The sequence below is a fragment of the Anaerolineae bacterium genome (assembly GCA_013178165.1).
Classification (GTDB): domain Bacteria; phylum Chloroflexota; class Anaerolineae; order Aggregatilineales; family Ch27; genus Ch27.
This window is the reverse complement of record JABLXG010000005.1, coordinates 1-53,032: the sequence shown is the minus strand read 5'-3', so window position 1 is coordinate 53,032 and position 53,032 is coordinate 1. Positions and strand designations below refer to the sequence as shown.

Genomic DNA, 53,032 nt, shown 5'->3' with positions numbered 1-53,032 from the left:
GCCCGGAGCAGGTCTGGATGGACGGCGGACGTTGGTATGGGGCACTAGATGACGGCACACGGGTGCGTATCCCCGGCGCGTTTTCCGACTGGCCGCCGGATGACGGTCAACCGTCCTGGACGGATGTGACGTACCTGCGCCTGTACGATCATCCCGACTTCAACTATATGGCCTACAACACGCTGCGGATGTACGACGCCCGTCTGGCCACGCCCGCCCACGCCAACCGGCCGCTGTGGGATGCCATCGCGGGGGTGATTCCGTACTACCAGCGGCGTTTTAGCATCGACGGCGTGATGCTGGATATGGGCCACGCCCTGCCCATGCCGCTCAAGCGCCGCATTGTGGAGGAGGCTCACCGCTTCAATCCGGAGTTTGCCTTCTGGGAGGAGAACTTTGCCATCGATGACGCCAGCCGTCGGGAAGGCTACGACGCCGTGGTGGGCTACATGCTCTTTGCCCTGCACGACCCGGAAGCCCTGCGCCACTTCATCGAACGCTGGGCGCGGGAGCCAGTGCCGATCCCGTTCTTTGCCACGGCGGAGAATCACAACACCCCCCGCGCGGCGGATTCCACCCCCAACGGCCATATTTTCAGTTACTACACCCTGCCGCTGTGCATCGCCATGCCCGGCATCCCGGTTATTCATAACGGCTTTGAACTGGGGGAAAAGCAGCCGATCAACACTGGCCTGAACTTCCGGGCGGAGGCGCTGGCCCGCTACCCGGCGGAGAAGTTACCGCTCTTCAGCGCGTATGCTTTTGACTGGACTCGCCCCGATAACCTGATCGAAGGCGTGCGCTACGCGCTGGAACTGCGCCAGCGTTACGCTGACTTGCTGACCCTCAACGATCCGCGCAGCTGGTACGTGGGCATGTCCAACAACCCGCACATCCTGGTTTTTACCCGGCGGCAGGGTGACCTTTCCCTGACCTTTATCGCCAACACCGACCAGCGCCATCACCAGAGCGGGCGCGCATTGCTGAGCGGGCAGTGGTACCGCACCCAGGGCGTGTGGGGTTCGCCGGACATCATCCAGGTACATAATGGTTTGGCGCTGAGCGTGGACCTTTCGCCCGGCTACGTGTTGATCCTGGAAGGCGAAGACCTGCCCCTCAACGGTCACTAAACCGGGCGATCTGTTGGCTTTCTCCCACTTCCGGCGCATGATCCAGAACAGGCAAGATCGATCGGCCAAGGAGAATACCCATGCACGATTTTGTGGCGCTGGCTGAACGGCTGGCGCAGATCAGCGGCGCGATCATCCTGCGCTACTTCCGATCGGGCGTGGCAGTGGATGACAAGGCTGATGGCTCGCCGGTCACTGCCGCCGACCGCGAGGCCGAGGCAGCCATGCGGGCGGCCATCACCGCCGCCTTCCCGGAGCATGGCATTATTGGCGAAGAATACGGCCACGAGCACCCGGACGCCGAGTACGTCTGGACGCTTGACCCGATCGACGGCACCAAGAGCTTCGTTACCGGCAGCTTCCTGTTCTCGACGCTGATCGGTCTGCTGCGGCACGAGCAGCCAGTACTCGGCGTCCTGCACCATCCGCTGACCGGTCACCTGCTGATCGGCGACGGGCGGCAGGCGCTCCTCAACGGGCAGCCCGTGCGTGTCCGCCCCTGCGCCCGGCTGGAGGATGCGGTGCTGCTCGCTTCCAGCCATACCAGCGTTGCCCATTACCAGGATGGGGCGGCTTACGACGCTCTGACCCGCCGCGTGCGCTTCTACCGCACCTGGGGCGACGGGCATGGTTACTTCCTGCTGGCGACCGGTTACGCTGACATCATGGCTGACCCGATCATGTGGCTGTGGGATGTGGCGCCGCTGATCCCGATCGTGGAAGGCGCGGGTGGGCGCATCACGAACTGGCGGGGCGGGCCGGTCTTTGAGTCGGTGGAGCGGGTGCTGGCCACCGGGACAAGCGCCATCGCTACAGCAGGCGGCCTGCATGAGGCTGTGATCGCCGCGCTGAACCCGCCGGCCGGGTGATTTGCGAAACAGGGGAAAGCATGTCCGAACGGGATTGGCGGGCTGTATTCGCGGCCTGCACGCGCTTTACCACCGGCCACTATCCACAGCCGCCGCGCCGGGCGCTGGAGGCGCTGGCCGCCTTCACCCCGGAAGACAGCCAGGAAGATGTCTACGGGGAAGGCGCGCTGATCGAGCGCTTTGAGGCGGAGGTCGCCGCGCTGCTTGGCAAGCCCGCCGCCGTCTTCATGCCCTCCGGCACGATGGCTCAGCAGATCGCCCTGCGCATCTGGGCCGACCGGACGGGCAACGCCAGTTTCGCCTGCCATCCTACCTGTCATCTGGAGGCTCATGAGGACTGGGCTTACCGGCTGTTGCACGGGCTGCATGCCGAGCTGGTCGGTGACCGCTACCGGCTACTGACGCTGGACGATCTCAAGAAGCTCAAAACGCCGGTCGGGGCGCTGCTGCTGGAATTGCCACAGCGCACCATCGGCGGCGTCCTGCCGGGCTGGGATGAACTGGTGGCTATGACCGGCTGGGCCAGGGAACAGGGCATCATCCTGCACATGGATGGCGCACGGCTGTGGGAGTGCCGCCCGTTCTACGGACGGGATTACGCGGCCATCGCCGGGCTATTCGACACAGTGTATGTGTCCTTCTACAAGCTGCTGGGCGGGCTGACCGGTGCGGCGCTGGCCGGGCCACAGGACGTGATCGACGAGGCGCGGGTCTGGCAGCACCGGCATGGCGGGCGGTTGCTCCATCTGTACCCTTACGTACTCTCCGCCCAGCAGGGCATGGCTGCCCATCTGGGGCAGGTTGAGGCGTACTGTGCCAAAGCGGCCGAGGTAGCGGCGGCGCTGGCAGCGCTCGATGGGATCGAGCTAACACCCAAGCCGCCGCACACCAACATGTTCCATCTGTTCCTGCGCGGGGACCTGGCGCGGCTGAATGTCGCCGCTCTGGATATCGCCGCTGAGACTGGTGTCTGGCTGTTGCGCGGGCCAGCCCTGCGACCTTCCCAGATTCCGGTCTATCAGATGATGGAGTTTGTGGCCGGGCAGGCCACGTTGGACATCCCAACGACGGAGATCGCAGCACTGTACGCCGAGCTGTTACGCCGGGCGCAGGCCTGAGGCAACCAGTGGCCTACGCCTCGTCTTCCGGAGGCAGGTCGATTATCTCTTCGTCATCGCCGGCGGCAAGCAGATCGTCGGTAGGCGCCACGAGGTCGGCTTCCAGCAGGGCCAGCGCTTCCTCGTAATAGGGTTCCGGCGTCAGAATCTCGATCGTGCCCAGCGGGCCGACATTCATCGGCAGGGCCAGCCCGGCTGACTCGCGGTAGGTCAGCGTCGGGATGCTGGCGGTCTCCAACACCCCGGCCAGGATGGCGGCCTCGGCCTCTCCCATGGCGACGGCGACGCGGTACCATAACCGGCCGTCCGGCCCCTGGCGCTTGACAACCTCATCCGGCATGGGGTGCCTCCCTGCTGCGTATGGTGCGGTTATCTTCAGTATAGCATGGCCGGGGGTAAATGTGCCTTGCCATCGGGACGCTACCTGCCTCTGGCTTCTCAGCGGTTGAACAGGAGTCCGGGGTCCAGCAGCCCGCGGCTCAGCCGCGCCCAGCTGGTCTCATTGACGTTGGTCGAGGCCCGGATCTCCAGGTGAACATGCGGGGCTTCAGAATTACCGGAATTACCGCACGTCCCGATGATCTGGCGGGGGCTAAGGGCTGCGCCTTGCGCCACCGCCCGATCCCGCAGGTGGGCGTACATGACGAAGATCGCCGCGCCCGGCAGCCCCGCCGCCGCCAGCGCTGACCGGGTGTGGGCGGGCAGTAGATCGTGGGTGTAGCGCACCACGATGTAGTGGCCGTAGCCAAAGCCCCAGCCGGGGTCGCCGAACACGCGGGGGTCGCCCAGCTTCAGCCCGTGATCGCGGACGCTGGGTTTTTCCGGCGTGGCGTTGCTGGCGTTGAAGGCGATGATCACCCGTCCGCCATGCGGCCCGGCCAGCACTGGCTCGCCGACCTGCGCGCCCAGGTCCCAGCCATTGTGAGCGGGCAGGGGACCTTCGTAACCGCGTACCCACCAGTAATTGGGCGGGGTCAGCGGGGCGGGGTACAGATCCGCCGCCGGCAGCAGGCCGGACGTGGCGCAATCCGCCCCCTGAAAACTGAGCAAATCCTCGCGCACCCAGCCTTCCTGTTCCGGCAAGGGCACCTGCACCCAGCGCAATGGGCCGCCGGTTTCGTCCGGGCGGATATCCAGAATCTCCAGTCGTGCCCCGCGCGGAACGGTGGTCACGATGCCGTAGCGGGTCGACGGCCCCGAACGCACATTGATCGATTCGCGCCCGCCGATCACGATGCCCACACAGCCGTCAGCGGGCACTTCCGCTGTTGGCGGTGGGCCGTCCGGCGTTGTGCCCGGTTCAGCTGGCTCGCCGGGATCAGCTGGCACAGCGGTTTCGACGGATCCAGCTGGAATCCACAGCGGGGCAGCCGGTTCGACCGGCGCAGCGGTCGGGCGTTTGCTGGCGTCGCGCACCAGGCTGAAGGCGAAAGTGCGCATGGCCAGGACAGGATAGCCACAGGCGGTGTGATCGCCGGGGGCCAGGTCCAGCAGGTCGTCGCGCGCCCAGCCTTCGCTGCCATCGGGCAGGCGCAGCTTGAGCCACTGGTAGACTTTGCCCTGAAAACCATTCCCGGCGTCATCTGGCAACGCATCCAGGATGGCGGCGCTTACGCCAACGGGGGCTTTGAACAGCAGCGCGTAGCCGGTGCCGGGGCCGGAGCGGATGTTGATCTCGGTGATGTCGGGCCGGTCGGGCAGACCGCGGATAATTGCCTGGCTGGGTGTGGTAGGCATGAGGCGCTCCTTTATGCTTCAGTGTGCAGCCATCATACACCTTTTGACGCTGGCCGGAAAGCCGGGGAGCAGACAAGGGCATGAAAGAGGCAGGAACCAGCTGGTAAGCTGGGAGGTCAGGAGGCCAGCGGTCGGGCAAGTGAAGCGCCAGCGACCCGTGCTTTGCAGCCGCTGTTTCCCTGTCTCCAGATGCAACCGGCCCGCCGTGGGAGGCGGGCCGGTTAGGCGCTGGCAGGGCGTTCACTCAAAGGAGAGCTCGGCAATGACCGGGAGGTCATCAACCGGCGTATCCTTATAACGCATGCCGACATTGACCAGCATCACCGGGAAGCCCTCAGGGGCGATCGGGTATTTGCAGCCGGAATCGGGGCAGATCAGCCACCAGTCTCCGTTAGGACGCTGGATCAACTCCAGGCGACCGGGGTCGTCGCCTTTGTCCTTATAGTGTACGGCCACCGGGCAGCGCAGGATGGCCAGGTGCTCGCTATCGATCGGCGGCGTCGCCGTGGACTCGGTCATCAATCAGAAACCTCACTGTTGGCAGGTCATATCAGGCTGAGTATGCCACCGCTGCCGGGGATCGTCAAGCCGGTTGCTGGCAGCCTGCCCCCTGGCCTCGCTCCAGCGCAAAATGGAGAGGGGGGGGGGAAAAGAGCCGGGAGGCCGCCCGCTGCCCACCCTTTCCTTCCGTCCGTCTGCGCAGGGCGCGGCCTGATCGCTGGCAGCCTCTGCCTGCGCTCGAACTGGTCAGATTGGGGCGACACCGCGCCGGAATACGGTACAATACGGGCAGGGAAAACTTCGTTCACACGGCTCGACACAAGGAGAGCTGCTCATGAAACTTGTCATTGCCATTGTTCAGGACCTGGATGCCGATGCCGTGGTCGAGGCGATTACCGAGGCTGGCTACCGGGTCACCCGTGTGGCGACCACCGGCGGATTCTTCCGCCAGGGCAACACAACCCTGTTTTGCGGCGTTCAGGACGATCAGGTGCCGCACCTGATCAATCTCCTGCGCAGTACCTGCAAGCGCCGTACCCGGATGATGCCCATTGCGCCACATTCCGCTGAGCATCCAATGACGGTTGGCGCGTATGTCGAAGTTACCGTCGGCGGGGCGACCGTTTTTGTGCTGGACGTAAAACACTTTGAGCAAATCTAAGAGAGCGCAGCCATGGCCGAAAAATTCATTATCGCCATTGTTGGAGCGGCTAACAGCGAAAACGTGATGAACGCCCTGGTGGCCAATCACTATGCGGTCACACGCATTGCCAGCACCGGCGGTTTTCTGCGGCGGGGCGGGCAGACTACCCTGCTGATCGGGGTAGATGAGTCAGCCGTCAACAGCGCGCTGGATTTGATCCGCGCCTCCTGCCAGAACGAGCCGCCAGCGGACGAGCACCGGGCCACGCTGTTCGTGCTGGATACGGTCCACTTTGAGCAGATCTAGGGCGCCTTTGACCGCACGGCTCAGGCAGATTCCGCCTGCGCCGGCTCCCGCACCAGCGCCAGGAACAGGATCATCCCCGCCGCCCGGAAGATGGTCGAGAGCGAGAACACGGGGAGAAAACCTGTCGCATCCAGCAGCCAGCCGCCAATCATTGGCCCGATCGAGCCGATCAGGGCAGCGATGGTTGTATGCAGGGCCAGGTAGCGTGGGCGGTGGTTCTCCGGCGTGATCGCCAGCAGCAGGTTGAACGACCCCAGGTTGTAACCCGTCCAGGCCACTGAAGCATAGAACTGCACCAGCGCGCCCTGCCAGGGTTCGGTCACGCCCAGCCATAGCACCGGGATAATCGGCATCGCCACGGTAAACCGCATGATCCAGGTGATGCCGAAGCGATCCTGCCAGCGCCCAAAGACATACATGCTGATCATCGTGGCGAACACGCCTACTGTGTTCAGTACGCTGATTGTCGCCACATCAAAATGGGCCGCTTCAACCATGTAGACCTGAATGAATGGCCCGCCGAGCATCACGCCGAAGTTCAGCACAGTGTGGGCCAGGACAAAGTGCCGGTAGTTGTGGTAGGCGCGCATCCCGCGCAGGGTCTCCCGAAGGCCAAAGCGCTCCCCACTGCTTGCCACCGGCGTATGGCGGTGTTCCGGCAGGCCGCGGAAGAAATATAGCGCCCCCAGCCCGAAGATAAAGCCCAGGATAAAGACGGCCTGATACCCCAGCGGTTCCCCGATGGTCTTGATGAACAACCCGGCAGCCGGCACGATCGCGATTTTGCTCAGTTGCATCAGGATGTTGCGGGAAGCGAAGTATTGCCCGCGGATCGCTGCCGGCACGATCTCAGCAACCAGCGACGACCAGGCGCTACCCAGCAACGTCCCGAAGATCGAGACGGCCACCCAGCCCGCCAGGACCATTCCCAGCGCCGCGCTGGGCGGCAGCAGCCAGACGGCCAGCCCCATCAGCAGCCACATGCTCTGCTTGAGGAATTGCCCGGTCAGGGCTACCCACTTGTAGCGCCCGCTGCGTTCAGCCAGGATCGCGCCGGGCAGGGAAAGTATCGCCCCGCTGAGCTGCGACAGCGTATTGACCAGGCCGATCTGGGAGCTGTTGGCGCCTAGACTCAAGGCATACAGGGTATAGTACGGATCGGTCAGGGCCAGGCCGATCGAACTGAACAGCCCTTCCAGCCAGAAACGCCGCAGCCCTTCCTGCCGTTCTTCCGGCAGGTTCGCTACGCGGGGGTATCCCAGCGGACGCGCCAGAGGCGCCGGTACGGGTAATCTTTCGACCACGATTTCGCCTTTCGCCTGTCAGTTTGCGGGCTGTGCGGTTACGTTTTCCCGCCAGCCCTGGGGTACAATTATCCGGCAGGGAGGGGGGTGCTGGCAAGCCCTGCCTCCGACAGTCCACAGGATACCGCCTATGCCTTCAGATAATCAGTCTTCGCCTGGCAGGCTCTCCGATCAGGCCCGCATTGCACTGGCGGTGATCGGTTTCGGCGTGCTGATGCTGCTACTGGCCCTGCTGGGCGGCGGCAACGCCGTGCCCGCCGCGCTGCATATTGAGGCGACCAATGCCGCCCAGACGGTGGTCGCGGCAGCGGCGCTTTCTTCGCCCGCGCCGCTGGGCTGGGAGTTTCATGGCCTGGGGCGGCGCAAGGCGGCGCATGACCTGATCTTCTTCAACGGCACGCTATACGTTGCTGCGGATAGCGGGCTACTGATCCTCAGCGCGGATGGCGCATATAACCCGGCGCCGGGCTTCCCGGCGGGGGCCATCCCGGTCCGCTTGTGGGCTAGCGACGACAATCTGCGGGCCGGGCTGGCCGACGGCCAGATCACGAACTTCGACGGCCAGACCTGGAGCGCCCCCGTCCCGGTGGCCTTCATCTTTCCGCCGTTTGTTCAGCTTCCTGAGGGCTTTGACTCTGGCCGCCTGGCTGCCCTGGAAGGCACATGTGAGATACGCGGCTTGCTGGCCGCTGCGGACGGCGTGCTGTGGGTCGCCTGCGCCGATTCGGTCATCCGCCTGCACGGGGATGATCTGCGGCGCTATACCGGCCTGGATGGCCTGCCCGGCGCGCCAACTGGCGCGATCCGCCAGGGGCCGGATGGACGCCTGTGGTTCGCGCTGGAAAACGGCGTCGCTGCCCTGAGCCTCCCTGTGGACTGAGCTTAAAGCTGGCCTGCCAGCACACTCTGCAGCGCGGGAAGGGCGCCTGAGGCCGCCTGAAGCAGGGCTAGAACGGCGCAACGACCCGGGCGTGGGTCAGGCGTTCCAGCAGGGTATGGCGCATCGCGCTCGGCTCCGGCGGCAGCGCGGAGACCACCACCTCGCCGGCGCGGGTGACACGCCCATCCGGGTGCGCGTAACCCCACAAGTCATGGATGGCGAAGGGCACGCCGTCGATCACCCCCAGGTAAAGCATGACATGGCCGGGCAGGAACAACAGCGCGCCCGGCGGTACGTCTTCCTGCAGGCGGCGCAACCGGGCATCATTCGGCTCATCTGGCTGGAAGCTCGCTACGCAGCGGCCCACCCGCGCCTGTTGCCCGCTGTTGCGCGGCAGGCGTACACCGACTGTGGCCCACACATCCTGCACCAGCCCGGAGCAATCCCGTCCGGCCCGGCCCAGCCGTAGCCCGCCCCAGGCGTACGGCTCCCCCAGCAGGGCGAACGCCCGCCCGATGATCGAGCGCAGCGTCGGCGGCAACAGGCCGGTATGCCAGTCCGGATCAGCAGCGGCCACGAATCCCTCGGTCAGGGTCAGTTGCTTGGCGGCGTTCACGGTGGGGAGTTGCACGCGGCGCAGGGCATCCTCCCCGGCCAGCAACGGCAGGCGCGTGCCCATGCGGGCGGAGACCTGCGGCCCTTCGCCGGGGACGGCCACATCCGCCCAGGGCGCGACGGCCAGCAGGAATGGCTCCGCGCCGACGAAGCAGGCGACAGCGGCGCGATCGGCCAGCGCCAGGTCACGTGTCCGCACCCAGCCCCAGTAACCCGGCGTCAGGGTGAAGGCCCACGCGCCATCGCGAGTCGTGTGCAGGATGGCAGCCGGCCAGCCAACATCGATCAGCGTCTCCTGTAGGCGGTCAAAAGGCAGCTCATCGGGCGTCTTGAGGGCGACGCGGTCGGTGGGCAGGGTGCGCACGGGCGTCCGGCGCAGGGCCAGGGCAAAGCGCACCGGGGCCGGGTCCGGCAGGGCGTCAAGCGCCATCGCTGCTTGCAGACCAGCCCAGAAGTCTGCGCTCAGCGGCGCGCCATTGACGCCGAAGCGGGCGCTATCCGGCGCGTCCGGGATGTGGGCACGCACCTCAGCGGCGGGTAGAGCGTCCGGCAGCGCCAGAACATCCGGGATGCCGATGACCTCCCGTACATGGGCGTTAAAGGCGGGGATGGCGGCGGGCTGTAGCAGGGGGGCATCAGGATCGCCCACCCGCGCCAGCCAGAAATCGGGCAGCAGCATCTCAGGACGGACATCTGGCAGCAGGTGCACGGGGAAAACTCCTTCCGGTCCCGGCGGGAATGTGCTTCTACTATACCCCGTCCGGCAGGCGGCTGCTCCCGTTTCCAGCGGGCGGGCGTGGTACAATAAGCCTGCCGCATTGCAGTTGCTGCAGCGGTTGTCTGTGTGGAGTGACCGGAGGATACGACAATGCGCCGCCATGGCTGGTATGTGATTCTGGCGGTTCTGGGGAGCCTGCTGCTGGTGGCGCTGAACACAGCCAGCGCCGCTGAAGGGCTGCAGGGTGACCAGTGCGTGATCGCCGCGGATGAGGTCATCGAGTCCGATCTGTACATTGCCTGCAACACGCTGACCATCGAGGGCACGATTCAGGGCGATCTGATCGGGGGGGCATGGTCCACGGTGATCGCGCCGCGGGGCCTGGTTGCGGGTGACATCTGGCTGCTGGGCGGGCAACTGCGTATCGAGGGCACGGTGGAGGATGACATCCGCTTTGGCGGGGTAGACCTGGACCTGACCGGCAACGCCCGGCTCAGCCCTGGCTCCGACATCGCCGCCGCCGCTCTGAACGTCGAAATCTGGGATGGCGCAAGCGTGCCCGGTGACCTGCTGGTGTTCGGCTACCAGACGGTGGTGCGCGGCGGCGTTGAGGGGGATGTCAGCTTTAATGGCTCGGCGCTGATCATCGGCGGGCGGGTAGCCGGAGATGTCTATGCCCGCGTGGGCAGCGGCGAATCATCGCCAACGTTCATCCCCTTTCCCTTCCCGTTCACAGTATCGTTCCAGACTCCGGGGCTGGCCGTGCGCCCGGAGGGCATCATCGGCGGGAACCTGACCTATAGCGGGGCGCGGCCCGGCAACATCAACGGCCAGATTGGTGGCACGATCGCGTTTACGCTCGACCAGCCGCGCCCGGACATCACCCAGCCTGTGCCGGAAGAGACGGTGCAGCCCGGCGAACTGGTGATGCGCTACCTGAACGCCGCCCTGACCGACGTGTTGACTCTGCTGGCGGCGGGCGTGCTGGTGATGATCGCCGCGCCGGCCTGGGTCCGCGAACCGGCCCGGCTCATCCCGCGCCAGCTGGCGCCCAGCTTTGGCTGGGGGCTGATTCTAGCGCTGCTGGCAGTGCCGGTTGGCCTGCTGGTGCTGTTGATCAGCGTCCTGATCGTCGTGCTGCTATCGGTGACGACTCTGGGCGGCTTCACGGCCATGGCCCTGTTGCTGATGCTGATCGTCAATACGCTGACGGTCGGGGGCTTCTCGTTCGTGATTCTGTTTGTGGCGCGGCTGGTTTTTGTCTACCTGTTTGGCAGCCGGCTGGCTCGCCGTCTGACCGGGATGGACGACCGGCTGGCCTATAATCTGCTCGCCCTGGTGTTTGGGGCGGCGCTCTATGCGCTGCTGGCCAATGTGCCACTGCCGGTGATCGGGCTGATCATCAACGCGGTGGCGATTTTCACCGGGCTGGGGGCGCTGGCTCTGCACGCCCGCCAGCTATACCAGCGGGCTTTCCGCCCTTACATGCCGCCACCGCGCCCGGTGTCCATCCCTTCCACCGCACTGGAGGCGCTGGAAGCCCTGCGCGGCGAGGCGCCCCCGCCGCCGCCTGACAGCGACGAACACCCTGCGCCCGGCATGGCTAACTTGCCGGCGGGCTTCAACTGGTGGCGCAGCCAGTGGGAGGACGAGGACCAGCTCTAGCCCGTTACTGGCCGGGAACGCTCAACCCGGCGCAGGCGGCTTCCCGGTTAGTCTTTGGTTGTCTCCCCCGGTGAAGGCGGGCGGATTGTCCTGGCGGCGCGCTCAAAGGCGCGGCGGGTCAGCAGGACACGCCGCCCGCAGCGCAGGCATTTCAGCCCGATATCCGCGCCAATGCGGTAGACCTCCCATGCCGTGCTGCCGCAGGGGTGAGCCTTGCGTGTGGTGACAAGGTCGCCAATGTGCACTTCGCGGGGCATCCGCCGTCCCTCCGATTTCGGGTCGCTACCGCTCATTATACCCTTCGACTGGCGGCGCTTACTCCTTTCCGCCCGGCAACCGTGCCACTGACAACGCCCGCCTGCACCCCCTGTGCGCCACCTGTGGACAGCCGGGCCTCCTGGCGTTAAGCTTATGTCAGACAAATCTAGTCCAAAAAGGATTCTATCAATGGATGCAGAAGACCCTCTGCACGGCCTGAGGCTTGGCCCGGTGCATCTGATGGTGGCCGATCTGGAGCGCCAGGTGCACTTTTACGAAACGGTGATCGGCCTGCGCCTGCGCGACCGCGCCGGGGATACAGCCTTTCTTGGTGCTGGTGGGCCAGATCTGCTGATCCTGACCGGAGGCGCTGCGGCACCGCGCCCCCGGCGAGCGACCGGCCTGTACCACTTCGCCATCCTTGTGCCTGACCGGCAGGCCCTGGCCCGGACGTTGCTCCATCTGGAACAGGTCGGCGCTCCGCTGCATGGCTTCGCCGACCACGATGTCAGCGAAGCGATCTACCTGCCCGACGCGGAAGGCAATGGGATCGAAATCTATTGTGACCGCCCGCGCAGCGCCTGGCAGTACCCCGGCGGAAAGCTGCAGATGGGCACCGCCTTGCTGGATGTCGAGGGATTGTTGCGGCTGGCCCGGGAACAGTCAGTTGCCTGGGACGGTCTGCCGGAGCGTACGACCGTCGGCCACCTTCATCTCCATGTGGCCGATCTCCTCGCCACAGAAGCTTTCTACCGCGATGTGCTCGGCTTTGAGGTGACGGCCCGCCTGCCCGGCGCCGTCTTCCTGGCTGCCGATGGCTACCATCATCACGTGGGGGTCAATACCTGGAACGGCCCCGGTGCGCCGCCTCCGCCGCCGGGAGCGCCCGGCCTGCGCTGGTTCACCCTGCGCCTGCCGGATGCGCCGACGCTGGCGAAAGTGCGCGCCCGTCTGGATGCGGCGGGCATCCCGCAGGCGGCGCAGGACGGCGGATGGCTGGCCTGCGATCCATCCGGCAACGGCCTGCTGCTCACGGTAGCTTAGAGCGGCGAGCGTGACACCGGCCCAAAGCGGCGTATAATCGGCGGCTGTTCCTTCCCTCTTTTCCCGCCATAAGGACGGCGCTGCATGACCGCGTTGGCCATCCTGCTCGTGCTGATCTCCGCGGCGATGCACGCCATCTGGAACTACATCGCCAAGCGGGCCACCGCCAATGGCGCTGTCTTCACCTGGATGTTTGGCGCCATGGAGTTCTTCACGCTGGGGCCGCTGGCGCTGGTGGCGCTGGTGCAGGGAGGAAGCGCCCTGACACCTATGGATGTACTGTTCATCGTCGGCAGTGCGGCCCTGCATCTGCTGTACTTCCTGTTGCTGGCGGCCGGCTACCGGCGCGGCGAGCTGTCGCTGGTCTATCCGTTATCGCGGGGGACAGGGCCGTTGTTTGTCACGGTAGGGGCGGTTCTGCTGCTGGGCGAACAGCCGACGCCCCAGGCGCTACTGGCGACCCTGCTGATCGGTGCGGGGGTGATCGCGCTCAGCGGTGATCCGCGCAGCCTGCGGCGCTCAGCGGCGCTGCCGGGTCTCCTCTACGGCCTGCTCACCGCGCTGTCCATCGCGGCCTACAGCCTGTGGGATTCGTACGCCATGAGCCGCCTGCTGATCGCGCCGGTCGTCTACTCCTGGACGATCGGCTGGCTGCGCGCCGTCTTCCTGACGCCGTATGTGCTGACCCACCGGCAGGAAGTCCGGCGGGCCTGGGCGGTCGATCGCTGGCGGGCGCTGGCGGTGGCCCTGCTCAGCCCTGGCTCATACATCCTGATCCTGACCGCTCTGACCTTCAGCCCGGTGAGTTATGTGGCGCCGCTGCGCAGCGTGAGCATCCTGATCGGCGTACTGCTTGGGGCGCAGCTATTGCGGGAGGGGAATGCTCGCTGGCGGCTGGCCGGAGCCGCCGCCATGGTTGCTGGCGCGGCGCTGCTGGGCGCTGCCTGAGCATCGTGCGCCGGGCAGTTAACCGCGCCGGCGATGAAAGGCTCTCAACTGCCGCTTTTCGCCCTTTTGGCGGGCTGGTATAATCTGGCGCGATATGGTCAGAATTAAGGGCAAATCCGCCCGATGGCGGAATGAGCCGGGAGTACGGGGAGTACCGGGCATGGCACTACGGGAGATTGTGGTTCTGGGTAGCGAGCACGCTGAAGTCCTGCGGCGTAAAGCGCGGCGGGTGACCGTCTTTGATGACAGGCTGGGCAAATTGCTGGACGACATGGCGGAGACCATGCTGGCCGCGCCGGGTGTCGGCCTGGCCGCGCCGCAGATCAACGTCAGCCAGCGCGTGATCGTTGTCCGCCTGCCCGACGATGAACAGGCCCGCGAGGAATTCGGGGAGCAGGCCGGCGTGCTGTACGAAGTCGTCAACCCGGAGATCGTGCGCGCTTCTGAGGAACGGGTTGATGGCGTTGAAGCCTGCCTGTCCATCCCCGGCCTGTTCGGGACGGTTTCCCGGCACAAAGCGATCACGGTCAAGGGGCAGGATCGCCACGGCAAGCCCCGGCGCATCAAAGCCGAGGGCTGGCTGGCCCGGGTGTTCCAGCATGAGATCGATCATCTGGATGGTGTGCTGTACACCGACCGCGCCAGCGAAGTATGGCAGGAAGTCGCTGACGAGGAGACCCTGGCGGCCGATTAGCGCCGGTAAACACCTTGTACCGGCGCGCCTTTGACCTTATAGTGTTGGTAGGACGGGCGACTTCTCGACGAAGGAAGGGGAAGATGAGCATCCGGGTGACCTGGCTGGGGCATGCGGCCCTGGCCCTGGAAATCGACGGTACGCACGTGCTGGTTGACCCCTATCTCAGCGGCAACCCGCTGGCGGCAGCCGACCCGGCGACTATTCCCGCGGACTATATCCTGCTGACGCACGGCCATGGCGACCATGTCGGCGACACGGTGAGCATCGCCAAACGTACGGGCGCCAGAGTGATCGCCAACAACGAAGTCGCCCACTGGATCGCCCGCCAGGGCGTCCGCAATACGCATGGTATGAATCCGGACGGGGCGGTGAACTTCGGTTTTGCTCGTATCGCCCTGACGATGGCCGTCCACAGTTCCAGCCTGCCGGATGGTTCCTATGGCGGGCAGGCCAACGGCATCCTGCTGACAGCGCGCGATGGCCATCGGTTGTACCTGGCCGGGGATACCGGCTTGTTTGCCGATATGCAACGGATCGGGGCCAAGGGCATCGATCTGGCTGTGTTGCCCATTGGCGGCAACTACACGATGGGACCGGATGAGGCGCTGGAGGCCGTCAAGCTGATCGCCCCGCGCGCGGTGCTGCCGATCCACTATAATACCTTCCCGCTGATCCAGGTGGATGCGGCTGGCTGGGCGCAGCGCGTCCACAACGAGACGGCCAGCCGGGTGATCATCGTGGATCCGGGCGGCAGCTTCACCCTGTAGGGGCCGGAGAGGAAAAGCGCATGGTCTTGCGCTGGTCGGGAACGCTGGAATGGCTGCATAGCCGGGGGCGTGTGCCGCGCCGGCTGAAGCCATCGGTGATCCGTTGGCGACCACGCTGGCGGCCCCGGCGCTGGTTCGAGCGCCGGCCGTTGCGCGGGCTGAGCCGGCGGCTGGATGCGCTGACGATCAAGGGCCTGTAGAGCGGCTAAGTTCGGCTTGTCTGTGAAGGCGTGCAATGCATGTGGCGGCCTGCCGCATGCATTGTTTTTTTCGGCCCGGAACAAGCCGGGTCTCTCACCACATTTACAGGATTTCTTCACCGATTCTTCATAACGGTGTCACAAGTTCTTCATAACGATGGCTTATCTTTTGAAGCGCATCACTAACCATACACGGGTTTACCGTCATGCGCTCTAGCTGAAAGGAACCACTGATGAACCGCAAAGCAACCGTTATTTTCCTGCTGACTGCAATGGCGCTGGTGGGCGTTTTCGTCTTCAGTGCGGGAATTGCTGCCGCGCAGGGGCCGCGCAACGGGCGTGGCAACAATGTTACCCAGACCTCGCTGAACCAGAGTGGGGCGGCAGGCCTGCAACTGTGGACTCGCCAGCAACTCCGCGATCCGCTGGCGCCGGGTGCCGGGGCAGGAGCGATGCACCGCTGGAATGGTCAGAACGGACAAAACGGCCTGCGCGATCCGTATGCAACGCTACCGTCTTTCAGCGGTGAGTTGCCCGCTGAGGTCGCTGATGCCCTGCTGGCCGGACTGGCCGACGAATATCATGCCTATGCTGCTTATGAGGCTGTGATCGCGCAGTTTGGGTCGGTCGTGCCGTTTGTCGCCATCCAGCAAGCTGAGGCCAACCATGCCGCCGCCCTGGAACGCGCCCTGACCTACTACGGCGTGGATTACAGCGCTGTCACCGTTGAAACGCCTGAGGTGACCTTCGGGACACTGGCCGAGGCATGTGCCTTTGCTGCTGAAGCTGAAATCGCTAACTTCCAGCTGTACGACAACTGGCTGAGCACCGTGAGTGACTACCCCGATCTTGTGCAGATCTTCACTAACCTGCGCAATGCTTCGGAGTTCAACCACCTGCCTGCTTTCCAGGCCTGCGCCGGGTAACCCCTTTACCTGAGGATCTGATCACCGCCGCGCGTCCATACCGGATGCGCGGCATTTTTCGTGTCCGGCCTGCGCCAGCGGGGGGATTGCGGGCTTGACTTACGCATGTAGCTGTGATATTCTTCAGTTGAACATTGAAATTTCTAAGGTAAAGGTTAAATATCAGAAGGTGAGTGCCATGTATTCCGCACCACGCAGTTGCCCGATCTGCGGCGACGAGATGATCATCACCGGCCTGTACTGCCCCGGCTGCGACGCCAAACTGGAAGGGCATTTCGGCTTTGGCGGCCTGGGTGGGCTTTCTCCGGCCCAGCTCGCTTTTGTGGAAACGTTCGTCGCCTGTGAGGGCAAAATCACCCGCGTGCAGAAGGCGCTCGGCATCTCCTACCCGACTGTGCGCAGCCGCCTGGAGGAAGTGATCACGGCTATGGGCTACGAAGTGGGCGGCGAAGAGGATGAGATCGACGATGAATCCCTGCGCCGGCAGGTGCTGGACGACCTGGCCGCCGGGCGTATCACGCCCCAGGAGGCCGTCCGCCTGCTGCAGGGTTGACCGCGCCCGTTGAGGGGACGGGCGCCGCAGAGGGGAAGGGGCGCGCAGCCTGTCGAGGGGGCGGGCGGCGCGTCCCGCAATACCCCGCCTGTTATTCGGTCTGGTCGGAGCTTGATGAGGGGAAACAATCATGTGGGACAAGCTGGATACTTATGTGGCCGAAAAAACGCGGGATGAGTATGCTGCCCGGCTGCGCCGGGCCTACCACGAGCCAGGCCTGCTGGAACACGCGGCGGGCGCATTGTGGGCCGCTGTGGGCCGGGCCTGGCGGGCGGTGGTGCTGCAGCGGGCCAGCAGGCCGCGTGGTTCGTGGTCCGGGCAGCCGGATAGGCTCATGGAGGGATGATCGATGAGTTATCTTGAACTCACGCAGACCGGGACCCCCCGGCTGGTGATTGACCATGTCGGCGGAAGCCTGCGCCTGCGCGGCTGGGATCGCCGGGCTATCTCTGCCGAGGGCGACCGGGCGGAGATCCGTGAGGCTGAGGACGGTCGCTTTAACGTGAATGGCGCCGGCGATCTGACCGTGCGCGTCCCTGTGGACACCGAGATCGCTCTGACCACCGTCGGCGGTGACGCCAAGATCACCGGCGTCGAGGGGAGTGTCACGATTGGCAATGTCGGCGGCGACCTGGTGCTGCGCAAGATCGGGCCGGTCACCATCGACAACATCGGCGGCGACCTGCACCTCAAGAGCGCTGGCGGCGACGTTCGTATCCAGCATGTCGGCGGCGACGCCACCATCCGCGAGGTGGAGGGACAGGTGTTCATCGCAGCGGTGGGCGCTGACCTGTACCTGCGCGATGTCAACGGCCCGGCTGAGGTCGAGCGCATCGGCTCCGACCTGGTGCTGAGCACAGCTTATGTGCCGGGAGCCGTCTACCGCTTCCATGTTGGCTCTGATATCGTGTGTCGTATCCCGCCCGATCAGGATGTGCGCTTTCGCATCCTGGGCTGCGATGACCTGACCGTTGATGCCCCGGATGCCGAGGTGGTCGAAGGCGGGCAGTACGAGGAGATCGTCTGTGGTACTGGCGCGGCGCTGGTCGAACTGCAGGCCGGCGGCGAAATCCGCCTGGTGGGGCAGGACGAAGATTACCTGATGGCGATCAACGTCCAGCTTGAGGAGGAACTGGAGGCCCGTCTGAGCGGGCTGGAGGAGAAGCTCTCCGAGCAACTGGCCGGGCTGGACGAAATCCTGGCGGAAAAGGCCCGCCACATCCGCGAACGCGCTGAGCGTGAGGCCGAACGGGCCATGCGCAAAAGCGAGCGTGTGCTGCGCCAGGCCGAGCGTAACAACAAGATGGAACAGGGCAAGCGCAAGCGCGGTTTTACGTTGACTTTTGGCGGCGAGATCCCGCGTCCGCCGCGCCCGCCGGTGCCGCCCCAGCCGCACGATCCGGTCACAGACGAGGAACGGCTGATCATCCTGCGCATGGTGGAAGCCGGGCAGATCAGCGTGGAAGAGGCGGAGAAGCTGCTGGCCGCCCTGGAAGGACGTTAACAACAGGCGCGTTGTTGCCCTTGCTGCCCGGCAAAATACCGGCGCAGGCGTCTGTTCCGGTGTATTCTGGGAGCACCGGAACTGGCAGGCGCGGGCCGCGACCGGTGCGGCCATAGAACAGGGCAATGACGATGCATGCGGCGCTTTCCCAAACAAAGCGATCCAGTGGACTCCGGCGGGTGAATCTGGAGCGCGATCTACGGGCCATTGCCGCCCTGATCGAGGAAGCCTTCAGAGATGAAATGGACGCCGGGGGCCGGGCGACGATCAGCGAACTGCGCGGTCTCAGCCGCCTGGGGCCGCTGTTACGGGTGGCCGCGCTGGCCGACCGGATGTTGCGTGGGATCGGCCAGGGGTTTGTCTGGGAACAGGACGGGCAGATCGTCGGTAATGTGACGCTGATCCCGGCGGATTACCCGCCGGAGCTGGGCCGCACGATCATCATCGCCAATGTCGCCGTTGCCCCGGCCTACCGGCGGCGGGGCATCGCCCGCCAGTTGATGCTGGCAGCGCTGGAGAGCATTCGAGCGGGTGGCGCTACGGCGGCCATCCTGGAAGTGGATGCCGCCAATACCGGCGCTCAGCGGCTGTACGCTGGGCTGGGCTTCCGTACCCTGCGCACCTGGCATGCCTGGCGGCGCAGTAGCGAAGCGCCTCTGCCGCCACGCCTGCCCGACAGCCCGCCGATCACCCGTCGCCCGGAAGGGTTGTGGCGGGCGGAGTATGCCATGGCTACCCGCGCCTTTCCGCCGGAGCTGGGCGGTCTGGGCTGGCAGCGTCCGTTGCACCCGCGGGAGTTTCACCGTACCCCGGCGGGCCGGCTGGCCGAATTTCTGACCGGCTCCGCCACAGAACGCTGGATCGTCCGCGAGGGAGAGCGCGTGCGGGGAAGCCTGTGGGCCAGGACGTCTTTCGCCAGCGGTGTGATCCAGCTCACGTTGATCGTCCCGCCGGAGGAAAAGGGTCGCCTGGAGGAGCCATTACTGAACTACGGGGTGCGGCAACTGGCGCCGATCGAGCGTGCGCTGACCTGCGAGCACCCCGCTGATGATGAGCACGCTACCGAGGCGCTACGGCGCTGCGGCTTCGGCATTCGCCGGACGCTCACCCATATGCGTCTGGACTTCTAGACGAGCGGGCGGCCAGACGGATGGAAGGGCTACCTGCAGCAGGGATGGAGGAGAGGGATATCTTTATGGAACAGTCACAGGATCGCATCCTACAGATGGTCGCTGCAGGGGCCATCACAGCGGAGGAGGCCAACCGGCTGCTCGCCGCTATCGAGGGACCATCCGCTGCGGAAGATGCTGTTCCCGCTGCGTCGCTTTCAGCCGCCGACCTGCCGCGCATCAGCGATTTCCGGCGCGGCTGGCCACTGCCCTTTGTGGGGGCGACCTTTCTGGCGGTCCTCAGCCTGAGCAGGATCGCGGCGGGCCGCAGACGCCGCGGCGTCATCAGCCATCTGAGCAGAGGCTTCTACTGGCTGCTGGCTGTAGTTGGCGCTGCTGGTGCGCTGTTTTTCCTGTGGAGCCGGGATGCTCGCTGGCTGTATGTCAGGATCGATCAGGCGGATGGCCGCCGCTTTGCCCTCAGCCTGCCAGTGCCGGTGGGCGTGCTGGCTAAGCTGTTGCGGTTTTCCCGGCGCTTTAACACCGACCCTGACGTGATCGCCCAGCTAGACGCCGCCGAGGCGTTTCTCCGGGAGATGCAGGCTGAGATGGACGGTCCCGGTGGCCAGCCGCTGACAATCGATATCAACGATCAGGATCAGCATGTGCAGATTTACTTCCTGTAGGTGATCCCTGCAGGGAAGATACCAGAGAGGAATAGGAACACGTGGGAACAGCGGAAGAGCGGATGCGGATTTTGAAGATGCTGGAAGCGGGCACCATCACGGCTGACGAGGCGGCCAGATTGCTGCGGGCGATCAGCGCCGGGCGGGGTGGCGATGGTGGGCGGGCAGCCGGCGGGCGCGAGGCACGCTGGCTGCGTGTGCGCATCACCGATACTACGACCAACGCCACCAAGGTCAGCATCAACATCCCGATGGGGCTGGTGCGCACCGGTATTCGCATGGGCGCGCGCTTTGTCCCCACTGACGCCAATGTTGACTATCAGGAACTGCTGGACGCCATTCAGGGCGGCGAGACGGGCAAGATCTTCGAGATGGTCGATGAGGAGCAGGGGGAAAAGATCGAAATCTGGGCTGAATGACCCCCCCCGCAATCGTTCAGCGCCGGGCCAGCAGATCGTGGTACAGTGCCGCCAGGTCACGGGCCAGCCGGTCGATGCTGTAGCGTTCCAGCATGATCGCCTGTGCCCGCTGCGTGTCCGGGGGGGTGCGCAGGGTAGCCACGATCGCTGAGGCCAGCGCAGCAGCATCCCCCGGCGGCACCAGCGCCCCCAGCACACCGTCTTCCAACAGGGCCGGCACGCCCCCGACCGCCGTCGCTACAACCGGGCAGCCTCCAGTCAGCGCTTCGATCACGGCCACCGGAGTCCCCTCATTGTTGCTGCTGATTACCAGCGCGTCCAGGTCGCTGTAGACCGGGGCCAGGTCGCGTTGCCAGCCGGTAAAGGTGACGGCGTCACTCAGACCCAGGCGGGCGATCTGCGCCTCGACCGCCGCCCGCGTTTCCCCATCGCCCACAATCACGAAGCGTGCCTCCGGCACGGCCTGCCGCACCTGCGCCGCCGCGTCAACAAACAGGGCGTGGTTCTTGATCGGCACGAGTCGCCCCACGATTCCCACCAGCGGCGCATCCGCCGGGAGGTCCCAGGCCGCCCGGAAGGCCCCGGATCGGCGCGGCGTCGCGGCGAAAGGCGCCAGGTCCAGCCCCAGCCCCAGCACGCGGAATTTCTCGCGCGGCGCCACACAGTAGACATCCGCCAGTTCGTCACGCAGGCTGTCGGTCAGGGTGATGATCGCGTCGGTCATCCGCCCGGTCAGGCGTTCCAGCAGCAGGAACAGGCGCGTTCGGGCCGGGCCAAAGTAGCCGTGTAGAACATGCCCGTGAAAGGTGTGGACGATGACCGGCACGCCTGCCAGCCAGGCCGCTACCCGCCCTACAAAACCGGCCTTGGCTGTATGGGTGTGCACTACGTCCGGGTGCCAGCGGCGGATCAGGCGGTAGAGCGTCCAGAGCGTGGCCAGATCGCGCAGGGGATGCAGTTCCCGGCCCAGCGCCGGGATGACCACCGGCGTCACCCCCAGTTCCCGGGCGTAGTAGGACATGTCGCCCTCATCCGGGCCGATGTTGCCGCAGACGAGCATGCTCTCGAACTCCGGTGGGCTGAGCTTTGCCGTCAGCAGCGAGACGTGGATCGCCGGGCCGCCGATGTTCAGCCGGGCGATGATGCGCATGACGCGGGTCGGGCGGTGCGGTTGGGCCATGGTCATTGCCTGCAGAGCGCGGATAGGACGGGCAAATTGTAACCGCCGCCCGTTAGGAAAGGCAACGCCGGGTGGCGTGTGTGGGGGGCGGCTCTTTTCAGTTTTGGAAGAGAGGGTGGGGCTGTGGCCGGAACCTCCTACAGGTTTGGCGGGTAGGCCGAAAAAGGCTTGACTCCCCCATCTGCTCCTGCTATGATGTAAGTCCAATCCCGTCTATCACCCGGGGGCTATCCCTGCCTGTCAGGGCAATGGTCCGCCGAATTTAGTGAGCGTCGCAAGCCAGAGGCCAATTGCTTGAGTTGTTTGCGGGGTTGGCCTCGGCGCTTGTGAGGAAGCAGGGCAAGTAACGGGCGATTGGATTCGCCCGTTTGCGTGCAAGAACGGCAGCAAGACACGGAGAAACAGAATGCCGACTATCAACCAGTTGATCCGCAAAGGCCGCGAGGCCAAGAGGAAAAAGAGCTCCGCGCCCGCCTTGTTGTATACCTTCAACTCGTTCTCGCAGCGGCGCAAGCGCCGGCCCAAGGGGGCGCCGCAGAAGCGTGGCGTCTGCACCCAGGTGCGTACGATGACCCCCAAGAAGCCGAACTCGGCGCTGCGCAAGATCGCCCGCGTTCGTCTCTCCAACGGGATCGAGGTCACGGCCTATATCCCGGGTGAGGGCCATGGCCTGCAGGAGCACAGCGTTGTGCTGGTGCGCGGTGGTCGTGTGAAGGACCTGCCCGGCGTGCGTTATCACATCGTGCGCGGCACGCTGGATACGGATGGCGTCCAGAATCGGCAGCAGGGCCGCAGCAAGTACGGCGCCAAGCGGCCGAAGTAAGCGTCAGCGCCGGAGGCCATCGCCATCGGCTGGTAACCTATTGGTTTAAGGGAGTCAAGCATGCCCAGAAGGTATCGCCCCCCTAAGCGGGAAATCGCTCCTGACGTCCGTTATGGCAACGTCAAAGTCACGATGTTCATCAACCGCCTGATGAGGGCTGGCAAGAAGAGCGTCGCTCAGCGGATCATGTACGACGCGCTGGCCCTGGTCGAGGCCCGCAGCAAGAAGGACCCCGTCGAGGTCTTTGAGCAGGCGCTGCGCAATGTCACCCCGGCGGTTGAAGTCAAGCCGCGCCGTGTGGGCGGCTCCACCTATCAGGTCCCGGTGGAAGTTCCCCCGCACCGCGCCATGTCCCTGGCCATGCGCTGGATTCTGGAGAATTCGCGCAAGCGTGGTGGCCGTAACATGGCCGAGAAGCTGGCGGGTGAGTTGCTCGACGCGGCCAATAACCAGGGTGCCTCGATTAAGAAGCGCGACGACACCCATCGCATGGCGGAAGCCAACCGCGCTTTTGCGCACTATCGCTGGTAAAAGCGTCCCTGACGCACGAGTAAGTAACGAGTAGCAAAACTGTGGCTCAGAAGAACGACAGCAAGTCCCTAGACCTCGCCAGAGTGCGCAACATCGGCATCATCGCGCACATCGACGCGGGCAAAACAACTACCACCGAGCGGGTGCTCTACTACACCGGTCGGGTGCACCGCATGGGCGAGGTTCATGACGGCGCTGCCACCACCGATTATATGGAGCAGGAACGCGAGCGCGGGATCACCATCACCGCCGCTGCGGTTACTGCTTACTGGCGCGATCACCAGATCAACCTGATCGACACGCCCGGCCATGTGGACTTCACCGCCGAGGTGCAGCGCAGCCTGCGCGTGCTCGATGGCGGGGTGGTGGTCTTTGATGGCGTCGCCGGGGTTGAGCCGCAGTCAGAGACCGTCTGGCGGCAGGCCAACGAGTACCACGTCCCGCGCATCTGCTTCATCAATAAGTTCGATCGCGTCGGTGCTGACTTCGATCGCGTGGTCGAGATGATCCGCGAGCGCCTGCATGCCCAACCGGTGCCTGTCCAGCTCCCCTACGGCCAGGGTGAAACCTTCCGCGGAATCGTCGACCTGTTCGACATGAAGCTGGTCACCTACGGCGATGACCTGGGCACCCAGATTGAGCGCGTGGATATCCCCGCCGACTTCCTGGCCGAGGCGCAAGCCGCCCGCGCCCGGATGATCGAGACCATCGTTGAAAGCGACGACACCCTCATGGAGAAGTACCTCCTGGAGGAGACGATCGACAACGATGAACTGCGGGCTGCCCTGCGCAAGGCTACGATTGCCAATAAGCTTCAGCCCATCCTGGTTGGTTCCGCCCTCAAGAACCGCGGCGTGCAGCTCCTGTTGGATGCGGTGGTCGATTACCTGCCTTCCCCGCTGGATATCCCGCCCATTCAGGGCATCGATCCACGCACGGAGCAGCCGGTCATCCGCCATGCCAGCGATAATGAGCCGCTCAGCGCCCTGGTCTTCAAGATCATCACCGATCCTTTTGTGGGGCGGCTGGCCTTCTTCCGGGTTTACTCCGGCGTGTTGCGTGCTGGCAGCAGCGTGCAGAACACGTCCAAGGGCAAGAAGGAACGCATCGGGCGGGTCGTGCGCATGTTCGCCGACCGCCGGGAAGATGTGGAGGAGGTTCACGCCGGCGATATCGCCGCTACGCTGGGCCTCAAGGATACCTTCACCGGCGAGACGCTTTCCGACGCTGACGCCCCGATCCTGCTGGAGTCGATCACCTTCCCTGAACCGGTGATCTCGGTGGCAATCGAACCGAAGACCAAGGCCGACCAGGACAAGATGGCCGAGGCCCTGCGTAAGCTGGCTGAAGAAGACCCAACCTTTGTCGTCAAGGTGGATGAAGCCGTCGGCCAGACGCTGATCCACGGCATGGGCGAGCTGCACCTGGAGGTGCTGGTAGACCGCATGCTGCGCGAATTCAAGGTTGGGGCGCGGGTGGGCAAGCCGCGCGTGGCTTACCGCGAGACGATCACCCGACCCGTCCGGGCGGAAGGGCGCTTTGTGCGCCAGACCGGCGGCTCCGGTCAGTACGGCCATGTCGTTGTGGAATTCGAGCCGCTGCCGGAGGACTCGACGGAGAACTTTGTGTTCGAAAACAAGATCGTTGGCGGCACCATCCCCAAGGAGTACATCCAGCCGGTGAAGCGGGGCATTGAGGAAGCTATGACCGGTGGTGTGCTGGCCGGTTATCCGGTTACCCGCATCAAGGCAACCCTGGTGGATGGTAGCTACCACGAGGTGGACTCTTCGGAAATCGCCTTCAAGATCGCCGGTTCGCTGGCGCTCAAGGAAGGTGTCCAGCGAGGAGCGCCGATCTTGTTGGAGCCGGTGATGCGGGTGGAAGTGGTCGTACCTGAGGAATTCACCGGCGATATCATGGGCGACCTGTCGGCGCGGCGCGGCACGATCACCGGCATGGAACCGCGTGGCAATGGCTTCTCCTCGATCAAGGCCCTGGTGCCGATCGGCGAGATGTTCGGGTATGCCACCGTCATCCGCAACCAGACCCAGGGGCGTGGCAACTTCACCATGGAGTTCGCGCGTTACGCGCCGACGCCCCAGCATATCACCGATGAGATAGTCAAAGGCGGGAAGCGTTAGTTCCCGACTGTATCAGGAGGAAATGATGGCCAAGTTTGAGCGTACGAAGCCGCATGTGAATATTGGGACGATCGGGCATGTAGATCATGGCAAGACGACCCTGACGGCGGCGATCACCAAAGTGCTGGCGATGAAGGGGTGGGCCAATTTCGGGCGTTCGACACGATCGACAATGCGCCGGAAGAGAAGGCGCGTGGGATCACCATCTCGATTTCGCATGTGGAGTATGAGACGGCCAAGCGGCACTATGCCCATGTGGACTGCCCGGGGCACCGTGACTACATCAAGAACATGATCACCGGGGCGGCGCAGATGGACGGGGCGATCCTGGTGGTGAGTGCGCCGGACGGGCCGATGCCGCAGACGCGCGAGCACGTGCTGCTGGCCCGGCAGGTGGAAGTGCCAGCCATGGTAGTCTTCCTGAACAAGGTTGACATGATGGAAGACGAGGAGTTGCTGGAGCTGGTCGAGCTGGAGTTGAGCGAGTTACTGGAGAGCTACGAGTTTCCGGCGGACACGCCGATCATCCGTGGTTCGGCGCTCAAGGCGCTGGAAAGCCCCAGCACGGACCCGGACGCGCCGGAGTACGCTCCGATCTGGGAGTTGATGAACACGGTCGACGAGTACATTCCGACGCCGGAGCGGCAGATCGACCTGCCCTTCCTGATGCCGATCGAAGATGTCTTCTCGATCAAGGGGCGTGGCACGGTGGTGACCGGGCGCGTGGAGCGCGGCACGCTCAAGAAGGGTGAGGAAGTCGAGATTATCGGGCTGCGGGACGAGATCGTCAAGACGACCGTCACCGGCATCGAGATGTTCCACAAGGAACTCGACCAGGCCCAGGCGGGCGACAACGCCGGTATCCTGCTGCGCGGCATCGACCGCGACGAGGTTGAGCGGGGGATGGTGCTGGCTGCCCCCAAGTCCATCACCCCCCACAAGAAGTTCAAGAGCAGCGTCTATGTCCTGCGCAAGGACGAGGGCGGGCGCCACAAGGCCTTCTTCTCCGGCTATCGCCCCCAGTTCTACATCCGCACCATGGACGTCACCGGCACCATCACCCTGCCTGAAGGCGTCGAGATGGTCATGCCCGGCGATAACATCGAGCTGCAGGTCGAACTGATCACCCCCGTCGCCCTCGAACGCGGTTCCAAGTTCGCCATCCGCGAAGGCGGCCTCACCGTCGGCGCCGGTATCATCACCGAGATCCTGGAGTAAGCCACAGCGGCGCAGGGCGGGAGGCGGCGCTGCCGCAGCCCGCCCGACCGGACGCTGCCAGAGAGGAACCTATGGCCAAGCAGAAAATTCGTATCCGCCTGAAGGCGTATGACCACCGGGTGCTGGATCAATCAGCGCGGCGCATTGTCGAGACGGCAGAGCGCACCGGCGCGCGGGTCGTGGGGCCGGTCCCCTTGCCTACCCGCATCGAGCGCTTTACCGTGCGCCGTTCCACCTTCATCGACAAGGACTCGCACGAGCACTTCGAGATCCGAACGCATAAGCGCCTGATTGACGTCCTGGACCCGGACAGCAAGACGATCGATACCCTGATGCGGCTCAACCTGCCAGCAGGGGTGGATATCGAGATCAAGATTTAGCCCGGTCGAGCGGAAAGGCCCGTCAGGGGAAACTGCCCCTGACACACCAGAACGATGGGGATGATGTGGGCTCGCTCCCCCGTATCCGTGCGGCGGGCCACAGTCCCGTGGAGGTACCATGAAGGGCATCATTGGCAGAAAAATGGGGATGACCCAAATCTTTGACAGCAGCGGAACGGTAATCCCCGTGACCGTCATTCAGGCGGGGCCTTGCTATGTCACCCAGATCCGCACGGCGGATCACGATGGGTATACCGCCGTTCAGCTGGGCTTTGAGGAAACCAAGCCCTCCCGCCTGACCCGGGGTCAGCTTGGCCACCTCAAGCGCAACAATCTCCCTGCGCTCAAGTACCTGCGCGAGTTCCGGATCCGGAACGGGGAGGCTGGCGTGAAGGAAGGCCAGAAGATCACGGTGGGGAACACGTTTATCGTTGGCGACCGGGTGGACATTGTCGGCACCAGCAAGGGCCGCGGGTTCGCCGGGACGGTCAAGCGGCATGGCTTCAACCGCCAGCCGAAGACACATGGCCAGTCGGACCGTGAGCGCGCGCCTGGCTCAAGCAGCTCAACCACGACACCGGGCCGCGTCTTCAAGGGCACGCGCCGGGCTGGCCATATGGGCAGCCAGCGTGTCACGGCCCAGAACCTTGAGGTGATGGTCGTTGACGACGAGCACAACCTGCTGGCGGTCCGGGGATCGGTCCCCGGCGCCAAAGGCGGCGTGGTGGTGATCAAGCCTGCCCGCGCACACAAGAGCCGCCGGTAGGCCTCCAGGAGCATAAGACATGAAAGTTCCGGTGAGGAATATGGCTGGTAAAGAGGTGGATACCATCGAGCTACCGGCCGACATCTTTGAAGCAGAGATCAACATCGATCTGATGCACCAGGCGTATGTCCGCCAGATGGCGAACGCCCGCCTGGGCACTCACAAAGCCATGACGCGCGGCGAGGTCAACCGCACCAAGGCTAAGTGGTACCGGCAGAAGGGCACTGGCCGCGCACGCCATGGCAGCCGTAACGCACCGATCTTCGTCGGCGGCGGCAAGGCGCACGGCCCGCGCCCGCGCAAGTACACCCAGGCTATGCCGCGCAAGATGCGCCGGGCGGCCCTGCGCAGCGCCCTCAGCGCCTTGGTCCGCGACGATCAACTGGTGGTGGTAGACGAGTTCAAGCTGGACGAGGTCAAGACTCGTGCCGCCCGCGCGGCGCTGGAAGCGCTGGCCGGCACCGGCAGCAGCCTGGTGCTCCTGCCTGGCCGCGATGAGGTGGTGGAGCGCAGTGTGCGCAACCTGCCTAACGCCCGCGTGCTGCACGCCAGCTACCTGAATATCCGCGACCTGTTCAGCCATGACAAGGTCATTATGCCGCTCGGCGCGCTGGACGTGATCCGCTCGTACCTGAGCGTGGCGCAGGAGGGTTGACATGGCAGGCATCCATCTCTACGACGTCATCGTGCGCCCTGTGGTCACGGAAAAGACCAACGCCATGGCCTCCGATCATCGCCAGTACACCTTTGAGGTGGACATGCGGGCCAACAAGATTCAGGTCAAAGAGGCTGTTGAGCTGATCTTTGATGTGACGGTGGAACGCGTGGCGACGATGATCATGCCGGCCAAGCGCGGCCTGCGCGGTCGCCGGGTCTACCAGCGCACCAAGGCCTGGAAGAAGGCAGTGGTCACGCTGGCCCCAGGGCAGAGCATTGACCTGTTCAATCTGTAAAGCCTGAAGATCACAGGACGTGAATCATGCCAGTCAAGACGTATAAGCCCACATCCCCCGGCCGGCGTGACATGACGGGCTACACCTTCGAGGAAATCACCCGGAGCAAGCCCGAAAAGACGCTGCTGGAGGAGCTGAAGAAGCGCGCCGGGCGCAACAACCAGGGGCGCGTCACCGTGCGGCATCGGGGCGGCGGGCACAAGCGCCGCTATCGCATCATCGACTTCAAGCGCAACAAGTTCGATTGCGCGGCGGAAGTGGTGTCGATCGAGTACGACCCGAATCGCTCGGCCCGGATCGCCCTGCTGCGCTACGAAGACGGCGAACTGCGTTACATCATCGCGCCGCTGGGGCTGCAGGTCGGCGACCGGGTGCAGAACGGCCCAAACGCCGAGATTCGCAACGGCAACGCCCTGCCACTGCGCAATATCCCGGTCGGCACGGTCGTTCACAACATTGAGTTCCAGCCGGGGCGCGGCGGGCAGATGGCCCGCGCCGCCGGGACTTCCGCCCAGCTGCAGGCCAAAGAGGGCGCTTATGTCACCCTGCGGCTGCCCAGTGGCGAGATGCGCCTGGTCAGCCAGGAGTGCATGGCCACCATCGGCCAGGTCGGCAACACCGATCATGGCAATATCAAGCTGGGCAAGGCCGGGCGCAAGCGCTGGCTGGGCTGGCGGCCTACCGTACGCGGCTCCGCGATGGACCCCAACAGCCACCCGCATGGCGGCGGCGAGGGCCGTTCGCCTGTCGGTATGCCCGGGCCGAAGACCCCCTGGGGCAAGCCCGCTCGCGGCGCCAAGACCCGCCGCAACAAGGCGACCGACAAGTACATCGTCCGGCGGCGTGGGAGCAAGCGTCGGTAATTAAGGAGAGGCGAGTATGTCGCGTTCACTCAAGAAGGGGCCGTTCATTGACCCCAAGCTGCTGAGGCGTATCGAGGAGATGAACGAGAAGGGCGAAAAGCGTGTCCTGCGCACCTGGAGTCGCGCCAGCACGATCTTCCCCCAGATGGTCGGCCACACCGTGGCGGTTCATGATGGCCGCCGCCATGTCCCGATCTACATCACCGAGAACATGGTCGGCCACAAGCTGGGCGAGTTCGCCCCCACCCGTTTGTTCCGCGGCCATGAGGCTGAGAAGAAGAAGAAACGGTAAGGCGGAAAGATATGCGCGTTCAAGCTAGGACCAAATACCTGCCCATCTCGGCCCAGAAGCTGCGCCTGGTCATTGACCAGGTGCGCGGGATGCACGCCCATGAAGCGTCGGTCGTGCTGCAGCACATGCCCCAGAAGGGCGCAGCGCTGGCACGCAAGACACTCGAATCGGCCATTGCCAATGCCGAGGAGAACTTCGAGCTTAATCGTCAGGACCTGATCATCCACACTGCCGTGGTTGATGAAGGCCCAAGCCTCAAGCGCGTCAAAGCCGGGGCACGGGGCCGCTACAAACCGCGTGTCAAGCGGACTTCTCACCTGACTATCGTCCTCGAGGAACGAGAGGTTTAGCCAAACTATGGGCCGTAAAATCCATCCAATCGGCTTCCGCCTGAAGGTTAATCGTGACTGGGACGCCCGCTGGTTCGCCGAGGGCGATCGCTACCGCGAGCTGCTGCAGGAAGACTTCGAAATCCGCCGCAAGATCATGGCCGAAGGCGAACGGGCCGCGATCTCCCGCGTGGACATCGAGCGCTTCCCCAACCAGGTCGTGACCACGCTCTACACCGCCAAGCCGGGCATCGTCATCGGGCGCAAGGGCGAGAATGTCAAGGAATTGCGCACCGCCCTGGAGGCCCTGACCGGCAAGAAGGTCAAGATCGAGGTTGAGGAGATTGCCAAGCCCGATATGGACGCCATCCTGGTGGCTCGCAATATCGCCAGCCAGCTGGAGCGCCGGATCAGCCACAGCCGGGCTATGAAGCGTGCCGTCACCCAGGCCATGCGCCAGGGAGCACAGGGCATCCGTGTGCAGGTCAGCGGGCGCCTGGGCGGTTCTGAAATGGCTCGCCGCGAGTGGCAGGTCGATGGCCGCGTGCCGCGTAACACCCTGCGCGCCAATATCGACTACGGGACGGCGGAAGCCCTGACCGGTTTCGGGCGGATCGGTGTCAAAGTCTGGATCTACAAGGGCACCCAGCTGCCCGAAGAGCAGCCTGCCGAACCTGCCGACGTGTACGTCAGCCAGTAGCCAGTTGCCCCCGGGCATGGCACGGGCTGAGCGCTTGGAGTAAACGACTATGTTGATGCCAAAGCGGGTGAAATACCGCAAACAAATGCGTGGCCGCCGTACCGGGACAGCCTCCCGCGGCGCCAAAGTGCAGTTTGGCGAATACGGCCTGCAGGCGCTGGAACCGGCCTGGATCACCAGCCGCCAGATCGAGGCCTGCCGCCGTTCTATCGTGCGCAAGATTCGCCGCCGCGGGCGCGTCTGGATCCGCATCTTCCCGGACAAACCCGTGACCAAGCGAGCCGCCGAAACCCGTATGGGTAAGGGCAAAGGCTCCGTCGATCACTGGGTGGCCGTGGTGCAGCCCGGCCGTGTCCTGTTTGAGATGTCCGACGTGCCGGAAGAAGTGGCGAAAGACGCGCTGCTGATGGCCGCTTACAAGCTGCCCATCAAGACCAAGTTCATCAAACGCACGGACCCGATCACTGGCGAGGAGATGGCCTGATGCAACCCAAAGACATCCGCCAGATGGGCGACGCTGAGATCCGTAGCGCGATCGAAGACGCCAAGACCGAGCTGTTTAACCTGCGCTTCCAGCGGGCCGCTGGCAGCCTGGAGAATACCAGCCGTCTGCGCGCCCTGCGCAAGGATATCGCCCGCCTGTATACCATCCTGCGGGAACGTGAGATTGCTGCCGCGCTCGTCCGGCAGGAGGGGAAGGACAATGCCTAATTCCCGGCGGCGGCTGGTTGGCCGCGTGATCAGTAACAAGATGGACAAGACCGTGGTGGTGGCCGTGGAGACCGCCGTCCAGCACAGGCTGTATGGCAAGATCATCCGCACCACCAAGAAGTACCTGGCTCACGACGAATCGAACGCTATCCCGGTTGGGAGTGTCGTACGCATTGTCGAGAGTCGCCCGCTCAGCAAGCGCAAGCGCTGGGTGGTAGAAGCGGTGCTGACCCAGGGTTCCGAGGTGACGGCTGAAGTGATGGCCGCCGAGGCGGAAGCCCTGGAAGCAGGGGATGTCGCTGCGGTGACTCATCACGCCAGCGACAAGGAGTAGGCTGCCATGATTCAGAACGAGAGTCGGCTGGTCATTGCCGACAACACCGGCGCACGCGAGATCCTGGTCATTCGCATCCTGGGCGGCTCCAAGCGGAAGACCGCCACGGTCGGTGATATCTTCATCGGCGCCATCAAGTCGGCAGCGCCCCAGGGCGCGGTCAAGAAGAGCGAAGTTGTGCGCGCTGTCGTCGTCCGCACAGCCAAGGAATATCGCCGCAGCGACGGTTCCTACATCAAGTTTGACGACAACGCCGCGGTGATCCTGGACGGGGATACCAAGAACCCCAAGGGCACCCGTATCTTCGGGCCGGTCGCCCGTGAGCTGCGTGACAAGGGCTTCATGAAGATCGTCTCGCTGGCTCCTGAAACGCTGTAAGAGGAGCGCACATCATGCAACGCATCAAGAAAGGCGACACCGTTGAGGTCATCGCGGGCAAGGACCTGGGCAAGCGCGGCGAAGTCCTGCGCGTGCTGCCCAAGGAAAACCGCGTCGTCGTGGCGCAGGTGAATATCGCCAAGAAGCACCAGCGCCCTATGCAGGCCGGGCGGCAGCAGATCCAGCCCGGAATCATCGAGTTCGAGGCGCCGCTGCACGCGAGCAACGTTATGCTGGTGTGCCCCAAGTGCAGCGCGCGGACCCGCGTCGGCTTCCGCATCAATGAAGACGGGCGCAAGGTGCGGGTCTGCCGCAAGTGCGGCGCCGATATTGACTGAAGCTGTGAGGTAAAGACACATGGCCAAAGCCATTCCGCGTCTCAAGCAACGCTACCAGGACGAAGTCGTCCCGGCGTTGATGAAGGAATTCAATTTTGCCAACGTGATGCAGGTGCCGCGCGTTGCCAAGGTCGTGGTCAACGTTGGCGTGGGCGAAGCCCTGGATAACCCCAAGGCGCTGGAGTTCGCCGTGGCGGACGTGCGCACGATCACCGGCCAGAACCCGGTCGTCACCAAAGCCCGCAAGAGCATCGCCGCCTTCAAGCTGCGTGAAGGCCGTTCGATCGGGGTCAAGGTCGATGTGCGCGGCGAGCGCATGTGGTCGCTGCTGGACCGCCTGTTCAATGTCGCCTTGCCCCGCATGCGCGACTTCCAGGGCGTCAGCCCGGATGGATTTGACGGGCGTGGCAATTACACGCTGGGCCTGCGCGAGCAGCTCATCTTCCCGGAAATCCAGTACGACAAGATCGACAAGGTGCGTGGGATGGAAATCACCATCGTCACCACCGCCAGGAACGACGAGGAAGGGCGCGCACTGTTGCGCCTGCTGGGCATGCCGTTTGCCCGCAATTAATCGCTAACCACCCCGGCTGCGTGGTGTCCGTTTAAACACCCGCCGGGGCAGGAGGAGGTTTTTCCTGAACTATGGCCAAGAAGTCCATTGTCGCCCGTGAAAAGCGACGCAAGTACAAAATCCGCGTGCGCAACCGCTGCCAGTATGTAGACCCGAATTCGGGCAAGATCTGTGGTCGCCCACGCGGCTACATCCGTCGCTTCGGCCTGTGCCGTATTCACTTCCGTGAACTGGCGCTCCAGGGCAAGATTCCTGGTGTCGTCAAGTCGAGCTGGTAGGAGTGGCCTCATGCATAGCGACCCTATCGCAGACATGCTCACGCGGATCCGTAACGGCTTGATGGCGGGACACACCACGGTGAAGATCCCCAACTCCAAGCTTAAGCAGGAGATCGCGCGCATTCTCAAAGAAGAAGGGTATATCGTTGACTATCGGCTCGGCGACGAAAAGCCGTTCCCGATGATCAACGTGGAACTGAAGTACTACGGCGATCGCCGTCACCGCCGCCCGGTTATCACCGGCCTGGAGCGCATCAGCCGTCCGGGTCGCCGCGTCTATAGCGGACGCCGCGACCTGCCCTGGGTGCTCAGCGGCATGGGCATCGCCATCGTGTCGACCTCGCAGGGCGTCATGACCGCCGACGAAGCCCGTCGTCGGGGCGTTGGCGGCGAAGTCCTCTGCAAAGTGTGGTAAGGGAAGGGTCAAGCGATGTCTCGAATTGGTAAGAAACCCATTACCCTGCCAGCCAAGGTCCAGGTGGAAATCAAGGGGCCAGACGTGACCGTCAAAGGTCCCAAGGGCGAACTGCACCGTTCCTTCCACCCCGATATGCAGATCGCGGAAGAAAATGGCCAGCTCGTCATCACCCGCCCGACCGACCAGCGCCATCACCGCGCCCTGCATGGCCTGACCCGCGCCCTGCTCAGCAACATGGTGACCGGGGTCAGCCAGGGCTTCCGCAAGGAGATGGAGATCGTCGGGGTGGGTTACAGCGCCCAGATGGACGGCAACAAGCTGGTCCTCAAGCTGGGGTTCTCCCACGACGTGGTCATCGAGCCGCCGGAGAACATCAAGTTTTCGGTGGAAGAGCGCGGGCGGTTCATCATCGTAGAAGGCATTGACAAGCAAACGGTCGGCCAGGTTGCGGCTGATATCCGCCGGTGGCGCCCGCCGGAGCCGTACCATGGCAAGGGCATCCGCTACCGTGATGAGGTCGTGCGCCGCAAGGCCGGCAAAGCCGGGAAGGCGGGGTAGTGATCAATGGCTAAGACAAGTAAGAAGTATGTTGCGCGTCTGCGTCGGCACCGCCGCATCCGTGCGCATCTCTCTGGCACGGCAGAACGGCCACGCCTGAACGTCTTCCGCAGCAGCGAGCACATTTACGCTCAGGTGATCGACGACCAGGCCGGGCGTACCCTGGTCTCGGCCTCGACGATTGACGGCGAACTGCGCAAGCAGTGCGCCGACCTGAATAAGACCGAAGCTGCCCGCATCGTTGGCAAGGCGCTGGCCGCGCGGGCCAAGCAGGCAGGCATTACCACTGTTGTCTTTGACCGCGGCGGCTGGAAGTATCAGGGCCGGGTGAAGGCCCTGGCTGAAGGCGCCCGTGAAGGTGGCTTGGAGTTCTAGGAGTCGCACATGACTGGAAAACCGAATCGGGGACCCCGGCGCGACCGCCGCGAAGAAGAACGGGACGAGCTGGACGAGCGCGTCATTGATATCACCCGTGTCGCCAAAGTAGTCAAGGGTGGCCGCCATTTCGCCTTCCGCACCGTCGTTGTCGTTGGCGACAACAGGGGGCGGGTCGGCGTTGGCGTGGGCAAGAGCCGCGGTGTGCCGGATAGCATCCGCAAGGGTTCGGAGCACGCCCGCAAGGCTATGCGGGAGATCGCTCTGGAAGGCACCACCATCCCCCACGAGGTTGTGGGGCGCCATGGCGGGGCAGAGGTGCTGCTGCGCCCGGCCTCGCCGGGCACCGGCGTGATCGCTGCTGGTAGCGTCCGCGCCGTGCTGGAAGCGGTGGGCATCCATGACATCCTGACCAAGAGCCGTGGCAGTTCCAACACCCTGAATGTGGCTTTTGCCACCCTGGACGCGCTGCTCCAGCTCAAGCAGATCGATGAACTGGCGGCGATGCGCGGCAAGAAACCGGAAGACATCCAGCCGTTCTGGCGGCGCCGCAGACAGGAGACCCAGGCATGAGCACCAAAGCCCTGAAAGTCACCCTGGTCAAGAGCGTCATCGGTTACACCGAGCGGCAAAAGCGCACCGTCCGCGCCCTGGGGTTGCACAGGATGAACCAGAGCGTGCTCCACGCCGACACGCCCCAGGTCCGGGGCATGATCGCCAAGGTGGTGCACCTGGTGAATGTCGAGGAAGTTGAGCGCAATGAAACTGCATGACCTGCGTCCTAATCCGGGCGCCAAGAAGAAGAAAACACGCATCGGTCGCGGTATCGCTGCTGGCGGGGGCAAGACCTCCGGGCGCGGTACCAAGGGCCAGGGCGCGCGCAGCGGCCCGAACAAGGGCCTCTACTTTGAGGGTGGTCAGCTGCCGCTGGCCCGCCGTTTGCCCTTCAAGCGCGGCTTCAACAACATCTTCCGCATCGAGTACCAGGAAGTCAACCTGGACGCCCTGGCCGAGCGGTTTGAGAGCGGTGCGACTGTCACCCCCGCCAGTCTGGCCGAGCGCGGCCTGATCCGCGACGCCCAGCGGCCGGTGGTTGTCCTGGGTCGCGGCGAACTGGACAAGCCTCTCACCGTCCAGGCGCATCGCTTCTCCAGCGCCGCCCAGCAGAAGATCGAAGCGGCAGGTGGCAGGGTTGAAACGCTCAAGCTGGCGCTGACCGGCGCGCTGGCGACTGTCAAGAAACTGCGCAAGGAGCAACTTGCGGCGCTGAAGTCCCGCCAGCAGGCTGGCTGAGTCTGCGCTACAATCTCACCGCGCCTTCGGAATACGGCAGGGGGCGCGGTCTTTGCGCCCGCAGAGTCTGCGTCCGCAGAGACTGCGCCCCGGGGGCCGTACTATGTGGAGTTAAGCTGAGGACACACCCATGATCGAGGCTCTGAAGAACGCATTCCGCCTGCCGGATTTGCGCAACAAGCTGCTCTATACCCTGCTGATCCTGGTCGTGTACCAGTTCGCAGCCCATGTGCCCGTGCCGGGTGTGAACCGCGACGCCCTGCAGGCGCTGTTCAACAGCGAGGGCGCGGGGCTGGTCAACGTGCTGAACCTGCTGTCGGGTGGGGCGGTCCACAACTTCAGCGTGATGGCCAACGGCGTTTACCCGTTCATCACCGCCCAGATCATCATCCAGCTCCTGACGCCGATCATCCCGCAGCTGGAAGAAATTCAGCGCGAGCCGGGCGGCCAGGAAAAACTGAACCAGTACACCTACTACCTGGCGATCCCGATGGCGGCGTTGCAGGCCTGGGGGCAGATCAACATCTTCACCAGCCTGGCCGGCGGCGAGCAGATCGTGGCCGGCTTTGGCAGCGATCCGTTCATCACGCTCTCAACGATCATCACCATGACCGCCGGGACAATGTTCGCCATCTGGCTGGGCAACCTGATCACTGAAGACGGCATCGGCCAGGGCCTGAGCGTCATCATTTTCTCCGGCATCGTGGCCCGCGTGCCCTATAACTTGGGTCGCCTGATCCTCAACAGCCCTAACGCGCTGTTCAACATCGCGGTTTTCGTGGGCCTGACGGTCATCACCGTCATCGTCATCGTGGTGGTACAGGAAGGCGTGCGGCGCATCCCGGTGCAGTATGGCAAGCGCGTGCGTGGCCGTAAGATTTACGGCGGCGGCAGCACATTTGTCCCGCTGCGCGTCAACACGGCAGGCATGATCCCGCTGATCTTCGCCCAGAGCATCATGGCCTTCCCGGCAGTGATCGTCAGCCTGTTCCCCAAGGGGCCGGTAGGGGACGCCATCACCAATGCCTTCGGCAGCCAGCGGGGCTTCACCTACTGGTTCCTGTACTTCCTGCTGGTGGTGGGCTTCACCTACTTCTACACCGACGTCATGATCCAGAACCAGAAGCTGTCGGAAAATCTGCAGCGGCAGGGCGGTTTCATCCCCGGCCTGCGGCCCGGCAAGCGCACCCAGGACTTCATCACCCACGTGGTGCGGCGGATCACGCTGGTGGGCGCGCTCTTCCTGGGGCTGGTTGCTGTCCTGCCCGGTGTTGTACAGGGCCTCAATACCCTGTTCTTCCCGGAGGCGGCAGGGGACTTCGGCAGCAATCCTGCGCTCGTGATCAGCAGCGCTGGCTTGATCATCGTGGTCGGTGTGGTGATCGACACCATGCGCCAGCTGGAAGCGCAGCTGGTGATGCGCAACTACGACGCCTTTATGCGTTAGTGTGTGCCGGGTGAGGGCGGGGCGCCGGTCGTTGCGGCCGGCCCCCGGCCAGCGCAACCGTGAGGGAGAAACGATGTACCTGATCATCATGGGGGTCCAGGGCGCGGGCAAAGGCACTCAGGCTGCTGCTATCAAAGAGCGGTTGAACATCCCGCACATCACCAGCGGCGGGTTGTTCCGTGCCATGAAGGACCAGGATACCCCCCTGGCTCGCCAGGTGCAGGCCATCATGGCCCGCGGGGAACTGGTGCCGGATGATGTCACCATCCAGGTGGTCCGCGAACGGCTGATGCAGCCCGATGCCGCCCGCGGTTTCATCCTGGACGGCTTCCCGCGGACCCGCCCCCAGGCGGAGGCGCTTGACGCGCTGATGAACGCGCTGGGCCAGCAGATCACCGCTGTGCTTTACCTCCACATCGACGACGATGAGGCGGTTGAACGGATCAGCGGGCGGTTGCAGTGCACGCTGAACGAACAGCATATCTATCATCGGCGCTACAACCCGCCCAGTGTCGAGGGCGTGTGCGATGTCGATGGTGGGCGGCTCTTTACCCGCGACGATGACCAGCCGGAAGCCGTCCGCAAGCGCATCGCCGAGTTCCACCACAAGACCCGCCCGCTGCTGGACTACTACCGCGAGCGCGGGCTGCTGCGGGAGATCGCGGCGGACCGGCCTATCGAGGCAGTGACCGAGGCCATCCTGCAGATGCTGCAGGCCGATCAGGCTGAGTGAGGGAAAAAAAGCAGTAGCTATGGCCATCCACCTGAAGACCCCTGAGGAGCTGGAGATCATGCGCGAAGCCGGGCGTATCAATGCCCGCGCGCATGCTGCCATGCGGGAAGCCATCCGTCCGGGGGTCAGCACGGCGGAACTGGACGCCATCGCCGCCAGAGTGATCACCGAGGCGGGGGGCAAGCCGGCCTTCCTGGGTTACCCGCCGGGCAGCCCACACCCGTACCCGGCCACAATCAACGCCAGCATCAACCACGAACTGGTGCATGGCATCCCGCGGCCAGACCGTATCCTGCAGGAAGGCGATATCATCAGCCTGGACTGCGGTACGATCTACAACGGCTTTGTGGCCGATTCCGCCTGGACCTACGCCGTGGGCGAGGTCAGCCCTGCTGTGCGGCGGTTGCTGGAAGTCACGGAACAGGCGCTGTGGATCGGCATCGAGGCCAGCCAGGCGGGCCGCGATTCCAGCGAAATCTCCAAGGCCATCCAGCGGTATGTGGAAGGGCAGGGCTACAGCGTGGTGCGGGAATACACCGGGCACGGCGTGGGGCGGCAGATGCACGAGGAGCCGCAGATCCCCAACTGGTGGCCGCGTCGGGCGGCGGCTTACGGCTGGCGCAGCGTGATCCTCAAGCCGGGGATGACCTTCGCGCTGGAGCCGATGGTCAACGCGGGGCGCCCGGAAACCCGCGTCCTGGACGACCACTGGACGGTGGTCACCCGCGATGGCTCGTTGTGTGCGCACTTCGAGCATACGATAGCAGTGACAGAAAACGGACCGATTGTCCTGACAGCCCCCTAGACTCGGCCTTCATTTTCTGCTAGAATGAAGCTTCGCGTCTGCTGGAAGGACCATGTTTGTCACAGGGAATTGCCATGAAAGTCACAACGTCGGTAAAGCGGCGCTGTCCCAAATGCAAGATCATCAAGCGCCATGGCAGAGTCATGGTGATTTGCCAGAATCCCAAGCATAAGCAGCGTCAGGGTTAAACCGAAGGAAACGTCGCATGCGTGTTCAAGGTGTAGATTTGCCCCGCGACAAGCGGATCATCATCAGTCTGCAGTACCTGTACGGCATTGGCCCGACGCGAGCGAAGCAGATCATCGAAGCGACGGGCGTCAACCCGGACACCCGGACCAAAGACCTGACCGAAGCCGAAGCCTCCGCGCTGCGCCAGGAGCTGAGCAAGTATCAGATCGAAGCGGACCTGCGCCGCGAAGTGCAGATGAACATCAAGCGTCTGCAGGAAATCGGTTGCTACCGGGGCACGCGGCATCGCCTGCATCTGCCCGTCCGCGGCCAGCGGACCCGCACCAACTCCCGGACGCGCAAAGGCCCCAAGAAGACGGTGGCCGGGCGCGGGCGTCGGCGCGGCATGAAGAAGAAGTAATCACTAACGGGATCACCCATCCCGTCCTGCGGCTGTCGCCGGTCAGCGTCATGCCAGGGCGTGCGCGGCACGTCCTGGCGGCCTGAAGTGAGGGCGTGCCAGCGGGCCGGGGAGGGTGTGTCCGGTTTGTAGCCTAACGACCTGTAAACCAGTCAAGGCAGGATGGGAAACTATGGGACGTACCAGAAAGGCGGCGGCTCCGCGCCGCGGGGCACAGCGTAAGGTCAAAAAGAATATCCCTTACGGCCAGGCCCATATCCATGCCACCTTCAACAACACCATCGTGAGCCTGACCGATCAGCAGGGCAACGTGATCTCGTGGGCCAGCGCCGGTACCTCCGGCTTCAAAGGTTCCCGCAAGAGCACGCCCTACGCGGCGCGTCTGGCGGCGCAGCAGGCCAGCGCCACCGCCCAGGAGCACGGGATGCAGGAGGTGGATATTGTAGTCAAAGGCCCCGGCCCCGGTCGTGAAGCGGCCATCCGCGCGATCCAGGCCAGCGGCCTCAAGGTTCGCTCGATCACGGATGTGACCCCGGTCGCGCACAACGGGTGCCGGCCGCCCAAGAAGCGCCGCGTCTAGTACGCGGACATGGCGCGGACGCGCCAACAATACAACTGAACCGTCTTTACGCGGAGGATGACGAACAGCTATGGCACACTTTGGTGGCCCCGTTTGTAAACTCTGCCGTCGAGAAGGGGAAAAGCTTTTCCTGAAAGGCTCCCGCTGCCTTTCACCGAAATGCTCCTTCGAACGGCGTGCTTATCCCCCCGGCCAGCATGGCCGTGATGCTCAGTTCCGGCGCGGACGCGCTTCGGACTATCATCGCCAGTTGCGCGAAAAGCAGAAGGCCCGTCGGATTTACGGCGTGCTGGAGCGCCAGTTCCGCCGTTACTTCCGGGAAGCGCAGCGTCGCCCCGGCCTGACCGGCTCCAACCTGCTTTCCATCCTGGAATCGCGCCTGGATAACGTGGTTTACCGCCTCGGCTTCGCTGAATCGCGCGCCCATGCCCGCCAGCTGGTTGGTCACGGGCACTTCACCGTCAATGGCCGGCGGACGAATATCCCGTCCCTGATTGTTGGCCCCAACGACGTGGTGGCTGTGCGCGAGGGCAGCCGCAAGCGGCAGTATTTCCGTGACCTGCGCAGCGCCCTGGAAAACCGCCCGCCCGTCCCGGAGTGGCTGGCCCTCAACACGACCGAGTTGAGTGGTTCCGTTTTGCGCCGTCCGGAACGCAGCGACATCGATCTGACAATCAACGACCAGTTGATTGTGGAGTACTACTCGCGCTAAACGCAACCGGCGGTGGGGGGCGACCGTCCCCCGCCCCGCCCTATACCCGGAACCTCAGCGTGAGCAGAGGAGGGGGTTTCTTTGACGAGCAATATCACTGGCAGCATGGTGCTGCCGAAGATCGAAGCTGACGCCAATACCCAGAAGTATGGGCGGTTCATCATCAGCCCGCTGGAGAGTGGGTATGGCATCACCGTGGGGAACGCCCTGCGGCGGGTGCTGCTGGCCTCGCTGCCCGGCGCGGCCATCACGTCCGTGCGCGTGACCGATGTCGCCCATGAGTTTTCCGCTGTGCCCGGCCTGCGGGAGGATATGACCCAGATCATCCTCCATCTCAAGCAGGTCCGGCTGAAGATGTACGACGTCGATACCGCCCACCTGACCCTGGAAGTGCGCGGCTCTGGCGTGGTCACGGCGGCGGATATCGTCTGCCCGCCGGAGGTTGAGATCATCAACCCCGACCTGTACCTGTTCACCGCCGACGGCGAGGATACCAACCTCGACTTCGAGTTCACCGCCAGCACCGGGCGCGGCTACAGCCCCGTGGAAAACCGCGAGCGCCTGGCCATCGGCGAACTGCCGGTTGATGCTATCTTCAGCCCGATCCGGCGCGTGAACTACGAGGTCGAGCAGGCCCGCGTTGGCCAGCACACCAACTACGACCGGCTCATCCTGGAAATCTGGACGGATGGCACCATCCGCCCGGACGAGGCCATGAGCGAGGCCGCCAAGATTCTGATCAACCAGCTGCGGGCCATCGCCGGCGTCAGCGCGGAAACCTTCCTGGAGATGGAGCCGGTTGAGGAGCCGGAGGAAAGCGTCCGGCACGAAACGTACGACCTGCCGATCGAGACCCTGGACCTCAGCGTGCGCGTCTTTAATTCGCTCAAGCGTACCGGCATCACCACCGTCGGTGAGGTGCTGGAGATGCTGGAGCGCGGCCAGGACGCTATGCTGGCCATCCGCAACTTTGGCGAAAAATCGCTTTCCGAACTGAAGCAGAAGCTCAAGGAAAAGGGCTACCCGGTCGACGAGACCGAGGAAGCCTAGCCTCCCTGAGCTGTGTGCTGACGACCGGGACGCCCTAGCCGACAAGAGTAGAGTGACACTATGCGACACCGTATTGCAGGCAAGAAGCTGAACCGCAACAAGGATCAACGCAAGTCCCTGCGGCGGAACCTGATGAACGAGCTGATCCGCCACGAGCGGATCCAGACCACCCGTGCCAAGGCGGAAGCCATCCAGGGTGAGGCGGAGAAGTTGATCACCCTGGCCAAGCGTGGGTTGGCTCATGAACAGCCGGAGCGCGGGGTGCATGCCCGGCGTATCGCCCTGGCCCGCCTGAACAACCGCGACTCCGTGCAGAAGCTGTTTGACGTGCTGGCGCCCCGCTACGAGAACCGCCCCGGCGGGTACACGCGGACGCTCAAGGTGGGGCTCCGCAATGGCGACCGCGCCGAGATGGTGCTGATCGAGCTGGTGGATCGGCCAGAAGAGTAAGCCGGTCGCCGGGGCTGAGTGCGATGCCGCGCTTCCGGGCAACCCTGGCCTACGATGGCAGCGCCTACCGTGGCTTTCAACGCCAGGCTGGCGCGACGCCCACCATCCAGGCCGCCCTGGAAGAGGCGCTGCAACGCCTCAACGGAAGGCCGGTCACGGTTATCGGCGCTGGCCGAACCGACGCCGGGGTCCACGCCAGCGGGCAGGTGATCGCCTTCGATGTGGACTGGCGGCATGAGCCTGACGCCCTCCTCCGGGCGCTCAACGCTCAATTACCAACTGATATCGCGCTGCAGACGATCGCCGTCGCTCCGCCGGGGTTTCATCCCCGCTTCAGCGCCAGGCGGCGGACGTACGTCTACCGCTTCTACCGGCGGCGGATCCGCCAGCCGCTGTGGGATCGTTACGCCTGGCAGATCGTCGTCCCGCTGGATGGCGCGGCCATGCAGGCTGCGGCGGCCATGCTGATCGGCGAGCATGACTTCGCCACCTTCGGCCAGCCGCCCGGCGAGGATGATCCCGACGTGGTGGGCCATACCCGCCGCCAGGTGATGCGGTCTGAGCTGGACTGGGCCGATGGCGCGCTGAGCAGCTACACCATCACCGCCAATGCTTTCTTGCAGCGGATGGTGCGCAGTATCGTCGGCACGCTGGTCGAAGTCGGGCGCGGCGCGATGTCCCTGGAGGCGTTTGCCGCGGCGCTGGCGGCAGCCGACCGTAGCCGGGCAGGGCCAACCGCCCCGCCGCATGGCTTGACTCTGGTCAGTGTGGAGTATTGATGCGGGCTGTGAGACGCCCCGCAATGAAGTGGAGTGGCAACATGCGTATCAACACCTATGTCACCAAACCCGCCGAGATTCAACGCGACTGGTGGGTGGTGGACGCCAAAGGTCTCACGCTTGGGCGTCTCGCCTCGCAGATCGCGGTGATCTTGAAGGGCAAGCACAAGCCCCAGTACGCCCCTAATGTGGATGCCGGGGACTATGTGATTGTCATCAATGCCGACCGTATTCATGTTACCGGCAAGAAGCTGACCGACAAGATGTACTATCGTCATTCGATGTACCCCGGCGGCTTCAAGGAAACAACGCTGCGGGTCATGCTCCAGAAGCACCCGGAGCGCGTCATCCAGCTGGCCGTGCGGGGCATGCTGCCCAAGAACGCGCTCGGTCGGCAGATGCTCAGCAAGCTCAAGGTTTACGCGGGCGAGACACACCCGCACCAGGCGCAGCAGCCCAAGAAGCTGGAACTGTAAGGCTGAGGACAGACTATGTCAACACAGTATTATGAAGGCGTTGGCCGTCGCAAGAGAGCGACCGCACGGGTGCGCATTTATCCGGGTGGCAGTGGCAACATCCTGATTAACGACAAGGCGGCGGAAGAGTTCCTGACCCGCGAGAACGATGTCAATCGCGTGCTGGAGCCGCTGCGGGCGACCGGCATGGAAAAGGCCCTCAACGTCACCGTGCATGTGCGCGGCGGCGGCATCACCGGCCAGGCGGACGCCATCTGCCTGGGTATGGCCCGCGCGCTGATCAAGCTTAACCCGGAACTGCGCAGTGTCCTGCGCGCCGAAGGCGACCTGCTGACTCGCGATCCGCGCATCAAGGAACGCAAGAAGCCCGGTCTCAAGCGCGCTCGCAAGGCCCCGACCTACACCAAGCGTTAGTCGCTCAGTCGCTTGCCGCAGGCCGGCAGGACAGACGCAGGGGTGGGGCAGGCAGGGTCAGGGTGAATGGACTGCCAGGGGAGACTTAACCCCCTTGGCTGAGTGCCCTGCCTGAGTGCCTGAGCAGGTTTGCGGGCCGGTGGCAGCCGGGCTGCCCGCTGGATCGGCCCGGCTGGGCTGATGATTTCCCTGGTTTCATCTCCACGCAGACGGGGCGGCGGATTCGTTGCCCCTCTGCGTGGTGATTCTTCAGGTCGCTGGTCCGTCCGCCCGCAAGGAGGAGGCTGCCGATGCCCGACTTTGCCGACGAATACGACGACCCGGAACCCATTGAAGCCTATTGCGTCCGCTGCCGGGATACGGTCGAGATGGAAGACCCCCGGCCTGTCTGGACGCGCCGGGGTGCTCCTGGCACGCGCGGGGTTTGCCCGGTGTGCGGTACGACCATCTTCCGCATGGGGCGCACTGACGCTCACGCCAGCCTCCGGCAGCCAGCTCCTGTCCGCGCTGCTGTCGCGGATGGCCCTGCCGCGCGGCAGAGCCGCCCCGTCCGCGCTGTGGCGACCACCTACATCGCCCATGCTGACGTTGACGCCCCGCTGGCCCATCGGCTCTCCAGTGACCTCAACAACCTGGGTGTGGCCACCTGGCTGCCCCGCGCCACCAACGGCGATATTGCCTGGGCCAGCGGCGTACATCCCGCGCTGGAGGATTGCACGCAGTTGCTGGTGATCCTGTCGGCGGCGACGCTTAACTCTGTCCCTGCCCGCCAGGCCTGGGAATACTTCCGCCAGCATAAAAAGCGCATCATCGTTGCACAGGTCGGGAACATCCCCGTACCGGACGCCCTGCGCCGCGCCCCGCGCATCGACTTCAGTGGCGAATACCGGCCCGCCCTGCGCCAGCTTGTCCAGGCGCTGGGGGAAGTCTGAAGCAAACCGCGCCAGGCGGCGTGACTGAGAGATTAACCGGATAAGGCGCTTATGGATTCCCTGCTTCTGTTTACCGGCCCGATTATGGTCAGCACAGCGGCTGGCGCGTGGGTGGCGCTGGGACGGCTGTACGCGGCCCGGCTGGGAGGCATCCGCCTGGCGGGTTGGATTCCCTGGGCGATTCTGGCCCTCAGCCTGACGATCAGTCTGGTTCTGGCCGGGGCACAGCTGATCAGCGCGGCGCTGGCGGTTGGCGTGACCAGCACCCTGGCCATCGAACGGGGCGCAGCGGCGATCATCGCCCTGTTGATCAGCCCGGTCTGGCTGATCAGTACCGCCCTGGCTGTGCTGGGCATCACGTTGCATTACGCCCTGGATCCGCTGCTGGGCAGGTTGGGGCTGGCCCCGGTTATCAGCGAAGGGCTGGCGCGCGGTCTGCGTGCCGCCTGGGCGGTCATCGGCCTGCTGGCGCTGTTGTTCGGCCTGCAAAGCGCCTACGAAGGGGCGATTCTGCTGTACCGCAACACCATCGATGCTGTACTTGCTGCCGCCGGGCCGGGCCGCCTGATCGCCAATACTGTGACCATACTGGTGGGATTACTGGGGATGAGCCTGCCGCCGCTGGTGGAACGCGACCGCCGCCGGGCAGGGCGCTCAGCCCCGCCTGCTGACGGCAGTCACCCGGCCTGAAGACCACGATCAGCCCAGCATGACCACTACCGCGCCGGCGGTGTCCCCTTCATGGGTCAGGCTGACTTCCCAGCCATTCAGGCCCAGCGCCTCTGCCAGGGTCGCCGCCTGGCCGTGCAGGCGCAACAGCGGCCGCTGGCGCTCGTCGCGCGTAATCTCCAGGTCGATCCAGCGCACATCCCCGATCCCGCAGCCCAGCGCCTTGGCTGCCGCTTCTTTGGCGGCGATGCGCGCCGCCAGCCGGCGCAGGTCACCCTCGCAGATGGCCAGTTCCTCTGGCGTGAAAAAACGCTGGTCGAAGCGCTCGCCGAAACGGGCGCGGGCGCGGGCTACGCGCGCGATAGAGATGAGATCCAGCCCAACCCGCAGCATTGTCCCCCCTGGGTAGCGATGGGGGCGAGACTGCGCCCCGCCCCCGGCGAAGGTTAGCTCTGGTCGCCGTCCGGCTTGAGCCGCAGCGATGCCGAATTGATGCAGTAGCGCAGACCGGTGGTTTCCTGCGGGCCGTCGTCAAAGAGATGGCCCAGGTGCCCGCCGCAGCGGCTGCATGTCACCTCGGTGCGGCGCATCCCGTAGCTGGTATCGAGATGCAGCTCAACGTTGCCCTGGTCAATCACATCCCAGAAGCTCGGCCAGCCGGACCCGGAATCATACTTAGTTTCAGAACGGAATAGCGGCTGGCCGCACCCGGCGCAGACATACGTCCCATCCGCTTTGGCGTGCACGTATTCGCCGCTGAAAGGGCGCTCTGTGCCCTTCTGGCGCAGGATGCGGTACTGTTCCGGGGTCAACTCAGCCCGCCATTGATCTTCGGATTTGGTGATTCTGGCTGCCATGGTGTCCTCCACGTAGAAATCCTGCCGATATGTCCAGTACGATACAAGCGATCCTGAACCCGATTATACCCGGGAGTGGGGGAAGCCCGGCGCGATTCTCATGCGATACCAAGGTCCGGAATCCGGATGAAAAAGCGCGCCCTCCAAAGCTGAGGGGCGCGCCTGTAGGCCGGTATCCAGGGCGGCGGATCAGCCGCCGTTGGTGACGCCTTCGCCGTTGTAGCCGCGCCCGATGGCCCGGTAGTTGAAGCCGTACTGGCGCATGGTAGCCGGATCGTAAATATTGCGGCCATCCACCAGATTCGGCGCGGCCATCAGGTGGCGTACCCGCTCCATGTCCAGTTGCTTGAACTCGTTCCACTCAGTGACGACGATCACCGCGTCGCATCCCTCCACGAGTTCATAGGCGTTGCCTTTCAACTCGATCCAGGGGTGGGTGCGGGCCACGTTCTCCATCGAGACCGGGTCATAGCCGCGCACGGTAGCGCCCTCGTTCCGCAGCATCTCGGCAATGGTCAGGGAAGGCGCCTCGCGCATATCGTCGGTGCCGGGCTTGAAGGCCAGCCCCAGCAGGCCGATCGTCTTGCCCTGGACGCTGCCGCCGAGCAGTTCGCGCACCTTGATCACCGCGGCCTTGCGCTGGAAGTCATTGATCTGGATCACCGCGTCCAGCAGTTGCGGGTGCTTGCCGCGCACCTGAGCCATGTGCTTGAGCGCCTTGACATCCTTGGGGAAGCAGGAGCCGCCATAGCCCAGCCCGGCGTTCAGGAACTGGCTGCCGATGCGCTTGTCAAAGCCCATACCGCGGGCAACTTCGGTCACGTCCGCGCCCAGACTTTCGCAGATGTTGGCGATCTCGTTGATGAAGCTGATCTTGGTCGCCAGGAAGGCGTTGGAAGCGTACTTGATCATCTCTGCCGTGCGCAGATCGGTGACCACGATCGGGGCGCGCAGCGGCAGGTGTAATTGCGCCACCGCGTCCGCCGCCGAGCGATCCTCGGAGCCAAGTACGGTGCGGTCCGGATTCATGAAGTCGTTAATAGCGGAGCCTTCCCGCAGGAATTCGGGGCAGCTCACCACAGCGAATTGGATCGGACGCGGCTGGGTTTCCCGGATGATGTCGGCCACCCAGTCGCCCGTGCCAACCGGCACGGTGCTCTTGTTGATGACGATCAGCGGATGATCCATGGTGCGGGCGATCGATTCGGCGGCCATACGCACGTACTGCAGGTCGGCCTCGCCATCGACGCCTTCCGGCGTCCCCACACAGATAAAGACGAACTCTGCTTCTCTGAGCGCCTCGTCATAGGCCGTCGTGAAGGACAGGCGGTCCGCGCGGACGTTACGCGCCACCATCTCCTGCAGGCCCGGCTCGTAAATGGGCATGATGCCCTGCTTAAGACGGGCGATCTTCTCCTCGTTGATGTCCAGGGCAACCACGCGGTTGCCCAGATCGGCAAAGGCTGCCGCTGTGACCAGGCCGACATACCCTACTCCGATAACCGCGATATTCTTCATGGGCTTGCTTTCCTTCTGTTTTCGTTGTGCAACAGCCTCAAGCGCCGGAATCCGGCGCGCTTACGTCACCGGCCAGCAGGGTTACACCGCTGGCTTTCTTCCCATCTGGCCGGGGCAGGCCGTGACCCTGCCCCGGCGCCGCTGATCAGTACACCCGTACCCCGCCGAATCCTCACTGACTGGCGCTGCTCACTGCAGGATGGTGGAGCGATCGGAGAGCAGCATCACCCGCATGAACCATCCTCTGGAGGAATCTTCGGTCATCTCGCGCCACTGGCGATGGTATTCCTCACGGCTGGTATAACCCAGTTCGGCCAGTTCCTGCTCAGTCAGCCGATCGCAATCGACCATTCGAATCTCAGTGACCTGCACCCGGCAGACGATGTCATCGCTTTCCAGCGGGCAGACAGCCAGCACGTCACCGAGGCGGGTCGTATATTCTCCCAGATGGCTGACCTCGTTGACCACCCTGCCGTGCTTCCACAGCCGCCACTGGTGCAGGGCGTGCCACTGTTCATCGACGCGGAAGAAATCCGCCCACGTGGCGATGGTCAGCATCGCCGTCTTGGAACGGGCGTCGAGCATCCGCTCCGGTTGCGCCACTTCGATCACCTTGATCGGGTCAGGCTCTTCCATCCAGCGTTCCCAGTGTTCCATTCTGTCTCAGGTATCCTCCCGCCGGCCCACTGACGCCAGGTAGATGACAAATTCGGTTTCGCCATCCAGGCCCAGCAGGTTGTTGAGGCGCTCGTCGTCAAAGGCGGCCATCGCGCACACGCCGCAGCCGATCGACTCCGCCGCCAGGTAGAGGTTCTGGCAGACATGCCCGGCATCCAGGTGCAGGTAGCGGTAACCGCGCTCGCCATAACGCCACTGCATCCGGTAGACATCCGCCACCCAGATGAAGGTGACTGCGCTATCGACAACCTGTTGCTGATCCAGGCAGGCGGCCATGACCTGCGCGGCGATATCCGCCGGGGCGCCAAGGACAATCAGATCGTGGGCCAGGGCGCCGTAACGGTACAGGCCCGCCGCCAGTCCTTCGACACGGTTGGCCAGCACGATTGTCTCAAAGGCATGACGTGCGCCTGCAGAAGGTACGGTGCGCCGCGTGTTGGTCGGGGTGACCTTCTTGACGCCCTGTGTGCACCACAGCAGGTAGGCCAGTTCGGCCAGACTTAGCGGTGTCGGCGCGTAGCGGCGCAGGGTCTGGCGGCGCGTCACCAGGTCCAGGAAGGATAGCGGCGCAGGCGCAGCAGCCGCTGCTTCCGGCAGGGGCAGCCGTGTCGCACCCAGCGGGACGGGCTTTTCCAGCGGTGGTTGGGGCACGCCCTGTGACTGGTCGGATGGCCCCATCTGCGCGTAGCGGGTCTTCAGCATAAACTCGCGTCCAATGCTCATCTGCCTGTCTCCCCCCCCATCGCAAACGCTTATTCAGCCAGCAGGCGGGCGGCGCGCCGCCCGATCTCCACAGCGTAATTGGTGCCGCGATCCCAGGGATACACCTGGCTCATACTCGCCCAGTATAGCCCGTCCAGCGGTGTTCTGATCGGCGGAATGTGACGCGAATGGTTGACAAACGGCACAGGCTGGGCGTATGGCGCACGGAACACCCAGCGTCGCCGGATCCAGGCCGGCCGGAAAGCCGGGTTGACCTTTGTCAGCGCCGGGATGAAACGTTCCGCCAGCGCGTCCTCGTCCAGGCGGAAGTATTCGTGATCAGCGGGGACGTAATCGCCCAGATACACAATGTGATCGCCGCCGAAGTGTTCCGGTGGGACATAGTTGGTGTGCTCCACCAGCGCCAGGAAAGGAAAGGGGTTGGCCTCTTTGTCCGGGCTATTGGCAGGCAGGTTGAGCCAGTATGTGCCATCGGTCATCAGCTGGCGATCCAGCGCCAGAATGACCACCACTGCCCCCAGGCTGCGCAGGGCGCGCACCTGCGCAGCGTATGCTTCCGGCAGATCGGGCGCCAGGCGCAGCAACAGACCCGGCCCGGCGGTGACCAGAACGCGGTCATAGCGCGCCGCCGAACCGTTCACAGAGACATCCAGCCCGCCCTCAGGCGCGGGCCGGATCGTTTCGACCGGTGTGCTGAGCCGGATCTCCGCACCGGCGCCCTGCACCGCCGCTGCCAGGTCTTCCAGCATGGCCTGGAAGCCGCCCCGGTACGTACCCAGCCGCGCCGTACGCTTGTAGAGTCGCGCCCACATCCAGGCCATATTGACCCGGTCATAGAGCGCGCCGAACTTGCCGATCAGCAGCGGGCGCCACATGACCTCGTAGGCCCGGCGACCCACCCAGCGGCGCAGCCAGGCGTCGGCAGTGTAACGCTCCAGCGCCACCCCGCCAGCATATTTGGTCAGCAGAAAGCCCACCACGCCAAAGCGCAGCCTGTCCAGCAGCGACAGCCCCGGCATGGCCAGCACATTGATCACCCGCGAAAGCAGGGCGCTCCCCAGGCGGGGCTTATCCGCCGGGAAGATGCCGTTCTCCGTCCAGATGCTGGTTGTCGGCCAGGGGAAGAGCACTTTGTCCGCCTGACCGATCTCGGCGATCAGAGTCAGGATATCGGTATCGGTCTCAAACCAGTGATGGTAGAACTTTTCCAGCGACCACTCCCAGGCCGGGTCCCGGAACCCCGCGGCCAGCCCGCCGACTTCCGCGCCGCCTTCGTAGACGGTGACGCGGTGCCCGGCGCGGGCCAGGTCCCAGGCGGCAGCCAGCCCGGCTGCCCCCGCCCCGATGATCGCCACCTGCAATTTTGCGCTCATGCGCCTCCGTTCCCCGCCAGCGATCGGTTAGCCACACCGCTGACTCTTTTTGATCGTACAACGTTCGACACAACCATAGGGTAAAAACGTGCTAAATTCCGGCCAGCCGCGCCTCAGGGAATGTCATGGCGGGCGGCGGCCACAGCCTGCCGGGCGCGGGCGAAGTCTCGCCAGCCCAGCCCCAGATGCAGCAGGGTGACCACGCCGGCGACCGTCACCGGCAGCCAGATGACCGCGTGCATGACCACCGCATACGCTGCCGCGCTGGCCTGCTCCACACCGAAGGCCACCAGTACCAGGGCGACAATTCCGTGAAATGTGCCGATGTAACCGGGTGTAGTCGGCAGGATGGTTGCCAGGTTACCCAGCCCGACCATCAGCAACACGACGAAAAAGCTGGCCCGGAAGGGGAAGGCATGCAGGACAATCCAGTATGTGCTGGCCTCCACCATCCAGCTTAGCAGCGAGGCCAGAAAGGTCAGGATGAGATCACGCGGGCTGCGCAACGCCTCCAAACCGGACAACAGGTTATCAGCCAGGGCCAGCATCGGCTCAGCCAGTCGCGCAGGAAACAGGCGGTCGATCAGCACTACCACCAGACGACGGGTCAGCGCCGGGCGCAAGGCCAGCGCAAAGAAGGCCAGCAGCGCCACCACAAATGCCGCCGTCAGGATCATAACGCCGGAGCGGATGCCGGGGGCATCAAACTCCACAAACAGCAGCGCGGCGAAGACAAAAGCCAGCATCGTGATCCCATCAAAAACGCGTTCGACCAGGATCGTGGTCAGGGTCGCCGGGATGTTGGCCCCGGTCTGGCGGTTGAGCAGGTAGGCGCGGATCACCTCGCCGATGCGAAAGGGGTAGATGTTGTTACCGGTATAGCCGACGATCACCAGCGGGAACAGGCGGTGCGGGTGGACATCGCGCACCGGGCGCAACAGGTAGTACCAGCGCCAGGTGATAATATAAGCTGCCAGGAAGTAGACGGCGGTCGCCGGCAGGAGCCAGCCTACTTCAATCGTGCGGATCGCTTCCCATAGCCGGAGGGGGTCCAGGCCGCGAAAGCCCAGATACAGAAAGAACCCGCTAAAGACCAGCCCCAGTACCACTAGTAACCAGCGTCGCATCTCCTGCCGCCATTCCTGTGGCCGTTGCCCGCTCCAGCGCGGGAGCAAGGGGGTATTTTACCCGACGGCCGGCCTGCGGACAATCTCATTTCGTTTGCACCTGCATTACACGCCCAGTTGCGTACTTCCTCAGCGGGGGGGCAGGCGTGGCCCGGGGGCCAGTCCAGCAAAGCGCGACGCTCATCCAGTGATGAGCGTCGCCGAAGCGGGTGGTATCCAGTTGTGGGGTAGGGGCGTGATCTGGACGCCCGCTACGCCTGCTCCTCAGACTCGCTGCCGAGCATGCCTTCCAGGACCTTTTCCAGGGCCATGGTATGGCTGCAGACGCCGCGGGTCTGGAAGAAGTTACAGGTGCAGGACCAGGTTCCGTGTTCGTGCTTGACAGTGTGATCGCTGTTATCGCCTTTGAAGGCGACTTCAAAGGACAGGAACCGTATCCGATCGCGCTGTTCGGCGTAGCGCTTGGCCTTCTCAATCTTGCCGATCATCCCATAGTCCACCAGATCGCTCCTTTCCTGGCTGCGGCGAGTTGGCCGCAGGCGTTCACAACGGCAGAAAAACAAAAGCACGCTGGCGCCAAGCCACCGTGCCTCATCTCTGAAAGCGGATCAGTTGTCTCAGGACGACGCGCATACTCCCAGCCTGCTTCCTGTACACCCATTTGTCGTAGTATACGGGTCTCCCGGTGGTCTGTCAAACGACGACATCCCTACGCCGGGCCGGTTGCAGCCTACAGGCGGGAAAACAAAACATGGAGATGAGGGGATTCGAACCCCTGACATCCTGCTTGCAAAGCAGGCGCTCTCCCACTGAGCTACATCCCCGGGAACAAAAACAGGTGGGGCAGACAAGACTCGAACTTGTGACCTCTCGCTTATCAGGCGAGTGCTCTAACCAGCTGAGCTACTGCCCCGCACCGTTGCGTTGATATGTTAGCGTAGCGATGTGCCGGTGTCAAGGGTCCGTATTCTTTCACGCAAAATGTTACCGAGGGGGTATGGTTCACTCAAAAGATAATGTTACCGAGGGAACCATGTCCAGCGACGAACAGATGACCATTGATGAACGACGCAAGTACCTGCGAACGATG

72 protein-coding genes, 2 tRNA genes and 1 pseudogene (1 of these 75 cut by a window edge) are annotated in these 53,032 nt (G+C 64.2%); 58 read left to right on the top strand and 17 right to left on the bottom strand.

Annotated elements, in window-relative coordinates:
• The 3 genes from HPY64_05550 to HPY64_05540 form a co-directional block, all read left to right on the top strand.
• Positions 1-1,130, top strand: partial view of an alpha-amylase gene (locus HPY64_05550; protein NPV66594.1) — the 3' portion only. It extends 811 nt beyond the left edge of the window; 1,130 of the gene's 1,941 nt are visible here — the last part of the coding sequence; its start codon lies off the left edge, out of view; its stop codon occupies positions 1,128-1,130.
• 80 nt (positions 1,131-1,210) lie between these two features.
• Positions 1,211-1,999 carry a histidinol-phosphatase gene (locus HPY64_05545; GenBank protein NPV66593.1) on the top strand — a complete coding sequence of 263 codons (789 nt, stop codon included), beginning with the start codon at positions 1,211-1,213 and terminating at the stop codon, positions 1,997-1,999.
• 20 nt (positions 2,000-2,019) lie between these two features.
• The gene (locus tag HPY64_05540) at positions 2,020-3,117 is read left to right on the top strand and encodes a hypothetical protein (protein NPV66592.1); all 1,098 of its coding nucleotides are present in this window, start codon (positions 2,020-2,022) and stop codon (positions 3,115-3,117) included.
• Positions 3,118-3,130: 13 nt separating this feature from the next.
• On the opposite strand, the gene HPY64_05535 is transcribed toward HPY64_05540, so the two are convergent.
• The 3 genes from HPY64_05535 to HPY64_05525 form a co-directional block, all read right to left on the bottom strand.
• Positions 3,131-3,457, bottom strand: a complete 327-nt coding sequence (locus tag HPY64_05535; protein ID NPV66591.1) for a hypothetical protein — start codon at positions 3,455-3,457, stop codon at positions 3,131-3,133.
• A gap of 98 nt (positions 3,458-3,555) precedes the next feature.
• On the bottom strand, positions 3,556-4,854 hold the full coding sequence (locus HPY64_05530) for an SH3 domain-containing protein (GenBank protein ID NPV66590.1): 1,299 nt from the start codon (positions 4,852-4,854) through the stop codon (positions 3,556-3,558).
• Between the two features lie 240 nt (positions 4,855-5,094).
• Positions 5,095-5,373 (bottom strand): hypothetical protein, encoded by a 279-nt coding sequence (locus HPY64_05525; GenBank protein NPV66589.1) that lies wholly within the window; start codon positions 5,371-5,373, stop codon positions 5,095-5,097.
• A 316-nt stretch (positions 5,374-5,689) separates the two neighbouring features.
• Between HPY64_05525 and HPY64_05520 the strand changes: the two genes are divergently transcribed.
• Together HPY64_05520 and HPY64_05515 are read left to right on the top strand one after the other, a co-directional pair.
• Positions 5,690-6,016 carry a hypothetical protein gene (locus tag HPY64_05520; protein NPV66588.1) on the top strand — a complete coding sequence of 109 codons (327 nt, stop codon included), beginning with the start codon at positions 5,690-5,692 and terminating at the stop codon, positions 6,014-6,016.
• A 12-nt stretch (positions 6,017-6,028) separates the two neighbouring features.
• Positions 6,029-6,304 (top strand): hypothetical protein, encoded by a 276-nt coding sequence (locus tag HPY64_05515; GenBank protein ID NPV66587.1) that lies wholly within the window; start codon positions 6,029-6,031, stop codon positions 6,302-6,304.
• A gap of 20 nt (positions 6,305-6,324) precedes the next feature.
• On the opposite strand, the gene HPY64_05510 is transcribed toward HPY64_05515, so the two are convergent.
• Positions 6,325-7,608, bottom strand: coding sequence for an MFS transporter (locus HPY64_05510; protein ID NPV66586.1), 1,284 nt, complete (start codon positions 7,606-7,608; stop codon positions 6,325-6,327).
• A 130-nt stretch (positions 7,609-7,738) separates the two neighbouring features.
• Between HPY64_05510 and HPY64_05505 the strand changes: the two genes are divergently transcribed.
• Complete coding sequence (locus tag HPY64_05505) at positions 7,739-8,488, top strand: hypothetical protein (protein ID NPV66585.1); 750 nt, start codon at positions 7,739-7,741, stop codon at positions 8,486-8,488.
• A 67-nt stretch (positions 8,489-8,555) separates the two neighbouring features.
• On the opposite strand, the gene HPY64_05500 is transcribed toward HPY64_05505, so the two are convergent.
• The gene (locus HPY64_05500; GenBank protein NPV66584.1) at positions 8,556-9,812 is read right to left on the bottom strand and encodes a hypothetical protein; all 1,257 of its coding nucleotides are present in this window, start codon (positions 9,810-9,812) and stop codon (positions 8,556-8,558) included.
• 159 nt (positions 9,813-9,971) lie between these two features.
• Here HPY64_05500 and HPY64_05495 point away from each other — a divergent pair, with 159 nt between their 5' ends.
• Positions 9,972-11,486, top strand: a complete 1,515-nt coding sequence (locus HPY64_05495; protein NPV66583.1) for a polymer-forming cytoskeletal protein — start codon at positions 9,972-9,974, stop codon at positions 11,484-11,486.
• A gap of 47 nt (positions 11,487-11,533) precedes the next feature.
• Here HPY64_05495 and HPY64_05490 read toward each other — a convergent pair whose 3' ends face one another.
• The gene (locus tag HPY64_05490; protein ID NPV66582.1) at positions 11,534-11,743 is read right to left on the bottom strand and encodes a DUF951 domain-containing protein; all 210 of its coding nucleotides are present in this window, start codon (positions 11,741-11,743) and stop codon (positions 11,534-11,536) included.
• Positions 11,744-11,933: 190 nt separating this feature from the next.
• Between HPY64_05490 and HPY64_05485 the strand changes: the two genes are divergently transcribed.
• The 12 genes from HPY64_05485 to HPY64_05430 all read left to right on the top strand — a co-directional run bounded on the left by HPY64_05485 (position 11,934) and on the right by HPY64_05430 (position 20,597).
• On the top strand, positions 11,934-12,788 hold the full coding sequence (locus HPY64_05485; protein NPV66581.1) for a VOC family protein: 855 nt from the start codon (positions 11,934-11,936) through the stop codon (positions 12,786-12,788).
• Between the two features lie 84 nt (positions 12,789-12,872).
• Positions 12,873-13,736: an EamA family transporter gene (locus tag HPY64_05480; protein NPV66580.1), complete on the top strand. Its 864-nt coding sequence runs from the start codon at positions 12,873-12,875 to the stop codon at positions 13,734-13,736.
• Positions 13,737-13,896: 160 nt separating this feature from the next.
• The gene (gene def / locus HPY64_05475; GenBank protein ID NPV66579.1) at positions 13,897-14,430 is read left to right on the top strand and encodes a peptide deformylase; all 534 of its coding nucleotides are present in this window, start codon (positions 13,897-13,899) and stop codon (positions 14,428-14,430) included.
• A gap of 83 nt (positions 14,431-14,513) precedes the next feature.
• Entirely contained in the window at positions 14,514-15,200 is a 687-nt protein-coding gene (locus HPY64_05470) for a metal-dependent hydrolase (GenBank protein NPV66578.1), read from the top strand.
• Positions 15,201-15,220: 20 nt separating this feature from the next.
• Positions 15,221-15,400 carry a hypothetical protein gene (locus tag HPY64_05465; protein ID NPV66577.1) on the top strand — a complete coding sequence of 60 codons (180 nt, stop codon included), beginning with the start codon at positions 15,221-15,223 and terminating at the stop codon, positions 15,398-15,400.
• Positions 15,401-15,633: 233 nt separating this feature from the next.
• A complete protein-coding gene (locus HPY64_05460; GenBank protein NPV66576.1) occupies positions 15,634-16,326 on the top strand; it encodes a hypothetical protein in 693 nt (230 codons plus the stop codon).
• Between the two features lie 178 nt (positions 16,327-16,504).
• The gene (locus HPY64_05455) at positions 16,505-16,879 is read left to right on the top strand and encodes a DUF2089 domain-containing protein (protein NPV66575.1); all 375 of its coding nucleotides are present in this window, start codon (positions 16,505-16,507) and stop codon (positions 16,877-16,879) included.
• A gap of 130 nt (positions 16,880-17,009) precedes the next feature.
• Positions 17,010-17,225 carry a hypothetical protein gene (locus HPY64_05450; GenBank protein ID NPV66574.1) on the top strand — a complete coding sequence of 72 codons (216 nt, stop codon included), beginning with the start codon at positions 17,010-17,012 and terminating at the stop codon, positions 17,223-17,225.
• A 3-nt stretch (positions 17,226-17,228) separates the two neighbouring features.
• The gene (locus HPY64_05445) at positions 17,229-18,383 is read left to right on the top strand and encodes a hypothetical protein (GenBank protein ID NPV66573.1); all 1,155 of its coding nucleotides are present in this window, start codon (positions 17,229-17,231) and stop codon (positions 18,381-18,383) included.
• Positions 18,384-18,508: 125 nt separating this feature from the next.
• A complete protein-coding gene (locus HPY64_05440) occupies positions 18,509-19,513 on the top strand; it encodes a GNAT family N-acetyltransferase (protein NPV66572.1) in 1,005 nt (334 codons plus the stop codon).
• Between the two features lie 65 nt (positions 19,514-19,578).
• Positions 19,579-20,178 (top strand): hypothetical protein, encoded by a 600-nt coding sequence (locus HPY64_05435; GenBank protein ID NPV66571.1) that lies wholly within the window; start codon positions 19,579-19,581, stop codon positions 20,176-20,178.
• Positions 20,179-20,219: 41 nt separating this feature from the next.
• Entirely contained in the window at positions 20,220-20,597 is a 378-nt protein-coding gene (locus HPY64_05430) for a hypothetical protein (protein NPV66570.1), read from the top strand.
• A gap of 16 nt (positions 20,598-20,613) precedes the next feature.
• Here HPY64_05430 and HPY64_05425 read toward each other — a convergent pair whose 3' ends face one another.
• A complete protein-coding gene (locus HPY64_05425) occupies positions 20,614-21,777 on the bottom strand; it encodes a glycosyltransferase family 4 protein (protein NPV66569.1) in 1,164 nt (387 codons plus the stop codon).
• A 406-nt stretch (positions 21,778-22,183) separates the two neighbouring features.
• On the opposite strand from HPY64_05425, the gene rpsL reads away from it, so the two are divergent.
• The 39 genes and pseudogenes from rpsL (at position 22,184) to HPY64_05230 (ending at position 45,687) form a co-directional block, all read left to right on the top strand.
• Positions 22,184-22,600: a 30S ribosomal protein S12 gene (gene rpsL / locus HPY64_05420; protein ID NPV66568.1), complete on the top strand. Its 417-nt coding sequence runs from the start codon at positions 22,184-22,186 to the stop codon at positions 22,598-22,600.
• A 60-nt stretch (positions 22,601-22,660) separates the two neighbouring features.
• On the top strand, positions 22,661-23,131 hold the full coding sequence (gene rpsG / locus HPY64_05415) for a 30S ribosomal protein S7 (protein NPV66567.1): 471 nt from the start codon (positions 22,661-22,663) through the stop codon (positions 23,129-23,131).
• A gap of 41 nt (positions 23,132-23,172) precedes the next feature.
• Entirely contained in the window at positions 23,173-25,272 is a 2,100-nt protein-coding gene (gene fusA, locus HPY64_05410) for an elongation factor G (GenBank protein ID NPV66566.1), read from the top strand.
• Positions 25,273-25,297: 25 nt separating this feature from the next.
• Positions 25,298-26,490, top strand: a pseudogene (tuf, locus tag HPY64_05405) (elongation factor Tu).
• A gap of 71 nt (positions 26,491-26,561) precedes the next feature.
• The gene (gene rpsJ / locus HPY64_05400; GenBank protein NPV66565.1) at positions 26,562-26,870 is read left to right on the top strand and encodes a 30S ribosomal protein S10; all 309 of its coding nucleotides are present in this window, start codon (positions 26,562-26,564) and stop codon (positions 26,868-26,870) included.
• Positions 26,871-26,988: 118 nt separating this feature from the next.
• Positions 26,989-27,636: a 50S ribosomal protein L3 gene (gene rplC / locus HPY64_05395; GenBank protein NPV66564.1), complete on the top strand. Its 648-nt coding sequence runs from the start codon at positions 26,989-26,991 to the stop codon at positions 27,634-27,636.
• 19 nt (positions 27,637-27,655) lie between these two features.
• On the top strand, positions 27,656-28,291 hold the full coding sequence (gene rplD / locus HPY64_05390) for a 50S ribosomal protein L4 (protein ID NPV66563.1): 636 nt from the start codon (positions 27,656-27,658) through the stop codon (positions 28,289-28,291).
• 10 nt (positions 28,292-28,301) lie between these two features.
• Positions 28,302-28,589 carry a 50S ribosomal protein L23 gene (gene rplW / locus HPY64_05385; protein ID NPV66562.1) on the top strand — a complete coding sequence of 96 codons (288 nt, stop codon included), beginning with the start codon at positions 28,302-28,304 and terminating at the stop codon, positions 28,587-28,589.
• Positions 28,590-28,615: 26 nt separating this feature from the next.
• On the top strand, positions 28,616-29,452 hold the full coding sequence (gene rplB / locus HPY64_05380; GenBank protein NPV66561.1) for a 50S ribosomal protein L2: 837 nt from the start codon (positions 28,616-28,618) through the stop codon (positions 29,450-29,452).
• 16 nt (positions 29,453-29,468) lie between these two features.
• Entirely contained in the window at positions 29,469-29,744 is a 276-nt protein-coding gene (rpsS, locus tag HPY64_05375; protein ID NPV66560.1) for a 30S ribosomal protein S19, read from the top strand.
• 11 nt (positions 29,745-29,755) lie between these two features.
• Positions 29,756-30,094 (top strand): 50S ribosomal protein L22, encoded by a 339-nt coding sequence (rplV, locus tag HPY64_05370; GenBank protein NPV66559.1) that lies wholly within the window; start codon positions 29,756-29,758, stop codon positions 30,092-30,094.
• A 7-nt stretch (positions 30,095-30,101) separates the two neighbouring features.
• Positions 30,102-30,773 (top strand): 30S ribosomal protein S3, encoded by a 672-nt coding sequence (rpsC, locus tag HPY64_05365; GenBank protein NPV66558.1) that lies wholly within the window; start codon positions 30,102-30,104, stop codon positions 30,771-30,773.
• Between the two features lie 49 nt (positions 30,774-30,822).
• Complete coding sequence (gene rplP / locus HPY64_05360; protein NPV66557.1) at positions 30,823-31,257, top strand: 50S ribosomal protein L16; 435 nt, start codon at positions 30,823-30,825, stop codon at positions 31,255-31,257.
• Positions 31,257-31,484: a 50S ribosomal protein L29 gene (gene rpmC, locus HPY64_05355; GenBank protein NPV66556.1), complete on the top strand. Its 228-nt coding sequence runs from the start codon at positions 31,257-31,259 to the stop codon at positions 31,482-31,484. The genes rplP and rpmC overlap by 1 nt, the downstream gene beginning before the upstream one ends.
• The gene (rpsQ, locus tag HPY64_05350; protein NPV66555.1) at positions 31,477-31,818 is read left to right on the top strand and encodes a 30S ribosomal protein S17; all 342 of its coding nucleotides are present in this window, start codon (positions 31,477-31,479) and stop codon (positions 31,816-31,818) included. Before rpmC ends, rpsQ begins: the two co-directional genes overlap by 8 nt.
• Positions 31,819-31,824: 6 nt before the next feature.
• Positions 31,825-32,196 carry a 50S ribosomal protein L14 gene (rplN, locus tag HPY64_05345; protein ID NPV66554.1) on the top strand — a complete coding sequence of 124 codons (372 nt, stop codon included), beginning with the start codon at positions 31,825-31,827 and terminating at the stop codon, positions 32,194-32,196.
• 14 nt (positions 32,197-32,210) lie between these two features.
• Positions 32,211-32,534 (top strand): 50S ribosomal protein L24, encoded by a 324-nt coding sequence (locus tag HPY64_05340; GenBank protein ID NPV66553.1) that lies wholly within the window; start codon positions 32,211-32,213, stop codon positions 32,532-32,534.
• A 31-nt stretch (positions 32,535-32,565) separates the two neighbouring features.
• Positions 32,566-33,108: a 50S ribosomal protein L5 gene (gene rplE / locus HPY64_05335; GenBank protein ID NPV66552.1), complete on the top strand. Its 543-nt coding sequence runs from the start codon at positions 32,566-32,568 to the stop codon at positions 33,106-33,108.
• Positions 33,109-33,179: 71 nt separating this feature from the next.
• On the top strand, positions 33,180-33,386 hold the full coding sequence (locus HPY64_05330) for a type Z 30S ribosomal protein S14 (GenBank protein NPV66551.1): 207 nt from the start codon (positions 33,180-33,182) through the stop codon (positions 33,384-33,386).
• 10 nt (positions 33,387-33,396) lie between these two features.
• Positions 33,397-33,801 carry a 30S ribosomal protein S8 gene (gene rpsH, locus HPY64_05325; GenBank protein ID NPV66550.1) on the top strand — a complete coding sequence of 135 codons (405 nt, stop codon included), beginning with the start codon at positions 33,397-33,399 and terminating at the stop codon, positions 33,799-33,801.
• Positions 33,802-33,816: 15 nt separating this feature from the next.
• Positions 33,817-34,362 (top strand): 50S ribosomal protein L6, encoded by a 546-nt coding sequence (gene rplF / locus HPY64_05320; GenBank protein NPV66549.1) that lies wholly within the window; start codon positions 33,817-33,819, stop codon positions 34,360-34,362.
• Between the two features lie 6 nt (positions 34,363-34,368).
• Complete coding sequence (locus HPY64_05315; protein ID NPV66548.1) at positions 34,369-34,737, top strand: 50S ribosomal protein L18; 369 nt, start codon at positions 34,369-34,371, stop codon at positions 34,735-34,737.
• 9 nt (positions 34,738-34,746) lie between these two features.
• Positions 34,747-35,310 carry a 30S ribosomal protein S5 gene (rpsE, locus tag HPY64_05310; GenBank protein ID NPV66547.1) on the top strand — a complete coding sequence of 188 codons (564 nt, stop codon included), beginning with the start codon at positions 34,747-34,749 and terminating at the stop codon, positions 35,308-35,310.
• Entirely contained in the window at positions 35,307-35,510 is a 204-nt protein-coding gene (gene rpmD / locus HPY64_05305) for a 50S ribosomal protein L30 (protein ID NPV66546.1), read from the top strand. The genes rpsE and rpmD overlap by 4 nt, the downstream gene beginning before the upstream one ends.
• On the top strand, positions 35,497-36,030 hold the full coding sequence (gene rplO, locus HPY64_05300; GenBank protein NPV66545.1) for a 50S ribosomal protein L15: 534 nt from the start codon (positions 35,497-35,499) through the stop codon (positions 36,028-36,030). The genes rpmD and rplO overlap by 14 nt, the downstream gene beginning before the upstream one ends.
• A 130-nt stretch (positions 36,031-36,160) precedes the next feature.
• A complete protein-coding gene (gene secY, locus HPY64_05295; protein ID NPV66544.1) occupies positions 36,161-37,477 on the top strand; it encodes a preprotein translocase subunit SecY in 1,317 nt (438 codons plus the stop codon).
• Positions 37,478-37,550: 73 nt separating this feature from the next.
• On the top strand, positions 37,551-38,210 hold the full coding sequence (locus tag HPY64_05290) for an adenylate kinase (protein ID NPV66543.1): 660 nt from the start codon (positions 37,551-37,553) through the stop codon (positions 38,208-38,210).
• A gap of 19 nt (positions 38,211-38,229) precedes the next feature.
• A complete protein-coding gene (map, locus tag HPY64_05285; protein ID NPV66542.1) occupies positions 38,230-39,015 on the top strand; it encodes a type I methionyl aminopeptidase in 786 nt (261 codons plus the stop codon).
• A gap of 74 nt (positions 39,016-39,089) precedes the next feature.
• The gene (rpmJ, locus tag HPY64_05280; GenBank protein NPV66541.1) at positions 39,090-39,203 is read left to right on the top strand and encodes a 50S ribosomal protein L36; all 114 of its coding nucleotides are present in this window, start codon (positions 39,090-39,092) and stop codon (positions 39,201-39,203) included.
• A gap of 17 nt (positions 39,204-39,220) precedes the next feature.
• Positions 39,221-39,604: a 30S ribosomal protein S13 gene (gene rpsM / locus HPY64_05275; protein NPV66540.1), complete on the top strand. Its 384-nt coding sequence runs from the start codon at positions 39,221-39,223 to the stop codon at positions 39,602-39,604.
• A 172-nt stretch (positions 39,605-39,776) separates the two neighbouring features.
• Positions 39,777-40,184, top strand: a complete 408-nt coding sequence (rpsK, locus tag HPY64_05270) for a 30S ribosomal protein S11 (GenBank protein ID NPV66539.1) — start codon at positions 39,777-39,779, stop codon at positions 40,182-40,184.
• Between the two features lie 70 nt (positions 40,185-40,254).
• The gene (rpsD, locus tag HPY64_05265) at positions 40,255-40,896 is read left to right on the top strand and encodes a 30S ribosomal protein S4 (protein ID NPV66538.1); all 642 of its coding nucleotides are present in this window, start codon (positions 40,255-40,257) and stop codon (positions 40,894-40,896) included.
• Positions 40,897-41,001: 105 nt separating this feature from the next.
• A complete protein-coding gene (locus tag HPY64_05260; protein ID NPV66537.1) occupies positions 41,002-41,946 on the top strand; it encodes a DNA-directed RNA polymerase subunit alpha in 945 nt (314 codons plus the stop codon).
• A 60-nt stretch (positions 41,947-42,006) separates the two neighbouring features.
• Entirely contained in the window at positions 42,007-42,396 is a 390-nt protein-coding gene (gene rplQ, locus HPY64_05255; protein NPV66536.1) for a 50S ribosomal protein L17, read from the top strand.
• A gap of 23 nt (positions 42,397-42,419) precedes the next feature.
• Positions 42,420-43,175, top strand: coding sequence for a tRNA pseudouridine(38-40) synthase TruA (truA, locus tag HPY64_05250; protein NPV66535.1), 756 nt, complete (start codon positions 42,420-42,422; stop codon positions 43,173-43,175).
• A gap of 41 nt (positions 43,176-43,216) precedes the next feature.
• Positions 43,217-43,651, top strand: coding sequence for a 50S ribosomal protein L13 (gene rplM, locus HPY64_05245; protein NPV66534.1), 435 nt, complete (start codon positions 43,217-43,219; stop codon positions 43,649-43,651).
• 15 nt (positions 43,652-43,666) lie between these two features.
• Complete coding sequence (gene rpsI, locus HPY64_05240; GenBank protein NPV66533.1) at positions 43,667-44,065, top strand: 30S ribosomal protein S9; 399 nt, start codon at positions 43,667-43,669, stop codon at positions 44,063-44,065.
• A 290-nt stretch (positions 44,066-44,355) separates the two neighbouring features.
• Positions 44,356-44,997, top strand: coding sequence for a toll/interleukin-1 receptor domain-containing protein (locus tag HPY64_05235; protein NPV66532.1), 642 nt, complete (start codon positions 44,356-44,358; stop codon positions 44,995-44,997).
• 51 nt (positions 44,998-45,048) lie between these two features.
• Positions 45,049-45,687: a hypothetical protein gene (locus HPY64_05230; GenBank protein NPV66531.1), complete on the top strand. Its 639-nt coding sequence runs from the start codon at positions 45,049-45,051 to the stop codon at positions 45,685-45,687.
• A 9-nt stretch (positions 45,688-45,696) separates the two neighbouring features.
• On the opposite strand, the gene acpS is transcribed toward HPY64_05230, so the two are convergent.
• The 10 genes from acpS to HPY64_05180 form a co-directional block, all read right to left on the bottom strand.
• Positions 45,697-46,059, bottom strand: a complete 363-nt coding sequence (gene acpS / locus HPY64_05225) for a holo-ACP synthase (GenBank protein NPV66530.1) — start codon at positions 46,057-46,059, stop codon at positions 45,697-45,699.
• Positions 46,060-46,112: 53 nt separating this feature from the next.
• Positions 46,113-46,523, bottom strand: coding sequence for a peptide-methionine (R)-S-oxide reductase MsrB (gene msrB / locus HPY64_05220; GenBank protein ID NPV66529.1), 411 nt, complete (start codon positions 46,521-46,523; stop codon positions 46,113-46,115).
• Positions 46,524-46,712: 189 nt separating this feature from the next.
• Positions 46,713-48,041, bottom strand: coding sequence for a UDP-glucose/GDP-mannose dehydrogenase family protein (locus tag HPY64_05215; GenBank protein ID NPV66528.1), 1,329 nt, complete (start codon positions 48,039-48,041; stop codon positions 46,713-46,715).
• A gap of 189 nt (positions 48,042-48,230) precedes the next feature.
• Positions 48,231-48,698 carry a hypothetical protein gene (locus tag HPY64_05210; GenBank protein ID NPV66527.1) on the bottom strand — a complete coding sequence of 156 codons (468 nt, stop codon included), beginning with the start codon at positions 48,696-48,698 and terminating at the stop codon, positions 48,231-48,233.
• A 6-nt stretch (positions 48,699-48,704) separates the two neighbouring features.
• On the bottom strand, positions 48,705-49,442 hold the full coding sequence (locus HPY64_05205) for a SagB/ThcOx family dehydrogenase (protein NPV66526.1): 738 nt from the start codon (positions 49,440-49,442) through the stop codon (positions 48,705-48,707).
• A gap of 29 nt (positions 49,443-49,471) precedes the next feature.
• Positions 49,472-50,803, bottom strand: a complete 1,332-nt coding sequence (locus tag HPY64_05200) for an NAD(P)/FAD-dependent oxidoreductase (protein ID NPV66525.1) — start codon at positions 50,801-50,803, stop codon at positions 49,472-49,474.
• Between the two features lie 125 nt (positions 50,804-50,928).
• Positions 50,929-51,942: a flippase-like domain-containing protein gene (locus HPY64_05195; protein ID NPV66524.1), complete on the bottom strand. Its 1,014-nt coding sequence runs from the start codon at positions 51,940-51,942 to the stop codon at positions 50,929-50,931.
• Between the two features lie 251 nt (positions 51,943-52,193).
• Complete coding sequence (locus HPY64_05190) at positions 52,194-52,442, bottom strand: hypothetical protein (GenBank protein ID NPV66523.1); 249 nt, start codon at positions 52,440-52,442, stop codon at positions 52,194-52,196.
• A 252-nt stretch (positions 52,443-52,694) separates the two neighbouring features.
• A tRNA-Ala gene (locus HPY64_05185) sits at positions 52,695-52,766 on the bottom strand.
• A gap of 15 nt (positions 52,767-52,781) precedes the next feature.
• Positions 52,782-52,855, bottom strand: a tRNA-Ile gene (locus HPY64_05180).
• Positions 52,856-53,032: the final 177 nt, after the last annotated feature.

Bases quoted from the DNA above. Each gene is read 5' to 3' on its own strand.
- HPY64_05545 (NPV66593.1), top strand. From the start codon at position 1,211: ATGCACGATTTTGTGGCGCTGGCTGAACGGCTGGCGCAGATCAGCGGC.
- HPY64_05540 (NPV66592.1), top strand. From the start codon at position 2,020: ATGTCCGAACGGGATTGGCGGGCTGTATTCGCGGCCTGCACGCGCTTT.
- HPY64_05535 (NPV66591.1), bottom strand. From the start codon at position 3,457: ATGCCGGATGAGGTTGTCAAGCGCCAGGGGCCGGACGGCCGGTTATGG.
- HPY64_05530 (NPV66590.1), bottom strand. From the start codon at position 4,854: ATGCCTACCACACCCAGCCAGGCAATTATCCGCGGTCTGCCCGACCGG.
- HPY64_05525 (NPV66589.1), bottom strand. From the start codon at position 5,373: ATGACCGAGTCCACGGCGACGCCGCCGATCGATAGCGAGCACCTGGCC.
- HPY64_05520 (NPV66588.1), top strand. From the start codon at position 5,690: ATGAAACTTGTCATTGCCATTGTTCAGGACCTGGATGCCGATGCCGTG.
- HPY64_05515 (NPV66587.1), top strand. From the start codon at position 6,029: ATGGCCGAAAAATTCATTATCGCCATTGTTGGAGCGGCTAACAGCGAA.
- HPY64_05505 (NPV66585.1), top strand. From the start codon at position 7,739: ATGCCTTCAGATAATCAGTCTTCGCCTGGCAGGCTCTCCGATCAGGCC.
- HPY64_05495 (NPV66583.1), top strand. From the start codon at position 9,972: ATGCGCCGCCATGGCTGGTATGTGATTCTGGCGGTTCTGGGGAGCCTG.
- HPY64_05490 (NPV66582.1), bottom strand. From the start codon at position 11,743: ATGCCCCGCGAAGTGCACATTGGCGACCTTGTCACCACACGCAAGGCT.
- HPY64_05485 (NPV66581.1), top strand. From the start codon at position 11,934: ATGGATGCAGAAGACCCTCTGCACGGCCTGAGGCTTGGCCCGGTGCAT.
- HPY64_05480 (NPV66580.1), top strand. From the start codon at position 12,873: ATGACCGCGTTGGCCATCCTGCTCGTGCTGATCTCCGCGGCGATGCAC.
- def (NPV66579.1), top strand. From the start codon at position 13,897: ATGGCACTACGGGAGATTGTGGTTCTGGGTAGCGAGCACGCTGAAGTC.
- HPY64_05470 (NPV66578.1), top strand. From the start codon at position 14,514: ATGAGCATCCGGGTGACCTGGCTGGGGCATGCGGCCCTGGCCCTGGAA.
- HPY64_05465 (NPV66577.1), top strand. From the start codon at position 15,221: ATGGTCTTGCGCTGGTCGGGAACGCTGGAATGGCTGCATAGCCGGGGG.
- HPY64_05460 (NPV66576.1), top strand. From the start codon at position 15,634: ATGAACCGCAAAGCAACCGTTATTTTCCTGCTGACTGCAATGGCGCTG.
- HPY64_05455 (NPV66575.1), top strand. From the start codon at position 16,505: ATGTATTCCGCACCACGCAGTTGCCCGATCTGCGGCGACGAGATGATC.
- HPY64_05450 (NPV66574.1), top strand. From the start codon at position 17,010: ATGTGGGACAAGCTGGATACTTATGTGGCCGAAAAAACGCGGGATGAG.
- HPY64_05445 (NPV66573.1), top strand. From the start codon at position 17,229: ATGAGTTATCTTGAACTCACGCAGACCGGGACCCCCCGGCTGGTGATT.
- HPY64_05440 (NPV66572.1), top strand. From the start codon at position 18,509: ATGACGATGCATGCGGCGCTTTCCCAAACAAAGCGATCCAGTGGACTC.
- HPY64_05435 (NPV66571.1), top strand. From the start codon at position 19,579: ATGGAACAGTCACAGGATCGCATCCTACAGATGGTCGCTGCAGGGGCC.
- HPY64_05425 (NPV66569.1), bottom strand. From the start codon at position 21,777: ATGGCCCAACCGCACCGCCCGACCCGCGTCATGCGCATCATCGCCCGG.
- rpsL (NPV66568.1), top strand. From the start codon at position 22,184: ATGCCGACTATCAACCAGTTGATCCGCAAAGGCCGCGAGGCCAAGAGG.
- rpsG (NPV66567.1), top strand. From the start codon at position 22,661: ATGCCCAGAAGGTATCGCCCCCCTAAGCGGGAAATCGCTCCTGACGTC.
- rpsJ (NPV66565.1), top strand. From the start codon at position 26,562: ATGGCCAAGCAGAAAATTCGTATCCGCCTGAAGGCGTATGACCACCGG.
- rplC (NPV66564.1), top strand. From the start codon at position 26,989: ATGAAGGGCATCATTGGCAGAAAAATGGGGATGACCCAAATCTTTGAC.
- rplD (NPV66563.1), top strand. From the start codon at position 27,656: ATGAAAGTTCCGGTGAGGAATATGGCTGGTAAAGAGGTGGATACCATC.
- rplB (NPV66561.1), top strand. From the start codon at position 28,616: ATGCCAGTCAAGACGTATAAGCCCACATCCCCCGGCCGGCGTGACATG.
- rpsS (NPV66560.1), top strand. From the start codon at position 29,469: ATGTCGCGTTCACTCAAGAAGGGGCCGTTCATTGACCCCAAGCTGCTG.
- rplV (NPV66559.1), top strand. From the start codon at position 29,756: ATGCGCGTTCAAGCTAGGACCAAATACCTGCCCATCTCGGCCCAGAAG.
- rpsC (NPV66558.1), top strand. From the start codon at position 30,102: ATGGGCCGTAAAATCCATCCAATCGGCTTCCGCCTGAAGGTTAATCGT.
- rplP (NPV66557.1), top strand. From the start codon at position 30,823: ATGTTGATGCCAAAGCGGGTGAAATACCGCAAACAAATGCGTGGCCGC.
- rpmC (NPV66556.1), top strand. From the start codon at position 31,257: ATGCAACCCAAAGACATCCGCCAGATGGGCGACGCTGAGATCCGTAGC.
- rpsQ (NPV66555.1), top strand. From the start codon at position 31,477: ATGCCTAATTCCCGGCGGCGGCTGGTTGGCCGCGTGATCAGTAACAAG.
- rplN (NPV66554.1), top strand. From the start codon at position 31,825: ATGATTCAGAACGAGAGTCGGCTGGTCATTGCCGACAACACCGGCGCA.
- HPY64_05340 (NPV66553.1), top strand. From the start codon at position 32,211: ATGCAACGCATCAAGAAAGGCGACACCGTTGAGGTCATCGCGGGCAAG.
- HPY64_05330 (NPV66551.1), top strand. From the start codon at position 33,180: ATGGCCAAGAAGTCCATTGTCGCCCGTGAAAAGCGACGCAAGTACAAA.
- rpsH (NPV66550.1), top strand. From the start codon at position 33,397: ATGCATAGCGACCCTATCGCAGACATGCTCACGCGGATCCGTAACGGC.
- rplF (NPV66549.1), top strand. From the start codon at position 33,817: ATGTCTCGAATTGGTAAGAAACCCATTACCCTGCCAGCCAAGGTCCAG.
- HPY64_05315 (NPV66548.1), top strand. From the start codon at position 34,369: ATGGCTAAGACAAGTAAGAAGTATGTTGCGCGTCTGCGTCGGCACCGC.
- rpsE (NPV66547.1), top strand. From the start codon at position 34,747: ATGACTGGAAAACCGAATCGGGGACCCCGGCGCGACCGCCGCGAAGAA.
- rpmD (NPV66546.1), top strand. From the start codon at position 35,307: ATGAGCACCAAAGCCCTGAAAGTCACCCTGGTCAAGAGCGTCATCGGT.
- rplO (NPV66545.1), top strand. From the start codon at position 35,497: ATGAAACTGCATGACCTGCGTCCTAATCCGGGCGCCAAGAAGAAGAAA.
- secY (NPV66544.1), top strand. From the start codon at position 36,161: ATGATCGAGGCTCTGAAGAACGCATTCCGCCTGCCGGATTTGCGCAAC.
- HPY64_05290 (NPV66543.1), top strand. From the start codon at position 37,551: ATGTACCTGATCATCATGGGGGTCCAGGGCGCGGGCAAAGGCACTCAG.
- map (NPV66542.1), top strand. From the start codon at position 38,230: ATGGCCATCCACCTGAAGACCCCTGAGGAGCTGGAGATCATGCGCGAA.
- rpmJ (NPV66541.1), top strand. From the start codon at position 39,090: ATGAAAGTCACAACGTCGGTAAAGCGGCGCTGTCCCAAATGCAAGATC.
- rpsM (NPV66540.1), top strand. From the start codon at position 39,221: ATGCGTGTTCAAGGTGTAGATTTGCCCCGCGACAAGCGGATCATCATC.
- rpsK (NPV66539.1), top strand. From the start codon at position 39,777: ATGGGACGTACCAGAAAGGCGGCGGCTCCGCGCCGCGGGGCACAGCGT.
- rpsD (NPV66538.1), top strand. From the start codon at position 40,255: ATGGCACACTTTGGTGGCCCCGTTTGTAAACTCTGCCGTCGAGAAGGG.
- HPY64_05260 (NPV66537.1), top strand. From the start codon at position 41,002: ATGGTGCTGCCGAAGATCGAAGCTGACGCCAATACCCAGAAGTATGGG.
- rplQ (NPV66536.1), top strand. From the start codon at position 42,007: ATGCGACACCGTATTGCAGGCAAGAAGCTGAACCGCAACAAGGATCAA.
- truA (NPV66535.1), top strand. From the start codon at position 42,420: ATGCCGCGCTTCCGGGCAACCCTGGCCTACGATGGCAGCGCCTACCGT.
- rplM (NPV66534.1), top strand. From the start codon at position 43,217: ATGCGTATCAACACCTATGTCACCAAACCCGCCGAGATTCAACGCGAC.
- rpsI (NPV66533.1), top strand. From the start codon at position 43,667: ATGTCAACACAGTATTATGAAGGCGTTGGCCGTCGCAAGAGAGCGACC.
- HPY64_05235 (NPV66532.1), top strand. From the start codon at position 44,356: ATGCCCGACTTTGCCGACGAATACGACGACCCGGAACCCATTGAAGCC.
- HPY64_05230 (NPV66531.1), top strand. From the start codon at position 45,049: ATGGATTCCCTGCTTCTGTTTACCGGCCCGATTATGGTCAGCACAGCG.
- acpS (NPV66530.1), bottom strand. From the start codon at position 46,059: ATGCTGCGGGTTGGGCTGGATCTCATCTCTATCGCGCGCGTAGCCCGC.
- msrB (NPV66529.1), bottom strand. From the start codon at position 46,523: ATGGCAGCCAGAATCACCAAATCCGAAGATCAATGGCGGGCTGAGTTG.
- HPY64_05215 (NPV66528.1), bottom strand. From the start codon at position 48,041: ATGAAGAATATCGCGGTTATCGGAGTAGGGTATGTCGGCCTGGTCACA.
- HPY64_05210 (NPV66527.1), bottom strand. From the start codon at position 48,698: ATGGAACACTGGGAACGCTGGATGGAAGAGCCTGACCCGATCAAGGTG.
- HPY64_05205 (NPV66526.1), bottom strand. From the start codon at position 49,442: ATGAGCATTGGACGCGAGTTTATGCTGAAGACCCGCTACGCGCAGATG.
- HPY64_05195 (NPV66524.1), bottom strand. From the start codon at position 51,942: ATGCGACGCTGGTTACTAGTGGTACTGGGGCTGGTCTTTAGCGGGTTC.